Consider the following 56,551-nt stretch of genomic DNA (forward strand, 5'->3'; position numbering starts at 1 on the left):
ACGCCGGCGATGACCGCTTCGCGCATCAGCTGCGGCTTGTAGGTGTCGACCGAGATCGCCGGCCCCTGGTCGCGCAGCGCGTATAGCACCGGCATCACGCGCTGCAGCTCCTGCTCCAGCGGCAGCGGCGGCGCGCCGGGGCGGCTGGATTCGCCGCCGACGTCGATGATGTCGACGCCGTCCAGTATCATCTGCTCGGCATGGGAAATGGCGAATTCCAGCGACTGGTAATTGCCGCCGTCGGAAAACGAATCGGGGGTGACGTTGAGGATGCCCATCACGCGGGGACGGACGCCCTCGCCACGCCACGGGTAGTTGAATCGGCCAAACTGCAGTGTAGATCGCATATGAAACTGGAATGAAAAAGGGCGAGGATCACTCCTCACCCTTTTGAGTTGATGCTGTAACGGCCGTTTAGGCCGGCGCGGTCACGTTAGGCGATACGCCCGAGCCGCCGTCGCCGGGAGGCTGCTTGCGGATCGTCACGCCCGGCTTCGGTGCGCGCGGCTCCAGGCCGGCCATGATGTCGTTGATCTGGTCCGCGTCGATGGTTTCCCATTCCAGCAGCGCCTTGGTCATCACTTCGACCTTGTCGCGGTTCTCTTCCAGCAGCTTGCGCGCCAGCTGATATTGCGTGTCGAGGATGGCGCGGATCTCGGCATCGACCATCTGCTGGGTCGCTTCGGAAATCGTCTTCGAGGCGCCGCCGAAGAAGCCGTCGTTCTGGCTGTCTTCGTAGACCATCACGCCCATGCTGTCGGACATGCCGAAGCGGGTCACCATCGAGCGGGCCAGCTTGGTGGCGCGCGAGAAGTCGTTCGAGGCGCCGGTCGACATCTGGCCGACGAAGATCTCTTCGGCGATGCGGCCGCCGAACAGGATGGAAATTTCTTCCAGCATCTTGTCCTTGTAGCCGGAGATATTGTCGTGCTCAGGCAGCTGCCAGGTCAGGCCCAGTGCCCAGCCGCGCGGCATGATGGTCACTTTGTGGACCGGATCGGCCTTCGGCAGCAGCTTGGCGACCACGGCGTGGCCGGACTCGTGATACGCGGTGTTGCGGCGCTCTTCCTCGCGGATGACCATCGACTTGCGCTCGGGGCCCATGAAGATCTTGTCTTTCGCATCTTCAAAGTCGGCCATGTCCACCAGGCGCTTGCTGCGGCGTGCCGCAAACAGGGCCGCCTCGTTGACCAGGTTGGCCAGGTCGGCGCCGGAGAAGCCAGGGGTGCCGCGGGCCAGGATGTCGGCCTTGACATCGGTACCGATAGGCACTTTGCGCATGTGCACGTTGAGGATCTGTTCGCGGCCGCGGATGTCCGGCAGGCCCACCGACACCTGGCGGTCGAAACGGCCCGGACGCAGCAGCGCCTTGTCCAGCACGTCGGCGCGGTTGGTCGCTGCCACCACGATGACGCCGGACGATGCTTCGAAGCCGTCCATTTCCACCAGCAGCTGGTTCAGCGTCTGTTCGCGTTCGTCGTTGCCGCCGCCCATGCCGGCGCCACGATGGCGGCCGACAGCGTCGATCTCGTCGATGAAGATGATGCAAGGCGAATGCTTCTTGGCGTTCTCGAACATGTCGCGCACGCGGGACGCGCCCACGCCGACGAACATTTCAACGAAGTCCGAACCGGAGATCGAGAAGAACGGCACCTTGGCTTCGCCGGCGATGGCGCGGGCCAGCAGGGTTTTACCGGTGCCCGGAGGACCGACCATCAGCACGCCGCGTGGAATGCGGCCGCCCAGTTTCTGGAATTTGCTCGGGTCTTTGAGGAAGTCGACGATTTCGTTGACTTCTTCCTTGGCCTCGTCGCAACCGGCGACGTCGGCGAAGGTGACGGTGTTGTTGGTTTCATCCATCATGCGCGCCTTCGACTTGCCGAAGGAGAACGCGCCGCCCTTGCCGCCGCCCTGCATCTGGCGCATGAAGAAGATCCACACGCCGATCAGCAGCAGCATCGGGAACCACGACACGAAGACCTGCTGCAGGAACGATGGCTCCTCGGGCGGTTTGATGTCGAAATGGATGCCGCTGTCGCGCAGGTCGCCGACCAGGCCGCGATCGAGCATGGTGGCGGTCGAGCGCACCTTGGTGTCGTCGCTGCGGGTGGCGGTGATGTTGGCGCCTTCAATCACGACATCCTTGATGCGCTTGGCTTTCACATCATCCAGCAGATCGGAATAAGCGATCGTTTTGGCGCCACCGGCTACGCTGTGACTATCAAACTGCTTGTACAGCATGAGCAGCAGCAGTACCACAACTACCCAAATGGCTGATTTGGAAAACATGTTATTCACGAAAACTCCTTGGATGCAGGGCGCATCTATAACCTATAGCTTAGAAACCCGATTTTACTCGCAATAAGCAGGCGGTGCCAGAAGCCCACTTGTGCGTGCGGCTGAAAATCCCGCGTAAAAACACATTATTTGACCAAAATACCGGTGCGATCAAGTCAAAACTGATCTTCACTGTGTCGATGTGCGGCCCAAGCCCCAAATATCAAGGGCGTTCAGGGGCGAATTCGTCGGAATCGGGCACTTCGGCCGAGACCATGCCGTCGGTCGGATTCTTCAGTCCGCGTCCCAGCAGGAAAATCTCGGACGATTTATCGCGGCTGGCTTTGGGTTTTTTCTGGATCACGGTTTTGAATTCGCGGCGGAATTTGAGCACGATGTCATTGAAACCCATGTCTTTAAAACATTTCACCAGCAGCGCGCCGCCGGGTTTCAAATGCGCCTGGGAGAATTCAATTGCCAAATCGATCAGATGCTCCATGCGCGCGGCGTCGGCGCTGGCGATGCCGGACAGGTTGGGCGCCATATCCGATAGCACAAGATCAACTTTCTGGCCCTTGACATGGTCTTCCAGCAGCTGCAGCACGTCGGGCTCGCGGAAATCGCCCTGGATGAAGTGGAAATCGGCGATCGGCTCCATCGGCAGCATGTCGAGGCCGATCAGCGTGCCGTTGATGCCCCCGCCCTCCTTGCCGGCCAGCTTGCGGCGCGCGTACTGGCCCCAGCTGCCAGGCGTGCAGCCGAGGTCGACGATGACCTGGCCGGGCTTGATCAGGCTCTCGTCCTCATCGATCTCCTTGAGCTTGAAAGCGGCGCGGGCGCGGTAGCCCTCTTTTTGCGCCAATTTCACGTAAGGGTCGTTAATGTGGTCGTGCAACCAGTTTTTGTTTAATTTCTTCTTCTTCATTCGCGTAGAATACTGCCTTTAAGGGAACCACTAAAAATATATTATGCAAAAACTTACACCTGTTGAGCGCAGCGCTCTGCGCGCCGAAGCGCATGGTCTCAAGCCTATCGTCCTGATCGGCGAGGCGGGCCTGACAGCCAACGTCCTCAAGGAAATTTCGCTGGGCCTGGATTCGCACGGCCTGATCAAGGTCCGCGTGTTCGGCGACGACCGCGAAGCCCGCGCCGCCATGTACGACACCATCTGCGAGCAGCTCGACGCGGCACCGGTGCAACACATCGGCAAGCTGCTGGTGCTGTACCGTCCGAAGGTGGAAACGGAAAAAGCCCGCTCGACCTCCGGCAAGGGCCTGCGCGAAGTCACCATCGTCAAGCCCAGCCCAAGCGGCACCAAGCGTCCGTCGGTGACCAAGGTACTGCTCAAGGGGAATGAACGCGTGACCCAAGGCGGCAATATCAAACGCGCCAAGCCACAGCAGAAGTCGACCAAGAAGAGCGCACTGGGCTCGAAATAAGCCTCGTGCATCGTCCTTTCCCGCCCGGGAAAGGACGAAAGTGTTTTACTGTTTCACCACCAGCCACGCGGCCAGCAAGCTCTGCACCAGGTAGATGCTGCTGGAAATGCCGTGCAACATGCCGAATTCATTCCTGGCAGCGTCTTCCATCACACCGCCCGGCCCTGCCGCGGCACGCAAGGCCGCCATCATCGGCTGCAGGCCGAAATGCGACACCAGCGTACACAGCAACATTGCAAACACGACAATCAGCAGGTTGCGCCGCGTCTTGGCGGCCGAGTTGGCGGCGGAACCGGCGAAAATGCCGCCAGTCTCGGCGCCCTTGCTGATCCACAGCAGCACCAGCATGACCAGCGCGCAGGCGATCGACAGCCACGCCTCATTCTTGAACAAGCTGGCGGCGATGGTGCCGGCCAGCACGCGGTCGCTCAGCGTGGCGAACAGCGTCGGCGCGGCCAGGTAGCCGACCGCCCACAAACTGCCGGCCCACAGCGTCGCGACCAGCAAACGGGTGCGCGCGAGTAACATCAGATGTAACGCACTTCCAGGATTTCGTATTCGCGCGGGCCGCTCGGGGCCTGCACTTCCACCACGTCGCCGGCCGATTTGCCGATCAGCGCGCGGGCGATCGGCGACGTCACCGATACCTTGCTCAGTTTCAGGTCCGCTTCGTCCAGGCCGACGATCTGGTAGGTCACTTTCGCGCCCGACTCCAGGTCTTCCAGGTCCACCGTCGACGCGAACACCACGCGGCCATCGGCGTCCAGCGTGGTCGGGTCGATGATCTGTGCGGCGCTCAGCTTACCTTCCAGTTCCGCGATGCGGCCTTCGACGAACGCCTGGCGCTCCTTGGCGGCATCGTACTCGGCGTTTTCCGACAGGTCGCCATGCGAGCGTGCTTCGGCAATCGCGTCGATCACGATACGGCGTTCTTTGGTCTTCAACTGGTGCAGCTCGTCTTTCAGGAGCTCTGCGCCGAACTTGGTAAGTGGAACTGAAGTCATGTTGTTTATTTACTCTGTTTTTACAATGGAAAACCACAGAGGCCACGCCAACCTGCAGCGCGAGCTCTGTGGTTAATAGGTACTACTTAGGCCTTAGTGTAAGGTTTTATGCAGCCCTTGTAAATCGTACACTTGCAATTCGTCGAGGTGACGAATGCCTTCGACCGCCGCTTCGGCGCCGGCGATGGTGGTGTACGTCGTCACGCGCGATGCGAGCGACGAGGTGCGGATGGCGCGCGAGTCCGTGATGGCGCTGCGCTTTTCCTCGACCGTGTTGATGACCAGGACAATCTCGTGGTTCTTGATCATGTCGACCACGTGCGGACGTCCCTCGACCACCTTGTTCACCGGCGTGACCGGGATGCCGGCGGCGGCGATGACGGCGGCGGTGCCCTTGGTGGCCACCAGCGTGAAGCCGATGTCCACCAGGTCGCGCGCCACCTGCACCGCGCGCGGCTTGTCCGACGATTTCACCGACAGGAACACCTTGCCCGATTTCGGCAGCTTGATGCCGGCGCCCATCTGCGACTTGACGAAGGCTTCGCCGAAGGTCTTGCCGACGCCCATGACTTCACCGGTCGATTTCATCTCCGGTCCGAGGATGGTGTCGACGCCCGGGAACTTCACGAACGGGAACACGGCTTCCTTGACGCTGAAGTAAGGCGGCACGACTTCCTGGGTGATGCCCTGCTGCGCCAGCGTCTGGCCCACCATGCAGCGCGCGGCGATCTTCGCCAGCTGCAGGCCGGTGGCCTTCGACACGAACGGCACGGTGCGCGATGCGCGCGGGTTCACTTCCAGCACGTAGACCACGTCGCGCATTTCGCCGTCGCGTTCCTGCTTCTGGATCGCGAACTGCACGTTCATCAGGCCGACCACGTTCAGGCCCTTGGCCATCAGCGCGGTCTGGCGCTTCAGTTCATCGATGGTCTCCTGCGACAGCGAGTAAGGGGGCAGCGAGCAGGCCGAATCGCCCGAGTGCACGCCGGCTTGCTCGATGTGTTCCATCACGCCGCCGATGAAGGTGGTTTCGCCGTCGGAGATGCAATCGACGTCGCACTCGATGGCGTCGTTCAGGAAGCGGTCCAGCAGCACCGGCGAATCGTGCGACACCTTGACCGCTTCGCGCATGTAGCGCTCGAGGTCGCGCTGCTCGTGGACGATTTCCATCGCGCGGCCGCCCAGCACGTACGAAGGACGCACCACCAGCGGGTAGCCGATTTCCTGTGCCAGCGCCAGGGCGTCGGCTTCGGTGCGCGCGGTGCGGTTAGGCGGCTGGCGCAGGTTCAGCTTGTGCAGCAGCTGCTGGAAACGCTCGCGGTCTTCGGCGGCGTCGATCATGTCCGGCGAGGTGCCGACGATAGGCACGCCGTTCGCTTCCAGGTCCAGCGCCAGCTTCAACGGGGTCTGGCCGCCGTACTGCACGATTACGCCGACCGGTTTTTCCAGCTCGACGATTTCCAGCACGTCTTCCAGGGTCAGCGATTCGAAGTACAGGCGGTCCGAGGTATCGTAGTCGGTCGACACGGTCTCCGGATTGCAGTTGACCATGATGGTCTCGTAGCCGTCCTCGCGCATCGCCAGCGCGGCGTGCACGCAGCAGTAGTCGAATTCGATGCCCTGGCCGATACGGTTCGGGCCACCGCCCAGCACCATGATCTTCTTCTTGTCGGTCGGATTGGACTCGCATTCCTCGTCGTAGGTCGAGTACATATAGGCCGTGTTGGTCGAGAACTCCGCAGCGCAGGTATCGACGCGCTTGTACACCGGACGGATGTTGAGCTCATGGCGCTTGGCGCGCACGGCCTTGGCATCGGTCTGCAGCAGGAACGCCAGGCGGCGGTCGGAGAAGCCTTTTTGCTTCAGCTTGTACAGCGTGGTGCGGTCGATCTGCTCCAGCTTCTGCGTGTCCATCCACAGTTCCAGGTCGACGATCTCTTTAATCTGGATCAGGAACCATGGATCGATCTTGGTCAGCTGGTGTACCTCTTCCAGCGTGAAGCCCTGGGCGAACGCGTCGCCCACGTACCAGATACGCTCGGGACCAGGCTCGCCCAGTTCCTCTTCGATCTTCTCGCGGTCCTTGGTTTTTTCGTTCAGGCCGTCCACGCCGACTTCCAGGCCGCGCAGCGCTTTCTGGAACGATTCCTGGAAGGTGCGGCCGATCGCCATCACTTCGCCGACCGATTTCATTTGCGTGGTCAGGTGGTGGTCGGCGGTCGGGAATTTCTCGAACGTGAAGCGCGGGATCTTGGTCACGACGTAGTCGATCGACGGTTCGAACGAGGCCGGGGTCGCGCCGCCGGTGATCTCGTTGCGCAGCTCGTCCAGCGTGAAGCCGACAGCCAGCTTGGCCGCGACCTTGGCGATCGGGAAGCCGGTGGCCTTGGAAGCCAGTGCCGACGAACGCGATACGCGCGGGTTCATTTCAATGACGATCATGCGGCCGTCGGCCGGGTTGATCGAGAACTGCACGTTGGAGCCGCCGGTGTCGACGCCGATCTCGCGCAGCACCGCCAGCGAGGCGTTGCGCATGATCTGGTATTCCTTGTCGGTCAGCGTTTGCGCCGGCGCCACGGTGATCGAGTCGCCGGTGTGCACCCCCATCGGATCCAGGTTTTCGATCGAGCAGATGATGATGCAGTTGTCCGCCTTGTCGCGCACCACTTCCATCTCGTACTCTTTCCAGCCCAGCAGCGATTCTTCGATCAGCAGCTCGTTGGTCGGCGAGGCTTCCAGGCCGCGCTTGCAGATGGCTTCGAATTCTTCCTCGTTGTAGGCGATGCCGCCGCCGCTGCCGCCCATCGTGAACGACGGACGGATGATGGTCGGGAAGCCCACTTCGCGCTGCACGGCCCACGATTCTTCCAGCGAGTGCGCCACGCCGGAACGCGCGGAACCCAGGCCGATCTTGGTCATCGCGTCCTTGAACTTGGAGCGGTCCTCGGCCTTGTCGATGGCTTCCGGCGTCGCGCCGATCAGCTCGACCTTGTACTTGTCCAGGATGCCGTGGCGATGCAGGTCCAGCGCGCAGTTCAGCGCGGTCTGGCCGCCCATGGTCGGCAGGATCGCGTCCGGCTTTTCCTTGGCGATGATTTTCTCGACGACTTGCCAGGTGATCGGCTCGATGTAGGTGACGTCGGCCATCTCCGGGTCGGTCATGATGGTCGCCGGATTGCTGTTGACCAGGATGACTTTGTAGCCCTCTTCGCGCAGGGCCTTGCAGGCCTGTGCGCCGGAATAATCGAACTCGCAAGCCTGGCCGATGATGATCGGGCCAGCGCCAATAATCAGAATACTTTTAATGTCTGTACGTTTAGGCATCTTATTTTTTCTCCGTTGCTTCCATCATGCCGATGAAGCGGTCAAACAGGTAAGCGACGTCAGTCGGGCCGGGCGATGCTTCAGGGTGGCCCTGGAAGCAGAAGGCCGGCGTGTCGGTGCGGGCGAAGCCCTGCAGCGAGCCGTCGAACAGCGATTTGTGGGTTACGCGGCAGTTGGCCGGCAGCGTGTCCGGGTCGACGGCGAAGCCGTGGTTCTGGGACGTGATCAGCACTTGCTTGCTGTCCAGGTCCTGCACAGGGTGGTTGGCGCCGTGGTGGCCGAACTTCATCTTCAGCGTTTTCGCGCCCGAGGCCAGGCCCATGATCTGGTGGCCGAGGCAGATGCCGAACAGCGGCAGCTTCCTGGCCATGAATTCCTTGGCGGCGGCGATCGCGTAGTCGCATGGCTCAGGGTCGCCTGGGCCGTTCGACAGGAACACGCCGTCCGGGTTCAGCGCCAGCACGTCGGCGGCGCTGGTCTGCGCCGGAACGACGGTCACCTTGCAGCCGCGCGCGGTCAGCATGCGCAGGATGTTGCGCTTGACGCCGAAGTCGTAGGCCACGACGTGGAACTTGGGGTCGGTGAGCTTGCCGTAGCCTTCGCCCAGCGTCCATTCGGTTTCGGTGTATTCGTACTGCGACTTGACGGTGACCACCTTGGCCAGATCCATGCCGGACAGGCCGGGGAAGGAGCGGGCCAGGTCCAGCGCCTGCGACGCCGACGGCTCGTTGCCCTGCGTGCCGACCAGGATGGCGCCGGACTGGGCGCCCTTCTCGCGCAGGATGCGGGTCAGCTTGCGCGTGTCGATGCCGGCGATGGCGACGATGTTCTCGGCCTTCAGGTAGTCGGCCAGCGATTGGGTGGAGCGGAAATTGGACGCCATCAGCGGCAGGTCACGGATGATTAAACCGGCTGCGTGGACTTTGGTGGATTCGACGTCTTCGAGATTGACGCCGGTATTGCCGATATGCGGATACGTCAGGGTGACGATCTGGCGGCTGTAGGAGGGATCGGTCAGGATTTCCTGATAGCCGGTCATGGAAGTATTAAAGACCACTTCGCCGGTCGTATGGCCGGCGGCGCCGATCGAAAAACCTTTGAAAATGGTTCCGTCAGCGAGGGCCAGTATGGCTGGAACGGCTGGGCCAGAAAAAAATGGCGGCAAGGGCAACTCCTGATAAAGTTACCGTAGCTGCGCCACGTCAGACGACCGTCGTGTGTCCCCCGCCGTCGCAGGCCAGGGTGGAAGGTCAGATTGATGATGGAGTGAGTGGTAGTCGCTACGGTAGAGGTGAGATTGGCTAAACCTTTGAATTATAACCAAATCTCCTCTACTTGGCAATGGACCGTCGGCGAAATACCGGCAAAAAAATCGCCGCTGGGTATGGCGTTTTACTTACTTACAATGGCGGCATCTTCCTTGGGGGAGCCCACCAATCCATGCAACTTCGCCGCCTCCCCTGGGGTCAATCCCTGTCTGCGCCCCACATATTCGGAAATTGCGACCGCGAGCAATTGGTCAACGGCGCATTCATCCAATCGTGCCAACTCGGCAACATCCCGATGCAAGCCACGCGGAATGCGCAACGCTATTCTTCCCACATATTCTGAAGCTTCCACAGGCTCAATAACTGGGTAGCCTTCTGCAAGACAAACCGCCAACCAAGACTCGGCAGCCCTATCGAAATTTGCCAAAGCTTCCTCTGCAGTATCACCCTCGGCTATACAACCAGGAAATTCATGAACGGTCACGGTGTATCCGCACTCGGGATCAGGCAATAAGCGCCGCACATAAGGACGAGCAAGAATCGCCCGAATTTTGTCATCCGTTTTAGTCATCTTCGCTCTCCCGCAAAAAGATCTCCCACGCAACAACGTCTTTAAGTAAGGCCTCAACGATACTTTTGGCCGTACCGATCTTCAGTCCGGACGAGTGATGCGGAATACTCAACGGCGGAAACAGCCGAGGTCGCTGCATCTCCAGCAGAGTTCGCCTTATTTTGGCTAAATGGTTTGGGGTCATAACATCGCAGCGATATCGCTGGCGATATCACATTATAGACATGCCGTTTGCATGCTGCGACGATTCTCCAATAGAAAATGCCGCTTGGCGTTGAGCCAAACGGCATTCTGTACGACTGTCCGGACCGGAGCCGGCGCTTGAAAAGCTTAGCTCAGCGCGGCGATGCCGGCTTTGGCGATTTGCGCATCTTCGGCCGATTTCACGCCCGACACGCCCACGGCGCCGATGATGTGGCCGTCAACGATGATGGGCACGCCGCCTTCGAGCATGCCGTCGGTCTGCGGCGCCGGCGCGCTCAGGAACGATACGCGGCCGTTGTTGATCATGTCTTCGTAGATCTTCGATTCGCGGCGGCCCAGCGCCGATACGCGCGCCTTGGCCGGGGCGATGTGCGACGACAGCGGCGCGGCGCCGTCCTGGCGTTGCAGCCACAGCAGGTGGCCGCCGTCGTCGACGATGGCGATCACGACAGCCCATTTATTGGCGACGGCCTCGGCTTCCGCAGCAGCGGCGATTTTCTTGACGTCGGCGAGGCACAGGTATGGTTTGGTTTGCATGGAGTCTTCCTTTTTGTTCGAGCCGATATTGTACCTAGGGTTTGCGCTTGGCTTCCAGTTTTTGCTTAATCTGCGCCATCACCTGCGCCGCCGCCTGCTCGCCCGCCAGGATCGCCTGGTTGCGGCCGGCGAAGTCGTTGCCCGCCATCTTGCCCAGGCTCGGCGCGATGACCACGTCCGCGTCCTTCAATTCGTACTGGTTGATGCGCTGGCCCATGATGCTGAAGGTCTGCATGATGACGTCCAGCGAGCTGACGGTGGCCTGCACGTCGGCCTGCGTCGAGATGTTGACCGCGATGACGAAATCCGCGCCCATGTCGCGCGCAAAGCGCACCGGCACCGGCGCCACCAGGCCGCCGTCGACATAGGAATGGCCGTTGATCGTCACCGGCTGGAACACGCCGGGCACCGACGACGACGCCCGCACCGCCATGCCCGTGTTCCCGCGCTGGAACAGGATGGGCTGGCCGTTCTTCAGGTCCGACGCCACGGCGCCGAACGGAATCTTGAGTTTTTCCATCGGCTGGTTGTTGACCGCCTTGTTGACATAGGCCTGCAGCGCCTCGCCCTTGAGCACACCGGTGCTCTTGCCGAACAGCGGCACGGCCCAGTCGGAGATCGCCGCCTCGTCCATGTCCAGCGCCATCTTCTGCAGCTGGAAGCCGGTGTTGCCGGCCGCGTACAGCGCGCCGACCACGCTGCCGGCGCTGGTGCCGACCACGATGTCCGGATAAATGCCCTGCGCCTCCAGCGCCTTGATGACGCCGATGTGGGCAAAGCCGCGCGCCGCCCCGCCGCCCAGCGCCAGGCCGATCTTGATCTTCTTCGGCGGCAGCGGCTCGGGCACGGAAACCGCCGGGGCCACCGGCGTTTCGATCACCGGATTGGTCTTGCAGCCGACAACGGCGGCAGCGGCGAAGATGGTTAAAGCGACAAGGGAAAGACGGCGTGATGGCATGTAGGGTTCAATCTGCTGGTTTATGGCGCAGCAGATTGTATCTTAATCCCCTCCCTCAGGCCGAATGCCTCACTGAGCCGCGGCGGCGGTGCCGTATTCGTCGGCCCCCAGGTCGATGATGCCTTCGATCCGCGCTTCGCCGTTGATATCCTGCGTGCCGTTGAGCGGAATCGAGCCGGAAGGGAAATAGCGGGTCCACAGCGGCGAGCTCCAGGTCGTCAGCGCGGTGCCGGTGGCGCCGACATTGATGGCCGGCGAGGTATTGAGCAGCTTCAGGTCGCCGGTCGTCGGCGCGACGTAGCGCGGATCGGCGATCACGCGCGTGCCCGGCAGGCTGGTGGTGCTGGAGCTGGTGCCCCACCACAGATTGATGCCCCAGACATTGCCGGTGTGCCCGGTCCCTTCGACCTGGTAGCTCTCGGCGGTGGCGCCCTTGCCGGAGAAGATGTTATTGCTGAAGCGCGAATCAATGACCTTGTACTGGAACACCACCTCGCTGCCCCAGCCCTTGTTCTTGTAAAACGAGTTGTTGTGCACATTGATGCGGCGCGACTGGCCGGCGCCCGTCGAATAGCCGCCCAGCGACAGCCCCGCCTCGCGGTTGGCGTACACAAAGTTGTTGGTCATCAGGATGTCCTCGGTCGCTTTGCCGCTGTGCTCGCTAGCGAATTCGAAGCCGATGTCGTTGCCGGTGGAGATGTTGCGGTCGAAGATGATGTTGCGTCCGCCATCCACATAAAAGCCGCCGGCCGAACCTTCCCCGCCGTACCACGGATTGGTCGTGCTGGAATTGTTCTGCGCGCGGTTGTTGCGCACCATGCCGTTGCGCACGCGGTCGCTCTCGCCGCAACCGGAGCACTCGCCTTCGTAGCCGATGAAGTCGAAGCCGATATTGTTATTGTCGTGCACGTTGTTGCTCAGCACTTCAAAACGGTCCACGTTGCCGTTGATGACCAGCGCCTCGCTGGCCTGCAACACGTTCTGGTACACCTCGTTGCCCTGCACCAGCAGGTCGGTGACGCCGGTGGCGTTCGTGCCAAACACCGCCAGGCCATGCGCGCCGACCGAGCACGGATCCTTGCAGGTGCTGGTGTTCTTGATGGCGTGGATCTTGTTGTTGACGATCTGCAAGTTGGAGCCATTGCCTTCGATCAGAATGCCGACCGGCGTATTGCTGCCGCTGGACGTCAGCCCCGTCACGTCGAAGCCTTCGACCCGCACATAGTTCGAATTCTTGATCGTGATCAGTCCCTCGCGGCCGGACGGCGCCAGGCCGCTGCCGCTGATGATGGCGCCCGCATCGCCCTTGAGCGTGACGAGTGCGCTGGCGGTGCCGGACTTGCCTGAAATGAGCACCTTCTGCTTGTAGGTACCGGCCAGCACGTGGACGGTGTCGCCGGCGCCGGCGGTATTGACGGCGGCCTGGATCGACTGGCCGGGGCTGACGGTAATGGTGATGGCGTGCGCCGTGGACGCCAGCAGGCCGGCAAACACACACGCGGCTGTGGCGAAAGCTTTCACATAGTTCATAGGCAGTTCTCCAATTGAAAAGACAGCACCTTCGACTCACCCGGCGGCGCCGGGGGCTTTACACCGGCACCGCCTCCAGCAGCAGTGCGTGTTCGAAGCGCAGCGTCAGGCGGTTGCGGCCGCCCTCCACGACGCCGATATCCTTGCCGTCGACGTAATCGCGCAGGCGCCAGCGTCCGGCGCCCAGGCCGCGGATCTCGACCGGGCCGTCCCAGCGCGGCGCGAAGAAGGCGAAATACATCCTGCCGCCCTTCTCCACCGCGTGGCCTTCCGGCTTGTCGAAACCGATGTCGTACAGCTCGCCGCGATAGACGCCGTTGGCCAGCATCTTGTCGCGATAGATGCCGATCCACTTGCGCCACTTCAGCTCGCGCTCGGGCGTCAGCAGGAAGCTGTCTTTGGGCTTGGGATCGACCGGCCAGGTGAACTTGGTCGACAGCACGGCGCCGATGCCGACCGTCGAGGCGAAATCGTCGCCGCCGTCGCTCAGCTCCACGTGGTCGCCCGCATACGGCGCCGAGCGCCCCATCAGCGCCTTCAGCGTCTTGCCCTTGTGCCGCACCTGCCACGACGACAGCGGGTCGGAGGCCGGCGCCTGGTTCATGGAGGGGAAATTGTGGAAGGCGTACGAGGTGCCGCACGGGCAAAGCTCGACCACGGCGTTGGGATTGATCTCGCGCGCCGTGTCGTACACCATCTTCCAGAAATCCTGCAGCTTCTCGAACGACTCCTCGGGCCGCGCGTGCTTGTGCAACGGGTTGTGGCATGGCGCCACACCGTTCAGGTGCTGGCCGTCGATCTTCAGGCCCTGGTAACCCCACTCGCCCAGGATCTTGCGTATCCAGGCGCGGGTCATGTCGATGGTGGGCTGGTAGGCCGGGCACAGATAGAAGCTGTTCCACCAGCTGATCAGCTGCGGCGCGCCCTCCTTGTCCAGCAGCAGCATGTCGGTGTGGTCACGCAGCAGGTCCGAGCCGGGATCGACCGCCAACGGCGTGATCCACAGCCGCGCCTTCAGGCCGGCGTCCTTGATGGTGGTCACCAGGCCGCGCATGTCGGCTTCGCCGCCCGGGAACTTCCTGGTGTCCAGTTTCCAGTCGCCTTCGTTGTTCTGCCAGCCATCGTCCAGCACCGCCCATTCGAGGCCCAGCTCCTTGGCCTTCTGCAGCGTGCCCACCATCAGCGGTACCGTGAAGTCGCGCTCGTAGCCCCAGGCGCACCAGATAGGCTCGTAGCATTCGGCCGGGGCGTCCGGGGCGCGCAGGCCGCGTTCGGCCATGGCCTGGCGGTACTGATCGAGCGCGGAAAAATAATCGCCCGTGTGCAGCGCCAGGAAGGTGTCCAGCGTATCGAGCGTCTCGCCCGGCTGCAGTGTCGTCTCCTGCTTGAATTCGACCGCCAGCGAGGCGCCGCCCGCGACCGCGCGCACCGGCAGCGCGACCAGGCGCGGCACGGTGTCCAGGTGGCCGACGGCCAGCCCGCACTCGCGGTTCCAGACGTCGGCCGCAGGCGTGCCGCCGCCGTAGTCGGAAGCGTTCATGCCCATGAAGTTGCGCTGGTCAAAGCCGGCGACCAGCGGCTGCACCCAGTCGCGCCGGTCGGGATGGGTGGCGCCGGAGAAGGTCCAGAATTCCGCCTTGCGGCCAGCCGCGGGGCGCAGCGTGTGGGCGCTGTTGGCCCAGGCCGCGACCGGCAGCGGCTTGTCGCCGGTGTTGCGATAGGAAACGCGGATGACGGCCAAGCCGGGATGGCGTTCATAAAAAGTGACGGCGACCGTCTTCTCGATGCCGTCCGCCATGCCGGACAGGCGATGGCGTACGCCGGGGCCGTGGGCGCCGTCGACCTTGTCGGCCGCCTGCGACGACAGCGCAAAGCGTTCGACCCAGCGGCCGTTGGGCAGGTGCAGCCGTTCGCTCGGCGCGAAGGCGGTGACCGCCGTGGGCCGGGGCCCGCGCCGGGACACGACGCGGCAGCGCAGCAGGCTGTCGAATTCCAGCGCCATGGCGGCGTCGCCGATGCGCGCCACTTGCTTGCCTTGCGCCTGCAACGTGGCCGCGCCGGCGTCGCCCACCGTGGACGTCACTGCGGCTCCCGCCAGCCATTGCAGCAAGGTGCGACGGCGTTGATCATGTTGGTTGCTCATCGGTTTCCTCGTTTTTCTATTCAATGCCAGGCGCGCGGGTAGGCTTTTTCCGCGTTGATCCGGTATAGCTTGTCGACCACGGCGCGCGGCAGCGCCAGCCCGCGCACCGGCCGGTCCAGCTCGGGCACGGCGAAGCTGTCGGCGGTGACGAAATAACGCCAGTCACGCCGCCATACCGTGTCCACGTCGGCCACGAAGCCGGCGTCGTCCTGCTCCGCCGACTGCGCCAGGTCGGAGCCGTACATCAACCGGTCCTGGTACTTGATGAGGAAGGCGCGCACGCGTTTGCGGTCGCGCTGCGACTGGTATTGCAGCTGTCCGATGCGGGCCGCCACGTCGACGTTGACGCCGGGGTGGACGTCGAGGAAGCGCGCCAGCCGGTCCACATCCCACTCCAGCGACGCCAGGTGCACGCCGGTGAAGCGCAGGTCGGGATGCTTGTCCAGCAAATGGTCGCGTGCGGCCATCTGCTCTTCGTAGCTGGGCATCTCCGGGTGCGCGTACATGTGGTAGGCCGGATGTTCCTTGAAATATTCGCGGTCGTTATTGACCGTCATCTGCTCAAGCGGCAGCCAGCAGTTGTGCGGTTCGCCCTGGTGCCCCAGCACCATGACGCCGCGTTGGGCCAGCCCGTTGAACACTTGGTCGAAACGCGGATCGTCGACCATCACCAGCTTGCCCTGGCCGTCGCGCAGGCTCATGCCGATGTTCTTCCACACCTTGACGCCGCCGGCGCCGTCGGCCAGCGCCCCATCCAGGTCTTTCAGCGTGGCCGCGCCCCACTCCGGCTTTTCGAAGCCGTCGGTGGAAAAGGTCGCGGCCCAGGCCACCTGCCGCGGATGACCGTGGGCCAGCGCGCTGGCCACGCGCCGCTGCTGGTCGAGCGGTGGAAAATCCGGATAGTCGACATTGATGGTCAGCGCACGGAAGTTGTCCTTGCGCGCCAGCGCCAGCCAGGCGTCCTGATTCTCGCCGTGCAGGTGTAGATGGGCGTCGATCTTCGGCACCTTGTCGAAGTCGCGCACGGTGTAGCCGCTGGCGGCGGTGGCCAGCGGCGCGGCCAGCAGCGCCGCAAGAACGGCAGGTAGCAGAGTACAACGCATATAAAGTCCTTTAAGTCAGGGCAGGCTTGCCAGGCGTTCCAGCGCGGCCGCGTTCAGCGGCATGCCGGCGCTACGGGCGGCGTACAGCGCCGCGCCAAGCACCGGCGCCAAGCGCGGCGGCGCCAGGCGATAAGATCCAGCGCGAGTCGCCAATGCCCGCTCGAAAGGTGCGCGCAGCGGCCCATCCGCGCCGAACAGCCCGCCGGTGCAGGACACGGCCACGCCGACGCCTGCGGCAACGCCAAGCGCACCGCGCACGGCATCGACCAGCGCCGCCAGTTCGGCGGCGGCGGCCTCGATGATCGCCTGCGCCTGGACGTCGCCCAGCGCGGCCGCCTCGGCGACCAGGCGTGACAACGCGGCCACCTTGCTCCTCTCCCCTTTCAGTTCGCCATAAACCACCTGGCACAAATCAAGATCCTCCAGCAGCGCCAGGCGTTCGCGCACCAGCTGATACAACGGCCCGCGCGGCGCGCGGCCATCGCTCATCCTTGAAAACAGCGCCAGGCCGGCACGCGCGATCCAGTGCGCAGAACCCTCGTCGCTGAACAGCTCACCCCAGCCGCCGGCGCGCGCGCGTTGTCCGGCAAATTCCCCGTACGCCATCGAGCCGGTGCCGGCGATCACGCTGATGCCGTCGGCGCAGGCCAGCGACCCGGCCCAGCTGCACACCATGTCGTTGCCGCACAGGTAGCGGCCATGGCCCAGCACCGCATGGGGCAGCGCGTCCAACTGAGGCTGCACCGCGCGGTCCTCGCCATAGGCCGGCAGGCCGAAGAAAGCGAAGTCGATATCGCTCGCGGCCACGCCGGCCGTTGCGAACAGCGCGTCGCAGCCGCGCGCCAGCAGCGCGGCAGTGGCGTCCATGCCGACCTCCAGGTAGTAGGCGCCGCTGTCCTCGTGGCGTGCAAGCACGCGGCCCTGGCTGTCGACCAGCGCGAACGCGGTCTTGGTGCCGCCGCCGTCAACCCCGAGAAACATGATCGTCTCCTTCGAGCGGATAGATGGTCACGCCGCGCACCACGCGATTGACGGTGCCCGACACGCTCGGCGTGTCCGGACGCAGGCCCAGCGCCAGCGACTGCAGCAGCGCAAACGACTGGCAGAACAGGATGTAAGGCAGCGCCAGCGCGAGTTCGCCGGCGTCCTCCATGCCCTGCAGCGTCACCACTGCCGCGCCAGGTTCCGGCTCGGCGCGGCCGCTCAGGGCCAGCACGCGGCCGGCGCGGCCGTCGTTGCGCAGCTCGCGCAGCAGGTCGAGGTCGTAGCGTCGCGCATGCGCGTCGTTCGACAGCAGCACCACCACCAAGGTGTCGGCGTCGACGATGGTCTTCGGGCCGTGGCGGAAACCCAGCGGCGAATCAAACAGCGCCACCACCTGGCCGTCGGTCAGTTCCAGCAGCTTGAGCGAGGCCTCGCGCGCCAGTCCCAGCAGCTCATTGCTGCCGAGGTAGACCACGCGCTTGAAGCGGCGCTCCACCAGCGATTGCAGCAGCGGCAGCGCGCTTGCCAGCAAACCGTCGGCGGCCGCCGAGGATGCCGCGGCGGCGCCCGGCGCCAGCACGCCGAAGGCCAGCGCGGCCGCCAGCAGCATAGAGGTGAAGCTGGTGGTCATGGCGAAGCCGCGGTCGTGGGTGGCGTCCGGCAGCAGGATGGCGAAGGCGTTGCCGCGCTCCCGGGCCATCCGGTACAACTCGCCGTCGGCGTTGCAGGTGATGATCAGATGATAGACCTCCCCCACCAGCTGGTCGGCCAGCGTGACGGCGGCCAGGCTCTCCGGGCTGCTGCCGGAACGGGCGAACGACACCAGCAGCGTCGGCGCGGCAGCTTGCAGGAAGCGCTGCGGACCGGACACCAGGTCGGTGGTCGGCACGGCTTCGGCGCGCCATCCCTTGCCCAGCATGGCGGGCGCCAGGCATTCGCCGAGGAAGGCTGAGGTGCCGGCGCCGGTCAGCACGATGCGCAGGCCGGTGCGCGCCAGCAGCGGGGCCAGGAAGGCATCGAGCGCCGCGCGCCGGCTCGCCACCAGCGCGTCGATCTGCGGCCAGACGGCGGGCTGCTGCGCGATCTCGCGCGCGGTCAGGCCGGCTCCGGCTTCATCGAGGCGTGCCGTATCGATGCCCAAAATTTCCTTGTCCACTACTAGCATGTTTCCAACTCCTTTGTTGCGGCGCCTGCAGCGCAGGCGTCCATGTACTGGCGCAGCACCTTGGCCACTCCCTCTTTGAGTAAATCGGCCGGCACATTGCGTAGCCGCCCTTCGCGCACCGCCTCGTACTGCGCCGGCAGGTACTGGCTCAACAGCGTCAGCGGCGGCGCCTCGCGCTCCAGGTTGGCCAGCAGGCGCGCCTGCGCCGCCTGGATGGCAGGATGCGGCCAGTAGTAGCGGATACGGTCGCTCAGGCTGTACTGCTGATCGAAGCGGGTGCGGCGCGGATCGCCGCCATAGTATTTGCGCCAGTATTCGGGTTCGGCGCGCATCACTTCCAGCACGATGTTCTTGAAATCCGAACCTTGCTGGTCGCCAGGCCACGCCATCTCCTCCTCGATGTCGGCCAGCGCCCACAGCGTCTCGCGCAGCGCGAAAGTCAGGCCGGGCCCCACTTTCAGGATCGCGAAATGGCCGGCCACCAGCGCCGCCAGGTTGGACGGGGTCTGGTAGTCGGTCGAGTGGGCTTCGTAGAGCAGCGTCGGTTCGTCTTCGATCAGGCGGCTCAGCGCCACCGCGTGTTTCGGACGGTAGTCGATCACCTTGTGATGGTCGAACTCGACGCCGGGCTGCACCACCAGGCCGATCACGCGCGGCCACGCCGCCTCCAGGCCGGCGGCGGCAAAGGCCAGCCGGTGCACCTTGATCGTCAGCGCCGCCGCGCCGGGCGTGGTGACGCTCAATTCTTCCAGGTCCTCATGCGCGCCGCCCGGCACCGGCACCTCGGTGCCGACCACGTAGACCGGCGCCTCGCCGCCGGCCGTATGCCAGGCGCGCTCGGCGACCATGCACAGGCGCGCGGCGCGCTCGGCCACCACGGCGTCCGGCAGCGGCACCGGGTCGCCGGCGCAGGACATCGAACAGTCCAGGTGTATCTTGCGGAAGCCCGCCGTCACATACTGGTCGATCAGCACCTCGGCCTTGGCCATGGCCGCCTCGGCCGGCTGGTCCTGCCAGGCGTTCGGCCCCAAATGGTCGCCCCCCAGCAGGATACGGCCACGCGCCAGGCCGGTGCGGTCGGCGATGCCGTGCACGAAATCGCGGAAGGCGGCCGGCGTCATGCCGGTATAGCCGCCGTCCTGGTTCACCTGGTTCGAGGTCGCTTCGATCAGCACCGGCAGGTCGCGCGCGGAGGCCACCTCCATGGCGGCTTCGATCACCAGCGGATGCGCCGAGCATACCGCGTGGATGCCTACCTGCTCGCCGGCCTTGTGGCGGCGCACCAGATTCAATAAGTAGTCCATCGTTGGTTCCTTGAATAGATTCGGGTTCAGGCGGAGGCGCCGTCCTCCGGTTGCAACGCGAGCAGCAGCGCCGCCGCCAGCGACAGGCCGATGCCGGCCAGCCGGTAGCCGGTCGGCAGCGATGCCGCCAGCGCCATCGCGATGACAGTGGTCAGCAGCGGCGCGCCGGCGTTCACCAGCGGCGACACCATCAGCGCCTTGCCGTGGCGGAAGGCGTACACCAGCGTCAGCGCGCCGACCGCGTTCAATACCTGCGTGGCGGCGGCCAGCAACGGACCCGAAGGGCCATAGTTGATCGGCACCGAGAAATCGGTCATGGCCAGCGCCACGGGAATGAACAGCAGCGCGCTGGCCGTCATGTAAAAGAAGATGCTCTCGGCGTCCATGCTGGCGTTGGCCAGCTTGATGAAGTAGGCCTGCAGGCCCCAGGCCACCAGCACGCCCAGCGCCAGCACGAACCACAGGCCGTACTGCTGCGGCGCGCCGCCCGGTGTGTAGTCGAACAGCGGCAGCGCGCAGACCGCCAGCACGATGCCGCCCAGCCCCATCGCGCCGGTGCGTTCGCGCAGAAACAGGAAGGACAGCGCGATCGTGATCACCGGCGACAGTGAGATCAACGGGAAGATCAGGTAGGTCGGACCGGCCTTCACCGCATAGAACAGCACCATCTGCCCGCCGGCGCCCAGCAGGCCGATCGCCAGGCCGTAGGCGATGGCGCGGCCATCGCGACGCACACGCCAGCCGGCGCGCGCCAGGACGAACAGCGCCGGCGGCACCATCGTCAGCGCCCACACCACATAGACCAGCGTTTCAGGAAAACCGTTCTGGCTGGGCAGGCCGGTAAAGGCGCCCCACACGCCCCACAACAGCGTGGTGGCGAGCGCGTAGCCGAGCCAGCGCGGACGGCTGGTGCCCACGGCATCCTTGGTTTGTATCGTACTTGTCGTCGTGTTCATGGCCACCCGTCAGAATTTCACGCTCATGCCGGCCACGAAGGTGCGGCCCCAGCTTTCAAAGCCGTACAGCGCGTCGCTGCGGCCCAGGTTCGAACGCATCACCGCATCGCCCAGGTTCTTCCCTTCGACAAACAAGGTGATGTTGCGGGTGACATCCCACGAGGCCGACGCCGTCACCCAGGTCAGCGCATCGACCTTGGCCGGGAACCCCGCCAGCACATTGGTGCTTTGAGTGTACTCGCCCGTGTAGTCGAACGAGATCGAGGCGTTGACGCCATTCTTCTCGTACAGGAAGCCGATCGACGACGCGGTCGGCGCCACGCCTTCCAGCTGGCCGACGTATTGGCCGTTCTGGTAGGCCTTGGTCAGCGTCTTGGCGAATTTGGCGTTGAAGCCGAAGCCGTTGTCGAACAGGTGCTGGATGCCGAACTCGATGCCGCGCACATTGGCCTTGTCGCCGTTGACCGGATGGGTCACCGTGTACAGGTAGCCCGGCACGCCGATGTCCACATGCTCGTCGGTCTGGTAGGTGACGAAGTTCTTGATCTGCTTGGCGAAGATGGCCGCCGTGATGGCCGATTTCGGACGGTAATACCACTCGACCGACAGGTCCTGCTGCACGGCCTCGGTAGGCTTCAGCTTCGGATCGCCGACGATGTTCAGCACGTAGCTGCGGTCGAGCGTATTGTCGGTGCGGGTCGGCGCCAGCTTGTCGAGCGACGGCCGGGCCATGACCTTGGCGATGGCGCCGCGCACCACGAAATCGTCGCGCGCCCACCAGCTGATATTGGCCGACGGCAGCAGCTTGGTGTAGCTGCCGTCTTCCGACACCGGCACCGCCGGGCTGTAGGTGACGATCGGGCTGCTGGTCGGGATGTCCGGGGTCTGATCGTCGATGGCGACGATCTTGTCGATCGCGCTGCGCGATGTAGTCTTGGTGCGCACCAGGCGCGCGCCGACGTTGCCGTTCCAGTTCTCGCCCGCCAGCTCAAGCTGGCCATACAGCGTCGCAGTCTTTTCGGTGACCGAGTAGGAATCGGTCGGCACGAACACCGGCTGCGATTTGCTGACGTCGAACGTGTCGCCGGTCGGGTTGCCGTCGGCGTCGAGGACAGGCTTGCCATCCAACTTCTTCAGCGCAGCGAAATAAGCCGGCACGTCGAACTTGATGAAACTGCCGGGGAAGCTGCCGCCGGCGTTGCGCATGTAGTTGGGCAGCGTCATCGGCTGGACCACGTTGGCGCCCAGCGAGGCGAAGGTGGTCGAGTACATATCGCAGTACTGGCATGCGCCGCCGCTCTTCTCGTTGCCGATCGAGTTGCGGTCTTTCTTGCGCGAGGTGGCGCTGGCGCCGAACTGCAGGCCGTCGACATGCCAGGCGCCGCCCAGCGCCAGCCGGCCGTCGAGCGAGGCGCCATCGATGGTGTCCTTGATGTCGGTGCCGGTCAGGCCGGTGAAGTGGACGCCGTAGTCCTTGTTGCCCAGTCGTCCCGCAGCCAGCTCCGTGGCGAGGTCTCGGCCATCTTCCAGCGTCACTCGGATGTCGGGGAAGCCGCCGTTGGTGGCGCGGTAGTAGCCCGTGTTGTGGCCCGCGATGCCGGCCACCACGAAGCTGTCCTTGCCGCCGGAGTTGCGCTTGGAAGTAGAGCGGTAGACGTCGCCGGTCAGCTTCAGCGCGTTCGATGGCCGCCACTCGCCGCGCCAGCCGAACTGCATGGTGTCGACCACGCGGTCCGTGGTGACGTTGGACATTTCCGGTATCAGGTCCTTCACCGTCATGCTGGTGATCAGGCGGTCCTTGACGACGACGTCGGACCAGCGCCCCGGCGCGCTCTCCACATAATAGGACTGCTGGTAACCGACCTGCGGCGAATCGAGGCGCGTGGCCAGCGCATCGGCGGTCATCTTGAAGGTCGGCGTGACCTTCCATTCAAAGGCGCCGGACAAGGCGGCGCGCTTCTTCTCTTCGAACACGGAACCGAACGAGATGCAGCAAGGCGCCAGCAGATTGGTCTCGCCTGCGCCGATGACGCCGTCGCCATTGACGTCGTAGCTGCCGGGCGAGTCCGCGTTGTACGTCTGGTAGCCCAGCGAATCGGTGCGCACCTTGCGCTTGGAAACCACGGCCCCCACCAGCACGCCCATCGTATTGTTGTTGAAGGTGTTGCTGACGACACCCGACAGCTTGCCGCCGTCCTTGCGCGACAGGTCGTTGTGGTCCGCCTCGAAACGCACCGAAGCGTGATAGCCCGGGTTGTCCATCGGCCGCGCCGAGCGCAGGTTGACGGAGCCGCCGATGCTGCCCTCCATTTGCGCCGCTTCGGCCGACTTCATCACGTCGGCGCCGCTGATCACCTCGGACGGCAGCACGTCGAAGGCGAAGTCGCGGCCATCGCCGTCGGTCGCCAGGATGCGCTTGTTCAGGGTGACGATGTTGTAGCCCGAGCCCAGGCCGCGCACATTGATGTACTGGCCTTCGCCGCCGCGGGTGCGCGATACCGAAATGCCGGAGATGTGGGTCAACGAATCGGCGACGTTATCGTCGGGGAAGCGGCCGAGTTCCGTGGCCGAGATCGAGTCCTGGATCACGTCGGCGTTGCGCTTGAGTTCAAGCGACTTGGCCAGCGCGGCGCGCGCGCCCGACACCACCACGACCTGCGCGTCCGGATCGGCCTGCGGCTGGGTCTGAGCAGCCTGCGCAAACGCGGTCCCGCACACCGCCATCTCCACCGCTGCCGCAATCAGGCTGCGCCGAAGTCCCGTTTCGATTCTACTACCCATGGCAAATCTCCCGTGATGTGTTGCTTGTTGTGACTTGTGTTATGAATAGTAATAAGCAAAGAAACAAAACACAAGAAGCTTTCGAAATATTTCGTTTTGATGTTGTATTTTCGTTTTCTTTCGTTTTAACGTGAAATATCTTTGTTTTTATTTCGAAACACATGTTTTAACATTGCAAGGGCGCTATACCTGATGGCACGAAGGCCGCGATCTGTTAAGCTGCCCTTTTTGACAAATCAACAGCACAACTCATGCGAAACACCAGTCAACGCCGCGCCGCGATCCTGCAGGCGCTCACCCAACACGGTTCCGTGCAGGTCAACGAACTGGTGGAACAGTTGGGCGTTTCAGCGGTGACAATCCGCAGCGATTTGAGCGCGCTGGAATCCCAAGGCCTGGCCACGCGCAGCCACGGCGGCGCCACGCTGACCCGCACTCCCCCGACCGAGCACACCATCCGGCAGAAGGACGCGATCAACCACGAGCAAAAGGAACGCATCGGCGCCTGCGCCGCGCGTTTGGTGGAAGCGGGCGACAACATCATCATCGATTCGGGCACCACCACGATCTCGCTGGCGCGCCATCTGCGCGATGCGCAGCAAGTGACGGTGATGACCAATGGTCTGAACATCGCGTGGGAACTGGCAGATGCGCCGGGCGTGGATCTTATCCTGACCGGCGGCCTGCTGCGCAAGCAGTCGCTGTCGATCCAGGGCACGCAGGCCGAAGCCTGCCTGCAGGCCTACAGCTTCGACAAGCTGTTCCTCGGCGTGGACGGTTTCGACCTGCAGTTCGGCGTGACCACCCACCACGAGGCGGAGGCCAGCCTGAATCACAAGATGGTGGAGCGGGCCAAGAAGATCATCGTGCTGACGGACGCCTCCAAGTTCGGACGCGTCAGCCTGCACCGCATCGTGCAGCTGGACCGCGTCCACACCGTCATTACCGACGCCGGCATCAGCCCCGAATATCGCGACGGCCTGCTGGAAGCCGGCATCGAACTCCTGATAGCGGAATGACGGGTTACGCGGGGTGGAGGCAGGCTTCCAGCGGCAGTTCCTGCAACGGGAAATGGCCGCTGTCCACCATGTGGATGGAAGCTTGCGGGAAGATGGCGCGCCATGCCGCACCGTCCTTGTCGGCGTCGATCATGACGTCGTACTTGCCGAACACCAGTTGCACCGGGCCGGTGTAGGGACTCGGCAGCGGCTTCGGATTGATGGCGGCGAAATCGTCCGATGTGGCGACCGAGGTCGGGCCGTCGAAGGCGCCGGGTTGCTGTATCAACTCCACGAACGAGCGCGCGGCCTCACCGGCATTCGGGCTGAAATAGAGCTCCGGCACATCCGGCAGCAGCGACAGCGCGCCGAACACGTCCCAGAACCGCGCCCTGCCCGGATCGTCCTCGTAGGCGGCCAGCGCGGCGGCCAGCTTGCCGGCGTTGGCGTCGTCCATATGCAGCTGGAAGGCGCGGCGCGCCAGCCGCATCGCGGCCTGTTCCGGATCGAAGGTTGGACCCAGCAGCACGATGCGCGCGATCGACTCCGGCATCTGGCGCGACAAGTGCACGGCCAGATGGGCGCCAAAGGAGCTGGCCAGTATCGTCATCGGCGCGCCATGCGCCTCCACGCAGCGGCGGAACTCGGCCAGCGTCGCCGCCAGCAGATCCTGGAACGGATGCACCGCGCACGGCACGGTGACCGGCTGCTGCCACCAGTGCACGTCCGACGCTTCCGGAAAACGGGCCTTCTCGAAGACCGGGCTCATTCCCGGTCCGCCATGCAAAAACAAAATCGACGGTGCTGACATTCTTTCCTCCTTGAGACTAGCCGCAAGCGTAGCGCGAATGTGCATTTTAGACAAGCAAGCAGCGCCTTGTTGATTGACTTCGAGGCCGGACCGGGAGAACATCGTGCGCATGAAAAAATTTATCCTTGCGATGTCCGTGCTGCTGTCGGCAGCCACCCAGGCTCAGGTTCTTCCGGTGCGCGAACAGGCCGACGTGGTCAATGAACTGCTGGCGGAACGCTTCGACAAGCTGCTGCCGGGGATGATGGCGCAAACCGGCATCGACATGTGGATCGTCGTCTCGCGCGAGTATAACGAAGACCCGGTGCTGAAAACCATGCTGCCGGCCGAATGGCTGAACGCGCGCCGCCGCACGGTGCTGGTGTTCTACCGCGATCCGAAAAAGCAGACCGTCGAGAAGCTGGCCGTGGCGCGCTATGCCGTCGGCAAGAGCATCGCGGCGGCGTGGGACATGAAGAAATTCCCCGAGCAATGGGAGGCGCTGGCCGACATCGTCAAGCAGCGCAATCCGAACAAGATCGCGCTGAACACCTCGCACAATTTCGGCCACGCCGACGGCATCGACCGTACGGACTACGAGGAGCTGGTGCAGGCGCTGCCAGCCGAATTCAAACGCAAGGTGGTCTCGGCGGAACCGCTGGCGATACGCTGGCTGGAAACGCGCACCGAGCGCGAGATGCAGATTTATCCTCAGCTTGTCGATGCCACGCACAAGATCATCGCCGAAGGATTTTCCGAGCGCGTCATCACGCCCGGCATCACCACCAGCGAGGATGTGGTGTGGTGGTTCCGCCAGAAGATCCGCGACCTGGGCTACGACACCTGGTTCCATCCTTCGGTGGAGATCCAGCGCGCAGGCAAGGGTCTGGCAAATCCCGACATCATCATCCCCGGCGACCTGCTGCACGTCGACATCGGCATCACCTACCTGCGCCTGAACACCGACGTGCAGGAACATGCCTACGTGCTGAAGCCCGGCGAAACCGCGGCACCGGCCGCGCTGACGCTAGCCTACGCCAAGGCCAACCGCCTGCAGGACATCCTGCTCGCGCAGTTCAAGCAAGGCAGCACCGGCAATCAGATGCTGGCCGGCGCGCTGGCGCAGGCGCGCGGCGAAGGCATCAACCCGACCATCTACTCGCATCCTATCGGCTACCACGGCCACGCCGCCGGCCCCGCCATCGGCATGTGGGACATGCAGAACGGCGTGCCCGGCACCGGCGAGGAAGCGCTGCGCTACCGCACCGCCTACTCGATCGAACTGAATGCCGCCAGCGCGATTCCAGGCTACGCGGAACCGGTGCGCATCATGCTCGAGGAAGACGCCTACTTCGACGAATCCGGCATCCGCTACATCAGCGGCCGCCAGAAAGAGATGCTGCTGGTGCCGCGCCGGGCACCCAACATCGAGCCCTGATTCAGCGCAGGCGGGTAAAGCCGTCCGCGCTCCAGTCCTCGCTGCCGACGCCATGGTGCACGAAGAACAATCCGTTCGGATCGTACTGCTTCTTCACTCGCGCCAGCCGGCTGTAGTTGCCGCCCCAGAAGGCGCTCTGCCAGTTCTTCAGGAAGTAATCGCTTTCCGACACATAGGAACCGGCATTCGGCGCGGCCGCCTTCAGTTCGTTCATCGCCCTGCCGATGGACGCGGCGCGTTCGCGGCCGCGCTGCGCATCGGGCGTCTCGCCGGGCATGCCGGGATAGCGCGCACCGTCGCCGCCGGCGATGATGGCCAGCGCGAAGGCGCCCAGCACGTCCGGATTCATCGCCGTCTGGCGCGCTGCTTCGATCGCCTCCGCAGGCGCGCCGGCCAGCCCCTTGTTGAAGTGCAGTCCCACACGCCAATGCCGCGAAGCGCGGAACAAGGCGCTGACCAGTTGCGACTGGCTACCTTCGTCCAGCAGCGCCTGCGGCAGCCACGCCGATTGATAGCCGTGGATGAACCAGCCCGCGTCTTCGGCATCGCCCTTCCATACGCCGTGGTGTGCCGGCGCACCCGGACGCTCGTCGGCCAGCATGAAGCCCGGCGCGTGCTTCTTGAAGAACTCCACATTCCAGAAATGCCGCGCCGGCAGCGCGATGGCGCGGAACGGTCTTTCAAACGTGTATTCCGGCCGCTCGCGCAGCCACGCCAGGAACGGCGCCCACACCTCCTCCGCCTGCTGCTGGCCCAGTCCCTGGAACACCATGTTGACGTCCACCGTATTGCCGGTGTTGAAGGCGATCTGTTCGCCCCAGTGCGGGTTGAACAAGGCGCCGGCGTAGAAGGCGACCACTTTCGCGATCAAGGCGCGGAAGGCCGCATCGGACGAGGCCTTGATGGTGAAGAACAGGCCGCCGAAGTTCTCCGGCAGCTCGCGCGTGCGCAAGGTCAGGCGCGTGACCACGCCGACGCTGCCGCCGCCACCGCCCTTCAATGCCCAGAACAGGTCCGGGTTGGTGCAGGCGTTGGCGATGCGCACCTGGCCGTCGGCGGTCACCACTTCCGCCTCCAGCAGCCCGGCGGCGGCGGTGCCGTAGGCCTTGGAGAAGTTACTGAAGCCGCCGCTCTGCACCAGTCCCGCCACGCCGACCGTGGTGCAGCCGCCTCCCTGCACATAGCGTCCGCCGCGCGTGGTGACGGCATCGTAGGCGTCGATCCACATGGCGCCCGCACCCAGCGTGACGGCCGGCTGCGGCGCCGTCGAACACCCCTGCGCCACAAAGGCCGGCACCAGCGTGGCGTCGTTCATCTGGCGGGTCCACACCAGCAGCGAATCGGGAGCGTCGGAGGTACCCTGGTAACTGTGACCGCCGCCTTTGACCACCAGCCGCAGATTGTACTCGCGGGCGAAATTGACCGCGGCCACCACGTCCGCCGTGGTCTTGGCCGCCACCGCATAGGCGCTTGGCTGCGACGACCAGGCGTCGAGCCAGCCGCTGGTTTGCGTCAGCGCCGCCTGGTCGCCGATATCAAAGGTGTTCTTCAGGTGCGCCAGCGCGGCCACGCAGGCTGGCGCCGCCGCATCGGCTCCGCAAGCGGCGAACGGCGCGTCCAGCTTTTGCAGGCGGCCTTCCACGCGCTGCGCCAATTGCCCCCAGTCCGCCGGCGACGGCCAGCCGGCATCGCCGGGACGCACCCGCGCAGTTGGCGCCGCAGCGGCAACCGCGGCGCTCCAGGCGACAGGGGCCAGCGACAGGACAGGCAGCGCGGCGGCAGCTTTCAGCAACTCTCTTCTTTTCATCATGGGCCTCGAATAATGTTGATAACAACACAATAATCGATAGCCCGCACGCGGTCCATTCCCATGTGGCGAAACGGACCACGATGGGGCGAGCCGGACGATTTGTTGGTGGTTAAAAACGAATAGTGCCGATAAGCTCGGGTGTGCCAGAAAATTGCTGCACCTGCGAAGATATCGTTCCGGGCGACTGGCCAGAGCGCCCTTCCGACTACCGATACTTTGGCCCCATCCAAACCAGGAGTACCAAATGAATTCGTTTGTGGAAACCATTTCGCCGGCAGCAAAAAATCTCATCGAGGCACGTATCGACTACTACACCGACCTGACGTCCGCGGCCCTGCAATCGATGCGCAAGCTTGCGGAAGTGAATACCCAGTTCAGCCGCACCTGGCTGCAGGATTCCACTGAAGCGCTGCGCACCGCACTGCTGACGCCGCAATCGGCCGAGCGCGGCATGGCCGCGATCGCGCCGTCGGCGGAAGCGGTGGTGCAAAAACTGCAGGCCTATCAGCAGCAACTGACCCAGGTGGCCAGCGAGTTCCAGAACAATATCAACAGCGTGGTGCAGCAGCACGTGCCGCAAACCACCCGCACCGCGACCGCGCTGGCCGAGGTGGTGACGCAAAAAGCCGCAGAGCAGGCTGATCGTCAATTACGCGCGCAAAAAGCGGCAGCCAAGGAAACCATGGACCAGGCCGCCCAGTTCGCCAACGTGGCGGCACAGAGCGGGTCGATGGCGCAGCCGGCGTCGATGCAGAGCGCCGACGGCAGCGGCAACAAGAACTAAGCTACAGGAAGCGTTCCGGGATATCGTCGACGAACGGATACAACGCGAAATACGGCTTCGATTCGTCCAGCACCCGCTGGACGGACGGCCGCGTCACCAGGCGCTCGAAATAGTCGTTGAGGTGGCTGTACTCCTCCGGGAACGGCAGGATCGTGGCGGCGTAGAACAGCGCCGGCGCTGCCGCGCAATCGGCCATGCTGAAGGCCTCGCCGCACATCCAGCTGCGCGTGGCCATGCGTTTTTCTATCATCTTGTAAGCCGTCTTCAGCTTGGTGCGCTCCTTGGTCTGGTCGCACTGCATGCCGGTCAGGTGGCCTGTGACGATGGTCTGCATCGGCTCCTGCACGTAGTTGTCGAAGAAGCGGTCCCACAGGCGCACATCCAGCGCCGCATCCCAGTCGGCCGGTATCATCGGCTGCGCACCGGGAAAATAACGATCCAGGTATTCAATGATGACCGACGTCTCCGGCACGTCGCGCTTGCGCTCGTGGTCGCGTATCACCGGGAACTTGCATAGCGGCCAGATCGCCTCCAGCTCGGCGCGGTCGGCCTCCTCGCCCAGGTTGATGATGCGCTTGTCGAACGCGACGCCGTTTTCGTACAGCGCGATCAGCACCTTGTGGCAGAACGAGGCCAGCGGATGGTAGTAAAGGGTCAACGACATATAGGCTCCGGAAGTCGGGCACCGCCACGCGGTACCAAAGTATTCAGCAAATGATACTTCAGACAAGGCGATAGCGGCGGACGCTAAATGTTGAGACACTGCGCTCCGTTATCGCCGGGCAATGACGCGCCGGCGGGCACCCGACCTACCCTCTGAACTGGACCACGCCATGCGCCTCGCCATCACCTTCGCCCTCGCCTCCCTTTGCGCCGTCAGCGGCTACTGCCGCGCGGACGCGCTTGACCTGCAGGATTCCTCGTCGCCGCAAACCACTCCCGGCAAGGGCGACAGCCTGTCGCTGGGCCTGGGCGTGGCCTATGTGCCGGAATATTCCGGCAGCGACAAAACCCGTGTCGTGCCGCTGCCCATCTTCGAACGCACCTTCGACAACGGCGCCTTCATCAGCAGCACGCGCGGCGTGGGCTTCCAGACCACGCTGGAAGGCTTCGGCCTGAGCGCCGCGCTGACCTACGGCGGCGGCCGCGCCGACCACAAGAAGAACGCCTTCTACGGCTCGGACGCCTTGAAAGGCATGGGCGATATCGACGGCGCCGTGCAGGCCGTGCTGGGCGTCAGCTACCAGGTCGGCACCGTCGGCCTGAGCCTGAGCACCAAGCAGAACCTGGCGCACCGCGAACATGGCGCCACCTACGCCATCGGCGCCAGCGTGCCGCTGTACAGCACCGCCAGCGACCAGGTGGGCCTGGGCTTGTCAGCTGTGTACGGCGACGACAAATATATGCAGACCTACCACGGCGTGACGGCGGCGCAAGCCTCGCGCACCGCGTTCAAGGCCTACACCGCCAAGGCGGGCTTCGAAAACCTGACGGCCGCCGTGAGCTGGAACCACGTGATCGACAAGAACTGGTCGGCGCACAGCGCGGTCGGCGTCACCCAGCTGTCCGGCGACGCCGCCGACAGCCCGCTGACCAAACGCAAGACCACGCCGATGCTGATGACCGGCTTCAGCTACAAGTTCTGACCTTGACTGGATGATACTATTGAAGGAAATTTAACCATTTCCTTCAAATCATGCCGACAATCACCCTGCTGACTTTCATCGTTCTCGCGCTGGCTATCGGCGCTGTATGGCTCAAGCCTATCTCGTTCGCCGCCCAAGCCGCTGTCGCGCCTTGGGCGGGCTTGTTCGTGCTGGCACTGCTGTGCGGCTGGATCGCGGGCGTGCTGCAGGCGCCCGCAATCGTCGCCCTGGCCTTGTTTAGCGCTGTCGCCTGGCTGACGGCCACCGGTTCGCAGAAATATGTGCGGATTATTTCGGGCATCGTCGCAGGGCTACTGGCGTTTGCGCTGGCCATCCACAAGCTGCCCGGGTTCAGCAACCCGGTGATGATCGCCGGCGCCGTGTTCTCGCCGGGCGCCGCACCGTTCACGCAATACGCCAACTTCGACAAGGGCGCGGTAGGCTTGATACTGCTGGCGTTCATCTGCAGCCGCGTACGCAGCTGGGCGGAGCTGGGCGGCGTGCTGAAGAAGACCTGGCCGATTCTGCTGGTCACGGTCGCCGCGGTGATGGCTTTCGCCGTGGGCGTCGGGTTCGTCCATCCAGACTTCAAGCTGCCATCCGTCACGCTGCAATTTATCGCGGTGAACCTGTTCTTCACCGTCGTCGCCGAAGAGGCGTTCTTCCGCGGCTCCCTGCAAGCCCGCCTCGCCGCATCGTTGGCGCGCTTCCGCTACGGCCCGTGGATCGCCGTGATCTGCTCCGCGCTGCTGTTCGGCGCCGCCCACCTGGCCGGCGGCCCCGCCTACGCCCTGCTCGCCACTATCGCCGGGCTGGGCTACGCCTATGCCTACCAGGCCACCCAGCGCATCGAAGCGCCGATCCTGATTCACCTCGTACTGAACACCGTACACTTCATTGGCTTCACTTACCCGTTTGTCGCCCGCTAAGCTGCGCCGATACGCCAATTCTCTGGAGGATTCATGGCCACCGTGTTCGATCCATTCTGGTTCTTCAAATTCCCTTTTGCAGGCGACGTCAAGCAACGGATAAACTCACCATGGTTTTCGCCCGAGCTCACATTTAACTTCGCGGGAGACGCAACTATAGAAGACCGCGTCGTCGCAGAAGTCGCAAGCTACGGCAGGCAAATCGGCTGGTTGAACGATATTGCTCTAGCACTGGTTGAAAAGAGGAAGCCAGATCCTGACGTGGTCGCTCAATTGGCGGAAGCAGTCAAGGCGATCGAGAAGATCAAAGCTGAGCAGAAGTCCGACGCGCTACACGCCGCTGTAGCTGCGCTTGATCAGTTAATGAAAAGCGCGCCTGACCTATATGAGCAACTGTTGAGAGACAGAAATGGAGGAACCGTATTGCAGGTTCCGGTTTTCACTGAAATTCCTCAATGAGCGATCCTGATATACTGGGTCGACAGTAAAGATTCTGGAGAACGTCGTGGCCAATACTGATTTCTCAGCGCAATATTCCGATGACCGCTTCTGGCGCAAGACCAAGACTTACGCGAAGGCGGCGGGGAAAGGTGTGCTGGAGCAGGCGTTGAAGATGTATTACTCGGCCATCGATCCGGAGACGCCGAGGTGGGCGAAAGCCACCATCTACGGCGCGCTGGGATATTTCATCTCGCCCATCGACGCCATCCCGGACCTGTTGCCGGTGGTGGGCTATACCGACGATCTGGGCGTGCTCATCGCCGCGGCCGCGGCGGTGGCGGCGCACATCAAGGATGAGCACGTTCAAAAGGCCAGGCAGACGCTGGCCCAGTGGTTCAAGGATTAATTCAGCAACAATTCGGGCTGCCGCTGCACCACCGCCGTCTTCGGCAGGCAGACGATGAAGGTGCTGCCCTTGCCCGCTTCCGACTTGATCTGCAGCGTGGAACCGTGGCGCAGCAGCACGTGCTTGACGATCGCCAGGCCCAGGCCTGTCCCCTGCGTCTCGCGCGAACGGCTCTTGTCGACGCGGTAGAAGCGCTCGGTCAGGCGCGAGATGTGTTCCGGGCTGATGCCGATGCCGGTATCCTCCACCATGAACTTGACGCCACCGTTCTCGACCTCTTTCCACACCAGCTGGATCTTGCCGCCCGCCGGCGTGTAGCGCACCGCGTTCGAGGCCAGGTTGCCGAAGGCGCTGTGCAGTTCCTCGTAGCTGCCCATGATGTCCGGCCCGTTGACCGACATCGTGATCTCGTGCTTGCCGGCCGACAGCGCGCGCGCATCGCGCAGCACCTGCTCCATCAGCTTGGCCATGTCGACCTGCTCCGGCCGCATCGGATAATCGACCGACTCCAGCCGCGACAGGGTCAGCATGTCCTCGATCAGGTGCTGCATGCGGTGGCCCTGCTCCGTCATCAGCTTCAGGTGCGCCGAGCGGGTGGCCACGTCCAGCCCTTCGGACGCGGCGATCTCCAGGAAGCCGACGATCACCGTCAGCGGCGTGCGCAGCTCGTGCGAGGCGTTGGCGATGAAGTCGCGCCGCATCTCTTCGATGCGCTCGCTCTCGGTGGCGTCGTGCGTCACCAGGATCTGGCGGCGGTTTTCAAATGGAATGATATGCACGATCAGCTTGCGCTCGCGGAAGCTGATCGTCAGCGGCTGCTCGTAGCGGCCCAGGATGATGTAATCCATGAAATCCGGGCTGCGCACCAGGTTGGTCACGCGCATGCCCTTGTCGCGCTCGTGCGTCAGGCCCAGGTGCTTCTCGGCGGCCGGGTTGCACCACTCGAGGAACAGCACGTCGTCCATGATGACCACGCCGTCCGGCAGCAGATGCATGGCCTGGCGGAAGCGCGCCAGCCATTCGGTCAGCTCGGCCTGGTTTTTTTCATCGTCGCGGCGCATGCGGTACAGGCGCGAGAAGATGTTGGTCCACGCGCCCCAGCCGTCCGGCAGCTTGGCGCTCTGCGGGTCGTCCATCCAATTGCTCAACTGGTACAGGTACGACAGCTGCACGAACACCAGCACCATCATGGCGATCAGCGCCACCACCAGGCCGTTGATCCAGCCGAACATCCAGCCCAGCGTCGCGCACCCCGCCAGGATAATCGCGGTGCGCAATGCCGCCGGCACCCAGAACACCAGTTTTGGATTCATTATTTCTCCGACAGCATGTAGCCCACGCTACGTACCGTCTTGATCAGATGCTCGGCCTCCTTCAAGGCTTTGCGCAGGCGCAGCACATGGACGTCGACCGTGCGTTCCTCGATCACCACATGGTCGCCCCACACCTTGTCCAGCAGCTGGCTGCGCGAGAACACGCGCTCCGGATGCGCCAGCAGGAACTTCAACAGCTTGTACTCGGCATGGCCGATGTCGATCTTCTGCTCGTCCATCGAGACGGTGCAGCTGACCGGGTCCAGCATGACGTTGGCGGCGCGCATGGTCGCCTGCGCGTGCTCCGGACTCTTGCGGCGCAGCAGCGCCTTGGCGCGGGCCAGCAGCTCGCGCGGCGAGAACGGCTTGGTGACGTAGTCGTCGGCGCCGCTGTTCAGGCCGGCCAGCTTGTCTTCTTCCATGCTCTTGGCGGTCAGCATGATGACCGGGATTTCATTGAACTGGCGGTCCGAACGGATGCGCGCCAGCAGACGCAGGCCGGTCTGGTCCGGCAGCATCCAATCGAGCAAAATCAGCTGCGGCGTGCGGGTCTGGATGAAGTCCCAGGCCTCGCCCACGCTTTGCACGGCGCAGCAGTTCCAGCCCGCCTCGCGCAGCGAAAACGTCACCAGCTCGACGATCGCCGGTTCATCTTCTACTATCAGTACTGTGGTTTTATCAGATGCCATGATTCTCGTTATTCAGCTTGCTCGGGTACGTCGTCCAGCACGTGTGCCGGCTTGGTGTGGCGGATATCCTTGCCTTCGACGACGTAGATGACGTATTCGGCGATGTTCTTGGCGTGGTCGCCGATGCGCTCGATGGCCTTGGCCACCCACAGCGTGTCCAGCGCGGCCGAGATGGTGCGCGGATCTTCCATCATGAAGGTGATCAGGTTGCGCATGATCGAACGGAACTCGTGGTCGATGACGGCGTCCTGGGCGATCAGCTGCAGCGCCTGCTTGCCGTCGTTGCGGGCAAACGCGTCCAGCGCGTCGTGCAGCATATCGCTGGTGTTGTTGGCGATGCCGCGCACCATTTCATAGTGGTTGACGGTGACCGCGCCGCGCGAATGCAGCGCCTTGGCGGTGCGGGCGATCTTGGTCGCCTCGTCGCCGATGCGCTCGAGGTCGGTGATCACCTTGATCGTGGCCATGATGGTGCGCAGGTCGTTGGCGGCCGGCTGGCGGCGCACGATCAGGTGGCTGCAGGCGTCGTCCAGCGACACTTCCAGCTGGTTGACGGCGTCGTCCTCGCGCATCACGCGGTCGGCGCGCTCGGGATTGCCGATGCGGAAGCAGGTCATGGCGTCGAGGAACTGGGTCTCGACGATGCCGCCCATCAGCAGCACCTTGCTGCGGATGGCTTCCAATTCGTTGTCGTACTGCTTGGATGAATGTTCACCGATCATGCTGCTCTCCGTAGTCGATTTGCTATTATAAGTTCGATCAGCCGAAGCGACCGGTGATGTAGTCCTGCGTCTCTTTGCGCGCCGGATTCATGAAGATCTGGTCGGTCTCGCCGAACTCCACCAATTCGCCCAGGTACATATAGGCGGTGTAGTCCGAGCAGCGCGCCGCCTGCTGCATGTTGTGGGTGACGATGGCGATGGTGTAATCCTGCTTCAGTTCGCTGATCAGCTCTTCCACCTTCGAGGTCGAGATCGGATCCAGCGCCGAGGTCGGCTCATCGAGCAGCAGCACGTCCGGCTTGACCGCGACGCCGCGCGCGATGCACAGGCGCTGCTGCTGGCCGCCCGACAGCGACAGGCCGCTCTTGGTCAGCTTGTCCTTGACCTCGCCCCACAGCGCGGCCTTCTTCAGCGCCCATTCGACGCGCTCGTCCATCTCGCCTTTCGACAGGTCTTCGTACAGGCGCACGCCGAAGGCGATGTTGTCGTAGATCGACATCGGGAACGGCGTCGGCTTCTGGAACACCATGCCGACCTTGGCGCGCAGCATGTTGACGTCCTGGCCGTCCTCGAGGATGTTGCGGCCGCGGTACATGATCGAACCCTCGGCGCGCTGGCCGGGATACAGGTCGTACATGCGGTTCAAGGTGCGCAGCAGCGTCGACTTGCCGCAGCCGGACGGGCCGATGAAGGCGGTGACCTGCTTCTCGTGGATGTCCAGGTTGACGTTGGTCAGGCTCTGGGTCTTACCGTAGAAGAAGTTCAGGCCGGAGATCTCGATGGTTTTGCGTTTGCCGTTCATGGCGATGACATTTTCTGGGCTCAGTTGCGTATTCATGATTGATCGCTTTATTCAATTAATTCGGGATTTTCTGGCTGAACAGGGTGCGCGAGATGATATTCAGCGCCAACACGCTGAAGGTCACCAGCAGCGCGCCGCCCCAGGCCAGCTCGCGCCAGTTGTCGTACGGGCTCATGGCGAAGCCGTAGATCACCACCGGCAGGTTGGCCATCGGCGCGTTCATGTCGGCGCTGAAGAACTGGTTGTTGAGCGCAGTGAACAGCAGCGGCGCGGTCTCGCCGGAGATGCGGGCCACGGCCAGCAGCACGCCGGTGATCACGCCGGCCTTGACGGCGCGCAGGCGCACCATCATCGCCACTTTCCAGCGCGGCGCGCCGAGCGCGAAGGCCGCTTCGAGCAGGCTGTTGGGCACCAGGCGCAGCATGTTGTCGGTGGTGCGCACCACCACCGGAATCGCGATCAAGGCCAGCGCCAGCGAACCGGCGTAGCCGGAATAGTGCTTGGCGGTGGCCACGTACATGGCCCAGACGAACATGCCGACCACGATCGACGGCGCCGACAGCATGATGTCGGTGACGAAGCGGGTGATGGCCGCGACCTTGTTCTCTTCGCCGTATTCGGCCAGGTAGATGCCGGCCAGGATGCCGATCGGGGTGCTGATCGCGGTCGACAGGCCGACGATCATCAGCGAGCCGACGATGGCGTTGGCCAGGCCGCCGCCTTCGCTGCCGGGGGCCGGCGTGGTTTGCGTGAACAGGTTGACGCTGAGCGCGCCGAAGCCCTTGATCGCCAGCGTGACCAGGATCCACGCCAGCACCAGCAGGCCGATCGACATCGCGCCGACCGACAGCGCGATGCCGATGCGGTGCGTCAGCAGGCGCTTGCGGTACACAGGGTTCATGACTTGGTTCATTATTTGACGCCTTCCTTGCGAGACATGCCGGCCAGCATCAGCTTGGCGGCGGACAGAACGATAAAGGTGATCACGAACAGGATCAGTGCCAGCGCGAACAGCGAGGACGTGTGCAGCACGGTGTCGGACTCGGCGAATTCGTTGGCCAGGGTCGAGGCGATCGAGTTGCCCGCCGCGAACAGCGACCACGACAGCTTGTTGGCGTTGCCGATGACGAAGGTCACGGCCATGGTTTCGCCCAGCGCGCGGCCCAGTCCCAGCATGACGCCTCCGACCACGCCGGTCTTGGTGTAAGGCAGCACGATCTTGCGCACCACCTCCCAGCGGGTGCAGCCCAGGCCGTAGGCCGATTCCTTCAGCACGGCTGGCACGATCTCGAACACATCGCGCATCACCGACGAGATGAAGGGGATGATCATCACGGCCAGGATCAGCGCGGCGGTCAGGATGCCGATGCCCATGGTCGGCCCGCTGAAGAACTGGCCGATGATGGGCAGGTGGCCCAGGGTGTTCTTCAGCAGCGGCTGCACGTAGTCGCCGAACAGCGGCGCGAACACGAACAGGCCCCACATGCCGTAGATGATGGACGGCACGCCGGCCAGCAGCTCGACCGCCGTGCCCAGCGGGCGGCGCAGGCCGGCCGGGCAGATCTCGGTCAGGAACAGCGCGATGCCGAAGCTGACCGGGAAGGCGATCAGCAGCGCGATGCCGGACGTGGCCAGGGTGCCGACGATGGCGATCAGCGCGCCGTACTTGTCGTTGACCGGATCCCACTCGACGGTGGTGATGAAGGCCGGGCCGAATTCCTTGAACGCCGGCCAGGCGCCGATGACCAGCGTGACGATGATGCCAGACAGCACCGCCAGCACGGACAGCGCGAACAGCATCGTGGTTTTGTGGAAGAAGAAGTCCTGGATGCGCTGGTTGCGCATGGTGCGGTGCATGGCCTGCATTGCGGCCTGTTCCGCGGCGGTGATCGCGGCGGAAGTGTGGGTGGCCAAGGCGGGTTCCGGTTTATTCATAGACGTGGAAGTGATATCGGCGCTCATATTATTGTCTCGTGGATGTAAGCTAGCCTGCGGCTCCCGGTCGGGAGGCGCAGGCTAACCCCCTCGCCGCCGCGCTTGCTGCTGCGCCGCGGCGAAGGGACGGTCCGGATTAGTAGATGGCCTTGCCCGAAGCGTCTTTCAGGTTGGCTTTCCAGGAATCCTGTACCAGCTTGACAACCGATGCCGGCAGCGGCACGTAGTCCAGTTCGGTGGCAGCGGCGCCGCCGTTCTTGAAGGCCCAGTCGAAGAACTTGACGACTTCCTTGCCTTTGGCTGCGTCAGCCTGGGCTTTGTGCATCAGGATGAACGACACGCCGGTGATCGGCCACGAGTTCTTGCCGGCCTGGTCGGTCAGCACCACGCCGAAGCCCGGGGTCTTGGTCCACTCGGCCGAAGCGGCGGCGGCTTTGAAGAAGTCGTCGTCAGGCTGCAGGAAGTTGCCGTCCTTGTTTTTCAGCTGGGTGTGCGCCATCTTGTTTTTCTTGGCATAAGCCCACTCGACGTAGCCGATCGAACCCTTGATGCGCTGCACGTTGGCGGCGACGCCTTCGTTACCCTTGCCACCGACGCCGACGGCCCACTTGACGGCGGTACCGGAACCGATCTTGGTCTTGAACTCGGCATTGGTTTTCGACAGGAAGTCGGTGAACAGGAAGGACGTGCCCGAACCGTCGGCGCGGTGCACCACGGTGATGTCTTCGCCCGACAGCTTCACGCCTGGGTTCAGCGCGGTGATCGCGGCGTCATTCCACTTGGTGATCTTGCCCAGGTAGATGTCGGCGACAACCGGGCCGGTCAGCTTCAGCTGGCCGGGGGTGATGCCGTCCAGGTTGACCACGGTCACAACGCCGCCCATGATGGCCGGGAATTGCATCAGGCCTTCGGCGTCCAGTTCTTCCGCTTTCAGCGGCATGTCGGAGGCGCCGAAATCGACGGTCTTGGCCTTGATCTGCTTGATACCCGCGCCCGAACCGACGGACTGATAGTTCAGGCCGTTGCCGGTGCTGGCTTTGTAAGCTTCAGCCCATTTGGCGTAGATAGGATATGGGAAGGTGGCGCCGGCGCCGGTCATATCGGCGGCGTGGGCGGCGGACGAGAATGCCATAACGGCAGATACGCCTACTACCAGGGAGGAGAACAATTGTTTGAGTCGCATTTCAAGTCCTTTGTTATGACAGGTTAGGATGCTGCGCAGTCTACCGCCCGAATATGACAGGTTTATGACATCCACCGAATCTGTAAAAAATATTATTTTGACTCGATTTGCGCAGTGCTTCCCTATGAGAACAGGCCATGGTGCCGGCATATGTTACGCCCTTCCTGTCATAATTGGCGTAACCGAACGGTCATTTATGACAGCCTTTGTCACGGACTTGTCATATTTCTTCTTTACACTGTTGCATCATCCTTCCGCGTTCAGGATAGAATGAGATTAACTGCAAAGTGAACAAAAAGACATGAAGCCTGACTTGCATGCTGACGTAAACAAGAACTCCGCCTTCCTGGACCGGGAGCTGTCGCAACTGATGTTCAACCGGCGCGTGCTGGCGCAAGCGGAAGACAAGAGCATTCCCTTGCTCGAGCGGCTGCGCTACCTGTGCATCGCCAGCAGCAACCTGGACGAATTCTTCGAAGTGCGCGTGGCCAGCCTGCTGGCGGCCGGCAGCGTCGACGGCTCGATGTCCAACCACCCCGCCCTGGTGGCCACGCTGTCGCGCATCAGCAATGAATGCCACGCGCTGGTCACCCACCAATATGAAATCCTCAACCAGGAAGTGTTGCCGCAGCTGGCCGCCAACGGCGTGCACCTGGTGCGCCACAACGAGCGCAATGATGCGCAGCGCGCCTGGGTCAAGGAATATTTCGACACCGAGGTGCGGCCGCTGCTGACGCCGATCGGCCTGGATCCGGCCCACCCGTTCCCGCAAGTGGTCAACAAGAGCCTCAATTTCATCGTCTCGCTGTCCGGCAAGGACGCGTTCGGCCGCGGCACCGCGATCGCCATCGTCAAGGCGCCGCGCGTGCTGCCGCGCGTGATCCGCCTGCCCGACCATTTGTCGAAGAGCGGCGGCGTGTCGTTCTGCCTGCTGTCGTCCATCATCCACGCGCACATCTCGGACCTGTTCGCCGGCCGCGAGGTGATCGCCTATTCGCAGTTCCGCGTCACCCGCGACTCCGACCTGTGGGTCGACGAGGACGAGGTCAAGAACCTGCGCCAGGCCTTGAAGGGCGAGTTGCAGGGCCGCCAGTTCGGCACCTCGGTGCGGCTGGAAGTGGCCAAGAACTGCCCGCCGGAACTGTCGCAATTCCTGCTCGACCAGTTCGGCCTGCACCAGAGCCGGCTGTACGCCGTCAACGGCCCGGTCAACCTGGTGCGCCTGACCGAGATCATGGACCACGTCGACAATCCGACGCTGCGCTTCCCGCCTTTCATCCCCGGCATCGCGCAAAAGCCGGGCAGCCCGGACATTTTCGCGGCGCTGCGTGAAAACGATATCCTGCTGCACCACCCCTACCAGACCTTCCAGACGGTGATCGACTTCATCCGCAGCGCGGCGATGGATCCGGCCGTGGTGGCCATCAAGCAGACCATCTACCGCACCGGCATGAACTCGGACCTGATGGAATCGCTGATCCTGGCGGCGCGCTCGGGCAAGGAAGTGACCGTCATCGTCGAGCTGAAGGCGCGCTTCGACGAGGAAGCCAACATCAACTGGGCCGACAAGCTGGAACAGGCCGGCGCCCAGGTGGTGTACGGCGTGGTCGGCCTGAAGACGCACGCCAAGGTGGCGCTGGTGATACGCCGCGAGGACAACAAGCTGCGCTTCTACGCCCACCTCGGCACCGGCAACTACCACCCGACCACCACCAAGTTCTACACCGATTTCGGCCTGCTGACCTGCCATCCGGGCATCAGCCAGGAAGTCAACGAGGTGTTCATCCACCTGACCAGCCTGACCAAGCCGCACCGGCTGACGCATTTGTGGCTGGCGCCGTTCGCGCTGCAGAACGAAATCATCAAGTCCATCCGCAACGAAGCGCGTATCGCGCGCGCCGGACGTCCGGGACGGATTATTGTTAAAATAAATGCACTAGTGGATGAGTCGGTGATACGCGCGCTGTACGCGGCGTCCAAGGACGGCGTCAAGATCGACCTGATCGTGCGCGGCGCCTGTACGCTGAAGCCTGGCGTGCCGGGCCTGTCGGAGAATATCCGCGTGCGCTCCATCATCGGCCGCTTCCTGGAACACAGCCGGATTTACTATTTCCGCAACGACCTGGCGCACGATGTGATGCTGGCCAGCGCGGACTGGATGAGCCGCAACCTGTTCCGCCGCATCGAAGTCGCCTTCCCCGTCCTGGACAAGGCGCTCAAGCGGCGGGTGCTGGCGGAGGGATTGAATCCTTATCTGAAGGACAATATGAACGCGTGGGAGCTGGAACCGGACGGCCACTACCAGCGCCGCAAGGCGCGCGGCAAGCAGGTTCATTACAGCGCGCAGCAACACTTGATGGACACGCTGGGCACGGCCCAAGGCCATTTGGGAGAATAACAATAAGGTGGCGGCGGGCCGGGAGGCGCGCCGTGGGGATCTTTTTTCAAATGTCAGTCAGGAGAAAAACATGGATCTCATTTTGTGGCGACACGCCGAGGCGGAAGAGATGGCGCCCGGCATGTCCGATCTGGAACGCGCGCTGACCGTCAAGGGCCAGAAACAGGCGCGCCGCATGGGCCAGTGGCTCGATTCCCAGCTGCCCGACAGTTGCCGCATCCTGGCCAGCCCGGCCGTGCGCACCTTGCAGACGGTGGAGGCGCTGGGGCGCAAATTCAAAATGCACACCGACCTGGCGCCCGGCGCCGATCCGGCCGACATCCTCAAGGCGGTCAACTGGCCGGGCAACAAGGATTCGGTGCTGGTGGTCGGCCACCAGCCGACGCTGGGCCAGGTGGCCTCGCTGTTGCTGACCGGCGACGACCTGGAATGGGACATCCGCAAGGCCAGCGCCTGGTGGTTTTCCCAGCGCGACCCCGGCAATGCGATGAGCGTCTACCTGAAGGCGGTGATGGCTGCCGACCTGGTGGTGAAATAAACGGGAGAAATCGCAACGCAGAGCTTGTAAAGCGGCAACCATCTGCTAAAGTTTAATCGTATCAACTTGAGGGAGGATGCGATGTTTACCTTGCTCACTATGGGCATCTTCGGAGGAATGATTGCCTTGGTTGTGTACGAACTGGTGGAGGAAATGCGCGGCAGCAAGCACAAACTGAACGACCGCTACCACGAGTAGCACCAGCTTCATTGAAGCCTTTTCGGCGCCAGCGGCGTGTCCTTCAAGACCCGCCACTCGCGCCGATCATCGTTTACATGCCCGTTTTAAACTTCGTATAGACGCGCGTGATGTTGCGGCGGATGTCGGCCGGCACCGCTTCCGGCGCCGCCATGCGCTGCTTGTCGGCCTCGGACAGGAACACCGTCTTGTTGCTGGCGATATCCTTGCGCACGAACTTCAGGCTGGCCGTGTTCGGGTTGGCATAGAACACCTTGTTGGTCAGGCTGGCGTGCACTTCCGGCCGCATGATGTAGTTGATCCACAAATGGGCGTTGTTCGGGTGCGGCGCGTCGGCCGGGATCGCCATCGTGTCGAACACCAGCGCGGCCGAGGTCTTCGGTATCAGCACTTCGATCACGTTGCCGTTCTTGGCGTCGATGGCGCGCTGGCGGGCGATGTTGATGTCGCCCGACCAGCCCAGCGCCACGCAGACGGCGCCGTTGGCCATGTCGTTGATATAGCCGGATGAGCTGAACAGTGTGACGTAGGGACGGATCGCCTGCAGCATCTTGCCGGCCTCGGTGTAGTCGGCGGCGTTTTTCGAGTAGGCAGGCTTGCCCAGGTAGATCAGCGCGGCCGGCAGCACTTCCGACGGCGAGTCGAGGAAGGACACGCCGCACGATTTCAGCTTGGAGGCGTATTTCGGATTGAAGATCAGCTCCCAGGCATTGTCCGGCATCGGCATGGCGCCCAGCGCGGCCTTGACCTTGTTGACGTTGATGCCGACCGTGGTATAGCCCCACAGCCAGTCGACCAGGTAGTCGTTGCCCGGGTCGATATTGGCCAGCTTGGCCTGGATGGCCGGGTCCATGTTCTTCAGGTTGGTCAGCTTGGACTTGTCCAGCTTGCGCAGCAGCTTGCCGTCGATCTGCAACCGCGCCCACTGGGCGGTCGGCACCACGATGTCGTAGCCGGATTTGCCGGCCACCAGCTTGGAGTTCAGGATTTCGTTGTTATCAAACAGGTCATAACGGACCTTGATACCGGTTTCCTTTTCAAAATTCTTAACGGTATCGTCGGCGATATAGTCCGACCAGTTGTAGATATTGAGGACTTTTTCCTCTTGCGCCTGCACCGCACCGGCCATCAAACCCGCCGCCAACAGCGCCGCACCAACGAACTTCCCTGCCATAGCACCTCCGAAAGTGGAATCATTCACAAGCCGTGATGATCGGGCATAGCCAGTTTCGATGCAAGGAATTCGTTAAAAATAGGTCGTTGCGGTCAACCCAGCATGTCGAACAAGCTGCCGGAACTACCCGCAGCCCCGTTCAACGCGCTGCCGGCGCCGGTTTGCGCCTGCGCCGTGTACAGCGCCGCCAGCGCGGTGGCCTGCGCCGTCAGCGCCTTGGTCAGCACGGTGCGCTTGTTGTTGATGTTGGTGATGTCCCGGCTGACCAGGCTGGCCTCCTTGCTGATGACGCTGCTGTCCGAGGTCAGCGCGCCGGCCTTGGAGGCCATCAGGTCGGCGATGCCCTTGCCGTTGTTGGTGAACAGCTTGCCGACCGCCGACGAATCGGCCGTCAGCGCGGCCTGCAGTTTCTTATCGTCGACCACCAGGTTGCCGCTGCTGTCCTGGGTGACGCCTGCCGCGTTCAGCGCCGAAATCGAGACGCTGCCGCCGCCGGTTTTCAGCAGCAGGTTGAACTGGCTGGTGACCTGCCCCATCGCCGTGTCGGACTTCAGGTCGCCCTTTTGCAGCGCCTGCAGCTTCTTGTTCAGGTCGTTGTAGGCGCTGACGAAGGATTTCAGGTTGGCGCCGATCTGGCTCGCGTCCTGGGTGATGGTGACGTCGGTCTTGCCGGTGGCGGTCAGGGTCAGCGTGGCGCCGGCGATGGCCTTGTCCTTGTCCAGCGTGTTGCTGGGGCTGGTGACGTCCTTGCCGTCGACGGTCAGGATGGCATCCATCGCGGCGCTGGTCTGCTTGAGTTCCTGCTTGCCGTCGGGATCGAAGGCCAGCATGCCCTTCAGCGCCGCGTCGCCGCTGACGCTGATGCGCATGCTGTTGGCGGCGCCGCTCTGGCCGGCGATCGCCAGCGAGAACTTGCCGTCGTCGCCCTTGACCACCTTGACGTCCACGCCGGCCGCCTTGAACGCGGCGGCGATGCCGTCCAGCGTGTTGTTGCTGCTGTCGATGGTGATCGATTTGCTGCTCGCCGTGCCGTTGATGACGAAGCCCTTGTCGCCGCCGGCCGTGCCGAAGTCGATCTTGACGGTGGTGGCGGCGCCGCTGCCTATCTTGCTGTCGGACGCGGGGAAGGCGTCGCTGGTCAGGAACTGGCCCTGCGCCAGTTGCTTGACGTCCACCGCATAGGTGCCGGCCTTGGCGGTGCCGGTGGAGCTGGCCGTCAACACGCTCTTGACCGAACTGGCGGCGCTGGTGCTCAGGCCGCTGCCGCTCAGGCTGGCCGCGACCGACTGGAAGCTGGCCAGCGCGCTTTGCAGCTGGCCCAGCGCCGACAGTTTGGTCTGGTCGTTCTTCAGCGTCGTGTTCAGCTTGGTGGCGGCGCTGTTCTGCGACGCCATCGTCTGCTGGACGCGATTGTAGACGTCGGTCGATATCGCCGAATTGGCGGTGTTCGTGGTGCTGTTGATGCTGGAGGTGGCCATGGTCCGTTCCGCCGAGTTTGGTTAGGTAGTATGCAACATCGGCGGATTTTCAAAGCGGCGAACAGAACGGGATTTGCGCTTCTGCTTTGGAACCTCCGCTTTACTACCAATTGGGCGGCGCCGAACCGAGCGCGCTGGCCGGCCGGTCCCAGGCCATGGACGCACCATCGATCGCCACCGGCGGCCAGTAGCGGCGCGCTGGTCCCCACGTGGTCTGCTCCAGCGCCGGCGCCAGATCGGCATCGCTCGCCGGCGCCAACGCGCCCGCGTCCACGCCGCCATCCGGCGACATCTGCGCCAGCAGCAACGCCGTCCTCGCCAGCGACAAGCGGGCGGTCGCGACGCTTCCATCTGCAAGCCGGTGTAAAAGCCCGCGCACCACCGCCGCGGCAATCAGGTAGCCGGTCGCATGATCCAGCGCCTGCACCGGCAGCGGCACCGGCTTTGCAGCCCCCTGCCAGCGCATGCCCCGGTCCGCGATTCCCGCGCTCATCTGCACCAGGCTGTCGAAGCCGCGCCGTCCGGCCAGCGGCCCGGTCCAGCCATACGCATCCAGCGCCACGTCGATCAGCCCCGGATTCAAGCGCCGGCGCACATCCTCGCCGAATCCCAGCCGCTCCAAAGCCGCCGGGCGATAGCCATGCACCAGCACATCCGCCTGCGCCAGCAATCCGGAAAATATCGCCCTGTCGTCTTCCGAACGAAGATCCAGCCGCGCACAACGCTTGCCCAAGGTCACCTCCGGTATCACGCCCGGCTCGCTCCAGTCCGGCGGATCGATGCGCAGCACATCGGCCCCGTAGCCGGCCAGGAAGCGCGTCGCCACCGGCCCCGCCAATACCCGCGTCAAGTCCAGCACCTTCAGCCCCGCCAGCGGCCGCGACGGCGTCCCCGCCCAGCCGGCATTGAAGCTGCCCGGCGCGGTCGCCACCGCGACCAGCGGCTCGGTGGCCACCGCCCTGCCCTGCTCGTGCTCCGCCCATTCCGCGCTTGACCGCATCATGGCCGCGCAGCCGCCCTGCGCCACCACGGCCGCCTCCAGTTCGGCGCCGCGCCAGCGCGCCACCGCCCGCGTCACCGCGTCCCTGTCGACGGCAACGCCCAGCACCGCCAGCGCCGCATCCCGATGATGCACGGCGTTGGTATGCAGGCGTATCCAGCCGTCTGCGGTGGCGTAGTCGCCCGCCACCGCGTCCCACAACGGCGGACGCTCCCAACCCACCGGATGGATGGACCAGCTGAACCATAACGACGCCAGCCGCCGGTCCACCCGCACGCGCGCCGGCCGTCCGCCCTGTGCCGCGATCAGCTCGCGCACCGCCAGCGCCGCCGCGCCCACCGACGCCGCCGCCAGGTCCGTCACCGCGTAACATGAAGGCAACGCGCCTTCGCCGGTAAAATCGACTGCCTGCAGCGCCGACGGCGGCAACGCCAGCGACGACCAGACAGCCTCTAACATTTTAGACATGAGCGCTCCGGGAATTGATATGCTGTCCCAGCTTAGGACTGCCCGCAGGGGGCGTCAATCTTGACTTGAAGTGTCAACATAGGAAATCTGCAATGGTGTGGATGACAGCGGCGGAAGCCTTGAAGGTACTGAATGTCCGCCCGCAAACGCTGTACGCCAACGTCAGCCGTGGCAAGATCCGCGCCAAGACCGACGATGCCGATCCGCGCCGCAGCCTCTACCACCGCGACGATATCGCGCGCATGGCCCAGCGCAGCAACGGCCGCCGCAAGATCGACGTCGTCTCCGCGCAGGCCATGCAATGGGGCGACCCGGTGCTGCCCTCCGCCATTTCCACCGTGCACAACGGCCGCCTCTTCTATCGCGGCCAGGACGCCGCAGAACTGTCGGCCACCGCCACGCTGGAAGATATCGCCATGCTGCTGTGGCAATCCGAGCCCGGTCAGCCGCCGTCGCTGCCGCTGGCCGATTCCGCTGCACCAATCGTGACCGACAGCGCGCTGGGCGCCGGCCTGCTCGCCCTTGCGCTGCGCAGTGCCGGCGATCCGCCTACACTGGGCCGGCCCGCCGCCGACTTGCGCGCCGAGGCCGCCTGCGTGCTGGCCACGCTGACGCAGGCGATGACAGGACCGCCGACGGACGGGGCCTGCACCATCAGCCGGCGCCTGGCGCAAGCATGGCAGCGTCCCGACGCTGAAGACATGATCCGCCGCGCGCTGGTGCTGATGGCCGATCACGAACTGAACGCCTCGACCTTCGCCTTGCGGGTGGCCATCTCCACCGGCGCCTCGTTGGCCGCCGGTGTGCTGGCCGGCTTCACCACGCTGACCGGCCCGCTGCACGGCGGCGCCTCGGCGGAGTTCGCCAGGCTGACCGAGGCCGCCAAGCTGCATGGCGCCGAAACAGCCATCGGGCAATGGCTGGCAAGCGGCCGGCCGCTGCCCGCGTTCGGCCATCCGCTGTATCCGGAAGGCGACTCGCGCGCGCGTACCCTGTTGAATTTATTACCGAAAATGGAACCGTATGCAGCCCTCGCCGCCGCGGCAGAAGTCCAGGCGGGCGAACTGCCGAACATCGACTTTGCGCTGACGCTGCTCGCCGCGGCACACCAGCTGCCGGACGACGCGCCCTTCATCCTGTTTGCGCTGGGACGCTGCGTCGGCTGGCTGGCGCATGCACTGGAACAGGTGCAGGCCAACCGCCCGATACGCCCGAGGGCCCGCTACGTCGGGCCTAGCGAAGGAATTTATTGACGGCGGTGGTGGTGGCCGCGTCCGGATTGAGGAACTGCAGGCCGATCTTGAAATGGTCGCCGCTGAAAATACAGTAGCTCACCTTGGAACGGCTGCTCAAAATCTGCGCCTTGCCGTCGATGAACAATTCAAACGATACCTGACCCATGTGCCCGACGGCCAGCTTATGGTCGAACGTGAGCGAGAGTCCGTTGGAGCTGATATCGATCGTCCTGCCCTGCTGGGGCGGCATGCCATCCATCGCCAAGACTACCTTGGCGCGCACGATCTTGCGCGCCATCGATCTTTGATCAACTAACACTATCCTGTCCTTTATTACTTGTTATTCAGTATTACCGATTACAACCCGTAACAATACAACGTTATTGGATTTCGCGCAGCTTATTGAAGGCGTCATCGATACGATCAACAGCGATGATGGTCATGCCCTCGATCGGCTGCTTGGGCGCGTTCGCGGTCGGTATCATCGCCATCGAGAAGCCCAGCTTGGCCGCCTCGCGCAGGCGCTCCTGTCCGCGCGGCGCCGGCCGGATCTCGCCCGCCAGGCCGACCTCGCCAAACACCACGAATCCGCGCGGCAAGGGCTTGCTGCGCATCGACGAGTTAATTGCTAATAATACCGCCAGGTCGGCCGCCGGTTCGGTGATCTTGACGCCGCCCACGGCATTGATGAACACGTCCTGGTCGAACGCCGCGATACCCGCGTGACGGTGCAATACCGCCAGCAACATCGCCAGCCTATTTTGCTCCAGACCGACCGACAAACGGCGCGCGTTAGGCAGGTGGCTGGCGTCGACCAGCGCCTGGATTTCCACCAGCAAAGGCCGCGTGCCCTCCTGCGTCACCATCACGCAGGAACCCGGCACCTGATTGTCATGCTGCGACAGGAACAGCGCCGACGGATTGGACACGCCCTTCAAGCCCTTCTCGGTCATCGCAAACACGCCCAGCTCGTTGACCGCGCCGAAACGGTTCTTGATCGCCCGCACCAGACGGAAGCTCGAATGGTTGTCGCCCTCGAAATACAGCACCGTATCGACGATGTGCTCGAGCACGCGCGGACCGGCCAGCGCGCCTTCCTTGGTCACGTGGCCGACCAGGATGATGGTGATGCCGGTCTGCTTGGCCACCCGCGTCAGCTGCGCCGCGCACTCGCGCACCTGCGCCACCGACCCGGGCGCCGAGCTCAGCGCGTCCGAATAGACGGTCTGGATCGAATCGATGACCGCCACTTCCGGCTTCAGGTCGGCCAGCGTGCCGAGGATTTTTTCCAGCTGGATTTCAGCCTGCAATTTCAGGTCGCGCGCGTCGATGTTCAGCCGCTTGGCGCGCAACGCGATCTGGGCGCCGGATTCCTCGCCGCTGACATACAGCACTTTTTTCAGGTGGGAGACGTTGGCCAGCGCTTGCAGCAGCAGGGTCGACTTGCCGATGCCGGGGTCGCCGCCGATCAGCACCACGCCGCCGGACACCAGGCCGCCGCCCAGCACGCGGTCGAATTCCTCGATGCCGGTGCCGAAGCGCGGCACGTCGATGGCGTCGATATCGGCCAGCGACAGCACCGGCGCCGTCTGCGCCAGCGACAGGTGCTGCGGCTGCGAATAGCGGTTGTTGCCGCCCGCCTCGATGACGGTTTCCACCATCGTGTTCCACTGCTGGCAGGACGAGCACTGGCCGGTCCACTTGGTGGCGGTGCCGCCGCATTCGCTGCAGGTATAGTTGGTCTTGGGCTTGGCCACGTATTGAATCCTCTCCTCAGCCCTCGACCACCGGCACGCGCTGCGCCAGCGCGCACATCAGCTCGTAGCCGATGGTGCCGGCCGATTCGGCCACGTCGTCGATCGGCAAGCCCCGGCCCCACAGCGTGACCTTGCTGCCCACGCGCGCCGACGGCAGGTCGGTCAGGTCGACGGTCAGCATGTCCATCGACACCCGGCCCGCCAGGCGCGTCTTGACGCCGTCGACCAGCACAGGCGTGCCCAGCGGCGCGTGGCGCGGATAGCCGTCCGCATAACCGCAGGCCACCACGCCGATGCGCATCGGCCCCTCGGCCTGGAAGCGGCTGCCGTAGCCGACCGCGTCGCCGGCGGCGATGTCCTGGATGCCGATCAGTTCGCTGCTCAAGGTCATCGCCGGCTGCAGGCCGAACTCCTCGGCGGTGCCGCCGCCCGGCGTGCCGCCGTACAGCATGATGCCGGGACGCACCCAGTCGTTACGCAAGGTATCGTGATGCAGCAGCACGCCGGCCGAGTTCGACAGGCTGCGCAAGCCCGGCAAGCCGGCCGCGCCCAGCTCGAAGCGGCGGATCTGCTCGGTGATCGGCATCAGCGGATGGTCGACGTCGTCGGCGTTGGCGAAATGGGTCATCAGCGTGATGCTGCCGACGCAGGAAATCGCGCTCAGGCGCGCATGGGCGGCGGCGTAGGCGTCCGGCATGAAGCCGAGACGGTTCATGCCGGTGTTCATTTTCAGATGCAGGTCAAATTTGATGCCGCGCGCGCTCAGGCTTTCCTGCGCCGCTTCCAGCCACTCCAGCTGCTCGGTGCAATGCACGGCGGACTGCAGGTCGTAGCCGGCCATGGTCTTCAAATCCGCCGGACCGAAGAATCCCTCCAATAAGAGGATGGGCTTTTTCCAGCCCATTTCACGCAGGCGCACCGCGTTGTCGAACTCGACCAGCGCCAGGCCGTCGGCCTCGGCCAGGCCGCGCATGACGCGTTCCAGGCCATGGCCGTAGCCATTGGCCTTGAGCACACCCCACGCCTTGGCGCCGGGCGAGCGCTGCTTGGCCACTGCCAGGTTGTGCTTGATGGAATCGACGTGAATGGTAGCGACTATCGGCCTTGGCATGAGCATTCCGAACAGAATATTAGAAGGCCGTATTTTACCGTGTGCGGGCAGGTCCGTCCGGGTCAATTCTTGGGAATACGATCAAAGCATGGTATAAAGCAAGCCAGATAAGTTTTCAGGCATCCCAGAATGAATCGTGGTTTCTATACCATTATGGCAGCGCAATTCTTTTCGTCCTTGGCGGATAATGCGCTGCTCTTTGTTGCGATCGACTTGCTGGTAACGATGAAGTCCCCGGCGTGGATCACGCCGCTACTGAAGCTGTCGTTTACGCTGTTTTACGTGCTGTTGGCAGCATTTGTCGGCGCCTTCGCCGACTCCATGCCCAAGGGCAAGGTTATGTTTATTTCTAACCTGATTAAAGTAGCCGGCTGTTTATTGATATTCGCGCATGTGCATCCGCTGCTGGCCTACGCGCTGGTCGGCTTTGGCGCCGCAGTATATTCCCCCGCCAAATACGGCATCCTGACCGAATTACTTCCCGCAGAGAAACTTGTCGCCGCCAATGGCTGGGTTGAAGGCCTGACCGTGATGTCGATCATCTTCGGCACCGTCATGGGCGGCAAGCTGGTGGGCGGCCAGGTATCGTCGTTCCTGCTCGGCTTCGACATACCGATGATAGACACCGGCATCGACACCCCGCCCGAGGCGGCGCTGTGCGTGGTGGTCGGCATCTATATGCTGGCGGCGCTGTTCAATACCCGCATCCCGGACACCGGCTGCGTCTACGGCCACCAGGAACGCAATCCGATCAAGCTGATCACCGACTTCGCCAATTGCTACGGCCTGCTGTGGAAAGACAAGCTGGGCCAGATCTCGCTGGCGGTCACCACGCTGTTCTGGGGCGCCGCGCAAACCTTGCAGTTCATCGTGCTGGAGTGGGCCAACCGCACGCTCAAGCTGAGCTACGAGCAGTCGACCAGCCTGGTGGGCGTGGTCGCGATCGGCGTGGCGCTGGGCGCCGTGCTGTCTGCGCGCTTCGTCTCGCTGCGCAAGTCGTTGAAGGTGATCCCGATGGGCATCGCCATGGGCGTGATCGTCATGAGCATGACGCTGGTGCATTCGGTGACCTTGGCCTATCCGCTGCTGATCCTGGTCGGCCTGCTGGGCGGCTTCTTCCTGGTGCCGATGAACGCGCTGCTGCAGCACCGCGGCCACGTGCTGATGAGCGCCGGCCACTCGATCGCGGTGCAGAACTTCAACGAGAACCTGTCGATCCTGACCATGCTGGCCGTGTATTCGCTGATGCTGCGCGGCCACCTGAACCTGGACATCATCATCGTGCTGTTCGGCCTGTTCCTGGCCGGCACCATGTTCGTCATCATGCGCAAGCATGCGGCCAACCAGCGCGAATTCGATTCCGTCGCGCTGATCGGCGAAGCCAAGCATTAAATCTGTCTAGGCCGGCAGCGTCCCGTCCCGGCGGCGCTGCGCGGCTTGAGAGCGCCAGTCGTCCGGGACCACAAAGCCCCGCCGTCGCTCCACCAGCCAATCCCCTTCCTCCCGCAGATCAGCCACCATCACCGGCGCGGCAAGCCGCGCCATGTGCTCGCCCAGCGCGGCCAGCAACTCCTGCTTGTTCATCGCCACGCCATCGGCCCGCATCTTCAGCGGGGCCAGCCAGTGCAGGCGCGGCATGATGGCGTAGCAATCGCCCGCCAGGTCTTCGGCCTGCCGCAGCGTGATCCAGTCGCCATGGCAGTGCGGCTGCGAGATGCCGGACATCGCCGGCGCGCCCTCGCCGCCGGGATAGAACAACCAGCCCTTGACCAGCGCCTGCGCCCGCGCCACCGGCTGCGGCAGCAGCGGCTGCGCGGCCGGATGGCTGGCCAGCGACAACTGCTTGTCGAAGATCTTGCGCATCTTGGCCCCCAGCGTATCGGCCAGGTTGGGGCCGATCAGGCCGTTGAAATCCGCGCCCGCCGAGCCGGCGTCCAGCAGGTAGAACTTGGTGGCGAATTCGATGTGGACCAGGTCGTCGCCGTCGCGCAGCAGGAAGTCGAACTCGCCGACGGTGTCGTTGCGGTTGGCGCGCACCTGCAGGCCGTGCGCCACCAGCTTGCCGTGCTCGGCAAAGTAGAAGGCCATCAGCTTTTCGGCATACAGGCCGAGGCGGGAATAGTGGCGCGTGCCGAGCGCCGCCTCCAACGGGATAGGGTCTTGCTCGAGGGCGGCCAGCCAGTCGGCGGTTTCCGGCGCCATCGCGCCGAGGCTGGCGATGCGGCCCTGCCAGTGCGGCGAGGCCGGGTCGAGCAGATCGGGCGCGTCCAGCAGCCAGGCCAGCGCGCGCACGTGCGGCCGGGTCAGATGGCTCCAGCGCCGCTCGAAACGCGCCTGGTAATTATCGAGCGCGTCGGGCGGCTGGCTAGTCACGGGCTGTCCTGGCAAGGCACAGGTCGGCCCAGGCCTTGGCCTTGTCTTCCGGCTTGCGCAGCAGGTCGTCCGGGTGATAGGTGGCGACCACCGGCAGTTCGCCGGCGCCGTAGCGCATCACCTTGCCGCGCGCGGCCGGGCCCATCATCAGGCCCTTGGCGGCATACTGGCCGAAGGTCATGGCCATCGTCGCGCCGCTCAGCGCCAGCTCGCGTTCGAAGAACGGACGGCAGGCCAGCAGTTCCTCGCCGGACGGCGCGCGGTCCGCACCGTCGGCGCCCGCAGGTCGGCATTTGACCAGGTTGGTCACATACACGTCGGACTCCGGCTTGAGCGCGATCGCCTTCAGCATATTGTCCAGCAGTTGCCCTGCTTCGCCCGCTACCGGCTGCTTGTCTTTCTCGTCCAGGCGCGATGGCGCGGCGATGACGGCGATCCACGACGCGCCGTCGGCGCCGCGTCCGTTGACCGCGTTGCGGCGCGTTTCGCACAGGCCGCAGCGGGTGCAGCTGGCGACGGCGGCCTTCAAGGCCGGCCAGTCCATCGCGGCGATCGCTTCGTCGCTGACCGGCTCCGGGCGTGCCGGTGCCGGCGCCTCGTCGAACCAGGCGGTGGAGTCTTCGTCTTCCGGCGCGGCGACTGCGACTGGCGCTGGCGCTGGAGCGGGGACTGGAGCTGGCGCCATGACGACTTCCGCGACCGGCTCCGGCATCGACGGCGGAACGACAGGCGCAACCGCCACTTCGGCCGGCTCCGGCTCGTCCACCACGAATGTTTCAGGCGCGGCCTCGGCGACGGGCCTGTCGCGCAACGTCCATTGCGCGCCGACGCCCATCTCCTCCAGGAACACCGCACTGCGTACTGTCATCTGACTCATACTTCGAACCGCATAACGATCGCGTCCTCGCGTTGCTGATTGGCGGCTGGGTAATACCCCTTGCGCCGGCCGATATGTTTAAATCCGTAGCGCTCGTAAATCTCCAGCGCCCGCGTATTCGATGGCCGCACTTCCAGCAACACCGACTCCATGCCCAGCCCGCGCGCGCACGCCACGGCCTGGTTCAGCAGGAACCTGCCCAGCCCCTGCCCCTGCTTCTCGGCCGACACCGCCACGTTCAGCAAATGCGCCTCGTCGACGATCGCCATCAGCAGGAAATAACCCAGCAGATCGCCATTCTGGTCGCGCAGCACCCAAGCCTCGTACTGGCTGCTGAGCGAATCGGCAAAATTGGCCGCCGTCCACGGATGCGGATAAACACTTTCCTCCAGCGCCACCACGTCGACCAGGTCGGCCGGCTGCATTGGCTCGTAATTCAGACGTGCCAGATCCCACATTTGCTTCATGCGCCACCTTCAGCGGCTTTGGCGGCCGCCATGTCGCGCCGCTCGGCTTGGGTGTAGGCGATCTTGTTCCGCAAATACAGCGGCTGCGCCTCGGCAGCGGTCACGGTCCTGCCTTCGGCGAAGGCGATCGCGGCCAGCTGCGCGATCTGCGCCGCGTGCGGCATGATGGCGGCATGGCCACCTGCCGGAAACGCCTCGGCATAGGCCGACAAGCCGTTGCCGCAAGCGGCAGGCGCGCCCTGCGGCTGCACGCCGTCCGGCGCCGACAGCGCAGGCGGCAGCACGGCGACCGGCGCGGCGTCGCGATCAAAACGGTATTGCGCCCAATAGACCTCGCCCATGCGCGCGTCGAGCACGGCCAGCACCTCGGGAGCACCTTGCTGCTGATGGCAGGCCAGCGCCATCGCATCCAAGGTCACGACCGGCACCACGGGCAGGTTGCCGCCGAACGCCAGCCCCTGGGCGATGCCGCAGGCCGTGCGCACGCCGGTGAACGAACCGGGGCCGGAACCGAAAGCGATCGCGTCGCAGTCCTTCAGCGCGATGCCGGCCTCGGCCAGCAGTTCCTGGATCATCGGCAGCACCGATTGCGAATGGGTGCGCACGCCCTCGGAGACGCGGCTGATGACGGTTTCGCCCCGCTGCAGGGCGCAGGAGGCTTGTTCGGAAGAGGTTTCAATGGCAAGAATAATAGGCATCCCGTATTTTAACCCGGCGGGCTGGCAGGCGCGACCCCGCGCGGGCATGTAGAATACGCCCATCAGGCGCCGAGGCCGCCGCTAGCAAACCAACACCATGCACAGTTTGACCCTGAATTCCGACAATCGCGAGGAAATCGCCGCCGCGCTGGCGGGCGACCGCTGGATCGTCGCGTGCCTGTGCGCCGCGTGGTGCGGCACCTGCGAATCCTACCGCGCGACGTTCGACGAGGTGGCCTCGCGCCATCCGGACAAGTTCTTCGTCTGGATCGACATCGAAGATCACGCGGACGTGGTGGGCGACCTGGACGTGGAAAACTTCCCCACGCTGCTGATCCAGCATCACGAACTGGTGGCCTTCTTCGGCACCATGCTGCCCGACGCCGGCCTGGCCCACCGCCTGGTGCTGGCCCAGTCGGAACAAAGCGACGAAGAACTCACCCGCCTGGCCGTCAGCAGCGAAGAGCGCATCGAGTGGCAGCGCGACTGCAACCTGCGCACCTTGATGCGCAACGCACTGAACTAATCCAGCCGAGATTAAAAGTGTCATATAATTAATGACAACTAAATAACATCTCAGGCAAAACATGCATAAGGAAGCGATCTTCACGGCACTGCTGCGCACATTGCTGATGAGCGTACTTATCCTTGCGATGCCGACGACGCGTGCCGAGTCCCCCGCCGGCGAGCGCATTACATTCGACAGCTACACCCCGCCGACCATGTTCGACCTGGCTCGCGAACGCCGCCAGAACTGGACGCCGCAAAAAATCTGGGCCGACCTGAAGCTTCCCTCCGCATCGGGGAAAGTGCCGGCCATGATCCTGATGCACGGCAGCGCCGGCGTCGAGGGCAACACGCGGATGTGGGTGGATGCCCTCAACGGCATTGGCGTGGCGACCTTGGTGGTCGACACCTTCGGGCCGCGCGGCATCACCAGCACTGTCGCCGACCAGACCCTGTTGTCGCCGGCCGCCAATCTGATTGACGCGTTCCAGGCGTTGCAATTGCTTGCAGCGGACCCGCGCATCGATGCCGACCGCATCGGCGTGATGGGATTTTCGCGCGGCGGCTCGGTGGCCTTCCGCACCGCCATCGAACCGCTGCGCCACGCGGTGATCAAGTCCGATGTCAAATTCGCGCTGCACATACCGGTGTATGCCGGCTGCAATCAGGTCTACTGGTCGCCGCGCCTGACCGGAGGGCCGATACTAAACCTGCTGGGAGCGGCAGACGACTACACCGGCGCCGAATCGTGCGAGCAGTTGGCGGCACAGTACGAAACCGCCGGCGCCTCGATCCGCACCATCAAATATGCCAACGCTTACCATTCGTTCGATGCAAC

51 protein-coding genes and 1 pseudogene (2 of these 52 cut by a window edge) are annotated in these 56,551 nt (G+C 63.9%); 14 read left to right on the forward strand and 38 right to left on the reverse strand.

The genetic code is table 11. The features are described from left to right. The 3 genes from folP to ACCD07_RS10495 all read right to left on the reverse strand — a co-directional run. On the reverse strand, window positions 1-347 hold the 5' end (the start) of the coding sequence (gene folP, locus ACCD07_RS10485; protein WP_413447310.1) for a dihydropteroate synthase. 493 nt of this gene lie to the left of the window's left edge; only the first 347 of its 840 coding nucleotides appear in the window; its start codon is at window positions 345-347; its stop codon lies off the left edge, out of view. A gap of 67 nt (window positions 348-414) precedes the next feature. Next, window positions 415-2,298, reverse strand: a complete 1,884-nt coding sequence (gene ftsH, locus ACCD07_RS10490) for an ATP-dependent zinc metalloprotease FtsH (RefSeq protein WP_176653903.1) — start codon at window positions 2,296-2,298, stop codon at window positions 415-417. 202 nt (window positions 2,299-2,500) lie between these two features. After that, window positions 2,501-3,202 (reverse strand): RlmE family RNA methyltransferase, encoded by a 702-nt coding sequence (locus ACCD07_RS10495; protein WP_176653902.1) that lies wholly within the window; start codon window positions 3,200-3,202, stop codon window positions 2,501-2,503. A 43-nt stretch (window positions 3,203-3,245) separates the two neighbouring features. On the opposite strand from ACCD07_RS10495, the gene ACCD07_RS10500 reads away from it, so the two are divergent. After that, on the forward strand, window positions 3,246-3,716 hold the full coding sequence (locus ACCD07_RS10500; protein ID WP_176653901.1) for a YhbY family RNA-binding protein: 471 nt from the start codon (window positions 3,246-3,248) through the stop codon (window positions 3,714-3,716). Between the two features lie 45 nt (window positions 3,717-3,761). On the opposite strand, the gene ACCD07_RS10505 is transcribed toward ACCD07_RS10500, so the two are convergent. The 15 genes from ACCD07_RS10505 to ACCD07_RS10575 form a co-directional block, all read right to left on the reverse strand. After that, window positions 3,762-4,244 carry a DUF4149 domain-containing protein gene (locus ACCD07_RS10505; RefSeq protein ID WP_176653900.1) on the reverse strand — a complete coding sequence of 161 codons (483 nt, stop codon included), beginning with the start codon at window positions 4,242-4,244 and terminating at the stop codon, window positions 3,762-3,764. Then, a complete protein-coding gene (gene greA, locus ACCD07_RS10510) occupies window positions 4,244-4,720 on the reverse strand; it encodes a transcription elongation factor GreA (RefSeq protein WP_176653899.1) in 477 nt (158 codons plus the stop codon). Before greA ends, ACCD07_RS10505 begins: the two co-directional genes overlap by 1 nt. A gap of 93 nt (window positions 4,721-4,813) precedes the next feature. Continuing rightward, complete coding sequence (carB, locus tag ACCD07_RS10515) at window positions 4,814-8,044, reverse strand: carbamoyl-phosphate synthase large subunit (RefSeq protein ID WP_353402401.1); 3,231 nt, start codon at window positions 8,042-8,044, stop codon at window positions 4,814-4,816. Window position 8,045: 1 nt separating this feature from the next. Further along, window positions 8,046-9,209, reverse strand: coding sequence for a glutamine-hydrolyzing carbamoyl-phosphate synthase small subunit (gene carA, locus ACCD07_RS10520; protein ID WP_413447311.1), 1,164 nt, complete (start codon window positions 9,207-9,209; stop codon window positions 8,046-8,048). Window positions 9,210-9,436: 227 nt separating this feature from the next. Next, window positions 9,437-9,883 (reverse strand): type II toxin-antitoxin system HicB family antitoxin, encoded by a 447-nt coding sequence (locus tag ACCD07_RS10525; RefSeq protein ID WP_413447312.1) that lies wholly within the window; start codon window positions 9,881-9,883, stop codon window positions 9,437-9,439. 330 nt (window positions 9,884-10,213) lie between these two features. After that, window positions 10,214-10,624 (reverse strand): GlcG/HbpS family heme-binding protein, encoded by a 411-nt coding sequence (locus tag ACCD07_RS10530; protein WP_176653895.1) that lies wholly within the window; start codon window positions 10,622-10,624, stop codon window positions 10,214-10,216. Between the two features lie 34 nt (window positions 10,625-10,658). Beyond that, window positions 10,659-11,582, reverse strand: a complete 924-nt coding sequence (locus ACCD07_RS10535) for a patatin-like phospholipase family protein (protein ID WP_353402396.1) — start codon at window positions 11,580-11,582, stop codon at window positions 10,659-10,661. A 69-nt stretch (window positions 11,583-11,651) separates the two neighbouring features. After that, window positions 11,652-13,112 (reverse strand): hypothetical protein, encoded by a 1,461-nt coding sequence (locus ACCD07_RS10540; protein ID WP_413447313.1) that lies wholly within the window; start codon window positions 13,110-13,112, stop codon window positions 11,652-11,654. A 58-nt stretch (window positions 13,113-13,170) separates the two neighbouring features. After that, entirely contained in the window at window positions 13,171-15,255 is a 2,085-nt protein-coding gene (locus ACCD07_RS10545; protein WP_413447314.1) for a glycoside hydrolase family 36 protein, read from the reverse strand. 20 nt (window positions 15,256-15,275) lie between these two features. Beyond that, a complete protein-coding gene (locus ACCD07_RS10550) occupies window positions 15,276-16,358 on the reverse strand; it encodes a hypothetical protein (RefSeq protein ID WP_413447315.1) in 1,083 nt (360 codons plus the stop codon). Window positions 16,359-16,373: 15 nt separating this feature from the next. Beyond that, window positions 16,374-17,339, reverse strand: a complete 966-nt coding sequence (locus ACCD07_RS10555) for an N-acetylglucosamine kinase (protein WP_353402388.1) — start codon at window positions 17,337-17,339, stop codon at window positions 16,374-16,376. Further along, on the reverse strand, window positions 17,323-18,507 hold the full coding sequence (locus ACCD07_RS10560) for an SIS domain-containing protein (RefSeq protein WP_413447316.1): 1,185 nt from the start codon (window positions 18,505-18,507) through the stop codon (window positions 17,323-17,325). Before ACCD07_RS10560 ends, ACCD07_RS10555 begins: the two co-directional genes overlap by 17 nt. Beyond that, window positions 18,501-19,811, reverse strand: a complete 1,311-nt coding sequence (locus tag ACCD07_RS10565) for a D-tagatose-bisphosphate aldolase, class II, non-catalytic subunit (protein WP_413447317.1) — start codon at window positions 19,809-19,811, stop codon at window positions 18,501-18,503. Before ACCD07_RS10565 ends, ACCD07_RS10560 begins: the two co-directional genes overlap by 7 nt. A 26-nt stretch (window positions 19,812-19,837) precedes the next feature. Further along, the gene (locus tag ACCD07_RS10570; RefSeq protein WP_176653887.1) at window positions 19,838-20,767 is read right to left on the reverse strand and encodes an EamA family transporter; all 930 of its coding nucleotides are present in this window, start codon (window positions 20,765-20,767) and stop codon (window positions 19,838-19,840) included. A gap of 9 nt (window positions 20,768-20,776) precedes the next feature. Beyond that, complete coding sequence (locus ACCD07_RS10575) at window positions 20,777-23,548, reverse strand: TonB-dependent receptor (RefSeq protein ID WP_413447318.1); 2,772 nt, start codon at window positions 23,546-23,548, stop codon at window positions 20,777-20,779. Between the two features lie 242 nt (window positions 23,549-23,790). On the opposite strand from ACCD07_RS10575, the pseudogene ACCD07_RS10580 reads away from it, so the two are divergent. Further along, a pseudogene (locus ACCD07_RS10580) lies at window positions 23,791-24,567 on the forward strand (DeoR family transcriptional regulator); the annotation flags it as partial. Window positions 24,568-24,571: 4 nt separating this feature from the next. Here ACCD07_RS10580 and ACCD07_RS10585 read toward each other — a convergent pair. Next, a complete protein-coding gene (locus ACCD07_RS10585; protein WP_353402381.1) occupies window positions 24,572-25,315 on the reverse strand; it encodes an alpha/beta fold hydrolase in 744 nt (247 codons plus the stop codon). Between the two features lie 151 nt (window positions 25,316-25,466). Here ACCD07_RS10585 and ACCD07_RS10590 point away from each other — a divergent pair, with 151 nt between their 5' ends. Further along, window positions 25,467-26,774 (forward strand): M24 family metallopeptidase, encoded by a 1,308-nt coding sequence (locus ACCD07_RS10590; RefSeq protein WP_413447319.1) that lies wholly within the window; start codon window positions 25,467-25,469, stop codon window positions 26,772-26,774. A 1-nt stretch (window position 26,775) separates the two neighbouring features. On the opposite strand, the gene ACCD07_RS10595 is transcribed toward ACCD07_RS10590, so the two are convergent. Beyond that, entirely contained in the window at window positions 26,776-28,584 is a 1,809-nt protein-coding gene (locus tag ACCD07_RS10595; RefSeq protein WP_413447320.1) for an FAD-dependent oxidoreductase, read from the reverse strand. A 244-nt stretch (window positions 28,585-28,828) separates the two neighbouring features. Here ACCD07_RS10595 and ACCD07_RS10600 point away from each other — a divergent pair, with 244 nt between their 5' ends. Then, window positions 28,829-29,368, forward strand: coding sequence for a phasin family protein (locus ACCD07_RS10600; protein ID WP_176653884.1), 540 nt, complete (start codon window positions 28,829-28,831; stop codon window positions 29,366-29,368). Between the two features lies 1 nt (window position 29,369). Here the strand turns inward: ACCD07_RS10600 and ACCD07_RS10605 are convergent, their stop codons facing one another. Further along, window positions 29,370-30,032, reverse strand: a complete 663-nt coding sequence (locus ACCD07_RS10605; protein ID WP_176653883.1) for a glutathione S-transferase family protein — start codon at window positions 30,030-30,032, stop codon at window positions 29,370-29,372. Between the two features lie 169 nt (window positions 30,033-30,201). Here ACCD07_RS10605 and ACCD07_RS10610 point away from each other — a divergent pair, with 169 nt between their 5' ends. From ACCD07_RS10610 to ACCD07_RS10625, 4 genes are read left to right on the forward strand one after another with little or no spacing between them, the layout of a single operon-like run. Continuing rightward, the gene (locus ACCD07_RS10610; protein WP_176653882.1) at window positions 30,202-31,014 is read left to right on the forward strand and encodes a MipA/OmpV family protein; all 813 of its coding nucleotides are present in this window, start codon (window positions 30,202-30,204) and stop codon (window positions 31,012-31,014) included. Between the two features lie 50 nt (window positions 31,015-31,064). Beyond that, the gene (locus ACCD07_RS10615; RefSeq protein WP_413447321.1) at window positions 31,065-31,943 is read left to right on the forward strand and encodes a CPBP family intramembrane glutamic endopeptidase; all 879 of its coding nucleotides are present in this window, start codon (window positions 31,065-31,067) and stop codon (window positions 31,941-31,943) included. A 33-nt stretch (window positions 31,944-31,976) separates the two neighbouring features. Continuing rightward, on the forward strand, window positions 31,977-32,402 hold the full coding sequence (locus ACCD07_RS10620; protein WP_413447322.1) for a hypothetical protein: 426 nt from the start codon (window positions 31,977-31,979) through the stop codon (window positions 32,400-32,402). A 46-nt stretch (window positions 32,403-32,448) separates the two neighbouring features. Continuing rightward, window positions 32,449-32,790 (forward strand): YkvA family protein, encoded by a 342-nt coding sequence (locus tag ACCD07_RS10625; protein ID WP_413447323.1) that lies wholly within the window; start codon window positions 32,449-32,451, stop codon window positions 32,788-32,790. Here ACCD07_RS10625 and phoR read toward each other — a convergent pair. From phoR to pstS, 7 genes are all read right to left on the reverse strand, one after another. After that, on the reverse strand, window positions 32,787-34,103 hold the full coding sequence (phoR, locus tag ACCD07_RS10630) for a phosphate regulon sensor histidine kinase PhoR (RefSeq protein WP_176653878.1): 1,317 nt from the start codon (window positions 34,101-34,103) through the stop codon (window positions 32,787-32,789). The genes ACCD07_RS10625 and phoR overlap by 4 nt on opposite strands. Beyond that, window positions 34,103-34,792: a response regulator gene (locus ACCD07_RS10635; protein WP_090320876.1), complete on the reverse strand. Its 690-nt coding sequence runs from the start codon at window positions 34,790-34,792 to the stop codon at window positions 34,103-34,105. The genes phoR and ACCD07_RS10635 overlap by 1 nt, the downstream gene beginning before the upstream one ends. 8 nt (window positions 34,793-34,800) lie before the next feature. Continuing rightward, a complete protein-coding gene (phoU, locus tag ACCD07_RS10640; RefSeq protein WP_176653877.1) occupies window positions 34,801-35,514 on the reverse strand; it encodes a phosphate signaling complex protein PhoU in 714 nt (237 codons plus the stop codon). Window positions 35,515-35,551: 37 nt separating this feature from the next. Continuing rightward, window positions 35,552-36,352 carry a phosphate ABC transporter ATP-binding protein PstB gene (pstB, locus tag ACCD07_RS10645; protein ID WP_176653876.1) on the reverse strand — a complete coding sequence of 267 codons (801 nt, stop codon included), beginning with the start codon at window positions 36,350-36,352 and terminating at the stop codon, window positions 35,552-35,554. A 19-nt stretch (window positions 36,353-36,371) separates the two neighbouring features. Continuing rightward, window positions 36,372-37,229, reverse strand: coding sequence for a phosphate ABC transporter permease PstA (pstA, locus tag ACCD07_RS10650; protein WP_176653875.1), 858 nt, complete (start codon window positions 37,227-37,229; stop codon window positions 36,372-36,374). Then, on the reverse strand, window positions 37,229-38,182 hold the full coding sequence (pstC, locus tag ACCD07_RS10655; protein ID WP_353402642.1) for a phosphate ABC transporter permease subunit PstC: 954 nt from the start codon (window positions 38,180-38,182) through the stop codon (window positions 37,229-37,231). Before pstC ends, pstA begins: the two co-directional genes overlap by 1 nt. A gap of 205 nt (window positions 38,183-38,387) precedes the next feature. Next, entirely contained in the window at window positions 38,388-39,434 is a 1,047-nt protein-coding gene (gene pstS / locus ACCD07_RS10660; RefSeq protein ID WP_176653873.1) for a phosphate ABC transporter substrate-binding protein PstS, read from the reverse strand. Window positions 39,435-39,735: 301 nt separating this feature from the next. Between pstS and ppk1 the strand changes: the two genes are divergently transcribed. Next, the gene (ppk1, locus tag ACCD07_RS10665; protein WP_176653872.1) at window positions 39,736-41,832 is read left to right on the forward strand and encodes a polyphosphate kinase 1; all 2,097 of its coding nucleotides are present in this window, start codon (window positions 39,736-39,738) and stop codon (window positions 41,830-41,832) included. Window positions 41,833-41,902: 70 nt separating this feature from the next. Next, on the forward strand, window positions 41,903-42,370 hold the full coding sequence (gene sixA / locus ACCD07_RS10670) for a phosphohistidine phosphatase SixA (protein WP_413447324.1): 468 nt from the start codon (window positions 41,903-41,905) through the stop codon (window positions 42,368-42,370). Window positions 42,371-42,641: 271 nt separating this feature from the next. On the opposite strand, the gene ACCD07_RS10675 is transcribed toward sixA, so the two are convergent. The 3 genes from ACCD07_RS10675 to ACCD07_RS10685 form a co-directional block, all read right to left on the reverse strand. After that, entirely contained in the window at window positions 42,642-43,742 is a 1,101-nt protein-coding gene (locus ACCD07_RS10675; RefSeq protein WP_176653870.1) for a polyamine ABC transporter substrate-binding protein, read from the reverse strand. 92 nt (window positions 43,743-43,834) lie between these two features. Further along, complete coding sequence (gene fliD / locus ACCD07_RS10680) at window positions 43,835-45,220, reverse strand: flagellar filament capping protein FliD (protein ID WP_176653869.1); 1,386 nt, start codon at window positions 45,218-45,220, stop codon at window positions 43,835-43,837. A gap of 103 nt (window positions 45,221-45,323) precedes the next feature. Next, window positions 45,324-46,679, reverse strand: a complete 1,356-nt coding sequence (locus tag ACCD07_RS10685) for a CoA transferase (protein ID WP_413447368.1) — start codon at window positions 46,677-46,679, stop codon at window positions 45,324-45,326. A gap of 101 nt (window positions 46,680-46,780) precedes the next feature. Between ACCD07_RS10685 and ACCD07_RS10690 the strand changes: the two genes are divergently transcribed. After that, complete coding sequence (locus tag ACCD07_RS10690) at window positions 46,781-47,941, forward strand: citrate synthase family protein (protein WP_413447325.1); 1,161 nt, start codon at window positions 46,781-46,783, stop codon at window positions 47,939-47,941. Here the strand turns inward: ACCD07_RS10690 and ACCD07_RS10695 are convergent. The 3 genes from ACCD07_RS10695 to alr all read right to left on the reverse strand — a co-directional run bounded on the left by ACCD07_RS10695 (window position 47,922) and on the right by alr (window position 50,791). Then, window positions 47,922-48,221 (reverse strand): PilZ domain-containing protein, encoded by a 300-nt coding sequence (locus ACCD07_RS10695; protein ID WP_353402360.1) that lies wholly within the window; start codon window positions 48,219-48,221, stop codon window positions 47,922-47,924. The two genes, ACCD07_RS10690 and ACCD07_RS10695, sit on opposite strands and share 20 nt — an antisense overlap. Before the next feature lie 82 nt (window positions 48,222-48,303). Continuing rightward, window positions 48,304-49,680, reverse strand: coding sequence for a DNA repair protein RadA (gene radA / locus ACCD07_RS10700; RefSeq protein WP_176653866.1), 1,377 nt, complete (start codon window positions 49,678-49,680; stop codon window positions 48,304-48,306). A gap of 16 nt (window positions 49,681-49,696) precedes the next feature. Further along, a complete protein-coding gene (alr, locus tag ACCD07_RS10705; protein ID WP_413447326.1) occupies window positions 49,697-50,791 on the reverse strand; it encodes an alanine racemase in 1,095 nt (364 codons plus the stop codon). A gap of 129 nt (window positions 50,792-50,920) precedes the next feature. Between alr and lplT the strand changes: the two genes are divergently transcribed. Beyond that, window positions 50,921-52,183: a lysophospholipid transporter LplT gene (gene lplT / locus ACCD07_RS10710; RefSeq protein WP_413447327.1), complete on the forward strand. Its 1,263-nt coding sequence runs from the start codon at window positions 50,921-50,923 to the stop codon at window positions 52,181-52,183. Window positions 52,184-52,189: 6 nt separating this feature from the next. Here lplT and ACCD07_RS10715 read toward each other — a convergent pair whose 3' ends face one another. Genes ACCD07_RS10715 through tsaB form a run of 4 tightly spaced genes read right to left on the reverse strand, consistent with a single transcriptional unit; the run spans window position 52,190 to window position 55,206 of the window. Then, window positions 52,190-53,164 (reverse strand): DUF1853 family protein, encoded by a 975-nt coding sequence (locus ACCD07_RS10715; RefSeq protein WP_413447328.1) that lies wholly within the window; start codon window positions 53,162-53,164, stop codon window positions 52,190-52,192. Continuing rightward, the gene (locus ACCD07_RS10720) at window positions 53,157-54,032 is read right to left on the reverse strand and encodes a uracil-DNA glycosylase family protein (protein WP_413447329.1); all 876 of its coding nucleotides are present in this window, start codon (window positions 54,030-54,032) and stop codon (window positions 53,157-53,159) included. The genes ACCD07_RS10715 and ACCD07_RS10720 overlap by 8 nt, the downstream gene beginning before the upstream one ends. A 5-nt stretch (window positions 54,033-54,037) precedes the next feature. Next, a complete protein-coding gene (gene rimI, locus ACCD07_RS10725; protein WP_413447330.1) occupies window positions 54,038-54,508 on the reverse strand; it encodes a ribosomal protein S18-alanine N-acetyltransferase in 471 nt (156 codons plus the stop codon). After that, on the reverse strand, window positions 54,505-55,206 hold the full coding sequence (gene tsaB, locus ACCD07_RS10730; protein ID WP_413447331.1) for a tRNA (adenosine(37)-N6)-threonylcarbamoyltransferase complex dimerization subunit type 1 TsaB: 702 nt from the start codon (window positions 55,204-55,206) through the stop codon (window positions 54,505-54,507). Before tsaB ends, rimI begins: the two co-directional genes overlap by 4 nt. A gap of 97 nt (window positions 55,207-55,303) precedes the next feature. Between tsaB and ACCD07_RS10735 the strand changes: the two genes are divergently transcribed. Further along, window positions 55,304-55,732: a thioredoxin family protein gene (locus tag ACCD07_RS10735; RefSeq protein WP_176653859.1), complete on the forward strand. Its 429-nt coding sequence runs from the start codon at window positions 55,304-55,306 to the stop codon at window positions 55,730-55,732. A 106-nt stretch (window positions 55,733-55,838) separates the two neighbouring features. Further along, window positions 55,839-56,551 carry the 5' portion of a dienelactone hydrolase family protein gene (locus tag ACCD07_RS10740; RefSeq protein ID WP_413447332.1) on the forward strand. The gene runs 247 nt beyond the window's last position, so only the first 713 of its 960 coding nucleotides appear in the window; its start codon is at window positions 55,839-55,841; the stop codon falls past the right edge of the window.

This window comes from Duganella sp. Dugasp56, assembly GCF_047304105.1.
GTDB classification, from domain to species: domain Bacteria; phylum Pseudomonadota; class Gammaproteobacteria; order Burkholderiales; family Burkholderiaceae_D; genus Rugamonas; species Rugamonas hordei.

Bases quoted from the DNA above. Each gene is read 5' to 3' on its own strand.
- ACCD07_RS10495 (WP_176653902.1), bottom strand. From the start codon at position 3,202: ATGAAGAAGAAGAAATTAAACAAAAACTGGTTGCACGACCACATTAAC.
- ACCD07_RS10500 (WP_176653901.1), top strand. From the start codon at position 3,246: ATGCAAAAACTTACACCTGTTGAGCGCAGCGCTCTGCGCGCCGAAGCG.
- ACCD07_RS10505 (WP_176653900.1), bottom strand. From the start codon at position 4,244: ATGTTACTCGCGCGCACCCGTTTGCTGGTCGCGACGCTGTGGGCCGGC.
- greA (WP_176653899.1), bottom strand. From the start codon at position 4,720: ATGACTTCAGTTCCACTTACCAAGTTCGGCGCAGAGCTCCTGAAAGAC.
- carB (WP_353402401.1), bottom strand. From the start codon at position 8,044: ATGCCTAAACGTACAGACATTAAAAGTATTCTGATTATTGGCGCTGGC.
- ACCD07_RS10525 (WP_413447312.1), bottom strand. From the start codon at position 9,883: ATGACTAAAACGGATGACAAAATTCGGGCGATTCTTGCTCGTCCTTAT.
- ACCD07_RS10530 (WP_176653895.1), bottom strand. From the start codon at position 10,624: ATGCAAACCAAACCATACCTGTGCCTCGCCGACGTCAAGAAAATCGCC.
- ACCD07_RS10535 (WP_353402396.1), bottom strand. From the start codon at position 11,582: ATGCCATCACGCCGTCTTTCCCTTGTCGCTTTAACCATCTTCGCCGCT.
- ACCD07_RS10540 (WP_413447313.1), bottom strand. From the start codon at position 13,112: ATGAACTATGTGAAAGCTTTCGCCACAGCCGCGTGTGTGTTTGCCGGC.
- ACCD07_RS10545 (WP_413447314.1), bottom strand. From the start codon at position 15,255: ATGAGCAACCAACATGATCAACGCCGTCGCACCTTGCTGCAATGGCTG.
- ACCD07_RS10550 (WP_413447315.1), bottom strand. From the start codon at position 16,358: ATGCGTTGTACTCTGCTACCTGCCGTTCTTGCGGCGCTGCTGGCCGCG.
- ACCD07_RS10555 (WP_353402388.1), bottom strand. From the start codon at position 17,339: ATGTTTCTCGGGGTTGACGGCGGCGGCACCAAGACCGCGTTCGCGCTG.
- ACCD07_RS10560 (WP_413447316.1), bottom strand. From the start codon at position 18,507: ATGCTAGTAGTGGACAAGGAAATTTTGGGCATCGATACGGCACGCCTC.
- ACCD07_RS10565 (WP_413447317.1), bottom strand. From the start codon at position 19,811: ATGGACTACTTATTGAATCTGGTGCGCCGCCACAAGGCCGGCGAGCAG.
- ACCD07_RS10570 (WP_176653887.1), bottom strand. From the start codon at position 20,767: ATGAACACGACGACAAGTACGATACAAACCAAGGATGCCGTGGGCACC.
- ACCD07_RS10575 (WP_413447318.1), bottom strand. From the start codon at position 23,548: ATGGGTAGTAGAATCGAAACGGGACTTCGGCGCAGCCTGATTGCGGCA.
- ACCD07_RS10585 (WP_353402381.1), bottom strand. From the start codon at position 25,315: ATGAGCCCGGTCTTCGAGAAGGCCCGTTTTCCGGAAGCGTCGGACGTG.
- ACCD07_RS10590 (WP_413447319.1), top strand. From the start codon at position 25,467: ATGAAAAAATTTATCCTTGCGATGTCCGTGCTGCTGTCGGCAGCCACC.
- ACCD07_RS10595 (WP_413447320.1), bottom strand. From the start codon at position 28,584: ATGATGAAAAGAAGAGAGTTGCTGAAAGCTGCCGCCGCGCTGCCTGTC.
- ACCD07_RS10600 (WP_176653884.1), top strand. From the start codon at position 28,829: ATGAATTCGTTTGTGGAAACCATTTCGCCGGCAGCAAAAAATCTCATC.
- ACCD07_RS10605 (WP_176653883.1), bottom strand. From the start codon at position 30,032: ATGTCGTTGACCCTTTACTACCATCCGCTGGCCTCGTTCTGCCACAAG.
- ACCD07_RS10610 (WP_176653882.1), top strand. From the start codon at position 30,202: ATGCGCCTCGCCATCACCTTCGCCCTCGCCTCCCTTTGCGCCGTCAGC.
- ACCD07_RS10615 (WP_413447321.1), top strand. From the start codon at position 31,065: ATGCCGACAATCACCCTGCTGACTTTCATCGTTCTCGCGCTGGCTATC.
- ACCD07_RS10620 (WP_413447322.1), top strand. From the start codon at position 31,977: ATGGCCACCGTGTTCGATCCATTCTGGTTCTTCAAATTCCCTTTTGCA.
- phoR (WP_176653878.1), bottom strand. From the start codon at position 34,103: ATGAATCCAAAACTGGTGTTCTGGGTGCCGGCGGCATTGCGCACCGCG.
- ACCD07_RS10635 (WP_090320876.1), bottom strand. From the start codon at position 34,792: ATGGCATCTGATAAAACCACAGTACTGATAGTAGAAGATGAACCGGCG.
- phoU (WP_176653877.1), bottom strand. From the start codon at position 35,514: ATGATCGGTGAACATTCATCCAAGCAGTACGACAACGAATTGGAAGCC.
- pstB (WP_176653876.1), bottom strand. From the start codon at position 36,352: ATGAATACGCAACTGAGCCCAGAAAATGTCATCGCCATGAACGGCAAA.
- pstA (WP_176653875.1), bottom strand. From the start codon at position 37,229: ATGAACCAAGTCATGAACCCTGTGTACCGCAAGCGCCTGCTGACGCAC.
- pstC (WP_353402642.1), bottom strand. From the start codon at position 38,182: ATGCAGGCCATGCACCGCACCATGCGCAACCAGCGCATCCAGGACTTC.
- pstS (WP_176653873.1), bottom strand. From the start codon at position 39,434: ATGCGACTCAAACAATTGTTCTCCTCCCTGGTAGTAGGCGTATCTGCC.
- ppk1 (WP_176653872.1), top strand. From the start codon at position 39,736: ATGAAGCCTGACTTGCATGCTGACGTAAACAAGAACTCCGCCTTCCTG.
- sixA (WP_413447324.1), top strand. From the start codon at position 41,903: ATGGATCTCATTTTGTGGCGACACGCCGAGGCGGAAGAGATGGCGCCC.
- ACCD07_RS10675 (WP_176653870.1), bottom strand. From the start codon at position 43,742: ATGGCAGGGAAGTTCGTTGGTGCGGCGCTGTTGGCGGCGGGTTTGATG.
- fliD (WP_176653869.1), bottom strand. From the start codon at position 45,220: ATGGCCACCTCCAGCATCAACAGCACCACGAACACCGCCAATTCGGCG.
- ACCD07_RS10685 (WP_413447368.1), bottom strand. From the start codon at position 46,679: ATGTTAGAGGCTGTCTGGTCGTCGCTGGCGTTGCCGCCGTCGGCGCTG.
- ACCD07_RS10690 (WP_413447325.1), top strand. From the start codon at position 46,781: ATGGTGTGGATGACAGCGGCGGAAGCCTTGAAGGTACTGAATGTCCGC.
- ACCD07_RS10695 (WP_353402360.1), bottom strand. From the start codon at position 48,221: ATGGCGCGCAAGATCGTGCGCGCCAAGGTAGTCTTGGCGATGGATGGC.
- alr (WP_413447326.1), bottom strand. From the start codon at position 50,791: ATGCCAAGGCCGATAGTCGCTACCATTCACGTCGATTCCATCAAGCAC.
- lplT (WP_413447327.1), top strand. From the start codon at position 50,921: ATGAATCGTGGTTTCTATACCATTATGGCAGCGCAATTCTTTTCGTCC.
- ACCD07_RS10720 (WP_413447329.1), bottom strand. From the start codon at position 54,032: ATGACAGTACGCAGTGCGGTGTTCCTGGAGGAGATGGGCGTCGGCGCG.
- rimI (WP_413447330.1), bottom strand. From the start codon at position 54,508: ATGAAGCAAATGTGGGATCTGGCACGTCTGAATTACGAGCCAATGCAG.
- tsaB (WP_413447331.1), bottom strand. From the start codon at position 55,206: ATGCCTATTATTCTTGCCATTGAAACCTCTTCCGAACAAGCCTCCTGC.
- ACCD07_RS10735 (WP_176653859.1), top strand. From the start codon at position 55,304: ATGCACAGTTTGACCCTGAATTCCGACAATCGCGAGGAAATCGCCGCC.